Annotated in this window: 20 protein-coding genes and 1 pseudogene; 14 read left to right on the forward strand and 7 right to left on the reverse strand. The window is 70.0% G+C overall.

What is annotated here, in order from left to right; all coding sequences use genetic code 11:
- Positions 1–168: 168 nt before the first annotated feature.
- Complete coding sequence (locus EES42_RS47290) at positions 169–15,702, forward strand: SDR family NAD(P)-dependent oxidoreductase (protein ID WP_277426132.1); 15,534 nt, start codon at positions 169–171, stop codon at positions 15,700–15,702.
- On the forward strand, positions 15,699–16,625 hold the full coding sequence (locus EES42_RS18785; RefSeq protein WP_124719335.1) for a LysR family transcriptional regulator: 927 nt from the start codon (positions 15,699–15,701) through the stop codon (positions 16,623–16,625). Before EES42_RS47290 ends, EES42_RS18785 begins: the two co-directional genes overlap by 4 nt.
- An 89-nt stretch (positions 16,626–16,714) precedes the next feature.
- Here the strand turns inward: EES42_RS18785 and EES42_RS18790 are convergent, their stop codons facing one another.
- Positions 16,715–17,803, reverse strand: a complete 1,089-nt coding sequence (locus EES42_RS18790) for an NADH:flavin oxidoreductase (RefSeq protein WP_124719336.1) — start codon at positions 17,801–17,803, stop codon at positions 16,715–16,717.
- Positions 17,804–18,081: 278 nt separating this feature from the next.
- On the opposite strand from EES42_RS18790, the gene EES42_RS18795 reads away from it, so the two are divergent.
- The 4 genes from EES42_RS18795 (at position 18,082) to EES42_RS18810 (ending at position 24,184) form a co-directional block, all read left to right on the forward strand.
- Positions 18,082–18,867, forward strand: a complete 786-nt coding sequence (locus tag EES42_RS18795; RefSeq protein WP_241196452.1) for an SDR family oxidoreductase — start codon at positions 18,082–18,084, stop codon at positions 18,865–18,867.
- Between the two features lie 65 nt (positions 18,868–18,932).
- Positions 18,933–20,129 (forward strand): cytochrome P450, encoded by a 1,197-nt coding sequence (locus tag EES42_RS18800; protein ID WP_124719338.1) that lies wholly within the window; start codon positions 18,933–18,935, stop codon positions 20,127–20,129.
- Between the two features lie 194 nt (positions 20,130–20,323).
- Positions 20,324–23,725, forward strand: coding sequence for a carboxylic acid reductase (gene car / locus EES42_RS47295; protein WP_124719339.1), 3,402 nt, complete (start codon positions 20,324–20,326; stop codon positions 23,723–23,725).
- An 84-nt stretch (positions 23,726–23,809) separates the two neighbouring features.
- Positions 23,810–24,184, forward strand: a complete 375-nt coding sequence (locus EES42_RS18810; protein ID WP_124719340.1) for a nuclear transport factor 2 family protein — start codon at positions 23,810–23,812, stop codon at positions 24,182–24,184.
- An 86-nt stretch (positions 24,185–24,270) separates the two neighbouring features.
- On the opposite strand, the gene EES42_RS18815 is transcribed toward EES42_RS18810, so the two are convergent.
- Positions 24,271–25,515, reverse strand: a complete 1,245-nt coding sequence (locus EES42_RS18815) for an NADH:flavin oxidoreductase/NADH oxidase family protein (protein ID WP_124719341.1) — start codon at positions 25,513–25,515, stop codon at positions 24,271–24,273.
- 107 nt (positions 25,516–25,622) lie between these two features.
- On the opposite strand from EES42_RS18815, the gene EES42_RS18820 reads away from it, so the two are divergent.
- Complete coding sequence (locus tag EES42_RS18820; RefSeq protein ID WP_124719342.1) at positions 25,623–26,246, forward strand: TetR/AcrR family transcriptional regulator; 624 nt, start codon at positions 25,623–25,625, stop codon at positions 26,244–26,246.
- Positions 26,247–26,283: 37 nt separating this feature from the next.
- Here EES42_RS18820 and EES42_RS18825 read toward each other — a convergent pair whose 3' ends face one another.
- On the reverse strand, positions 26,284–26,982 hold the full coding sequence (locus EES42_RS18825; RefSeq protein WP_124719343.1) for a L,D-transpeptidase: 699 nt from the start codon (positions 26,980–26,982) through the stop codon (positions 26,284–26,286).
- A 95-nt stretch (positions 26,983–27,077) separates the two neighbouring features.
- The gene (locus tag EES42_RS18835; protein ID WP_206433501.1) at positions 27,078–28,901 is read right to left on the reverse strand and encodes a choice-of-anchor A family protein; all 1,824 of its coding nucleotides are present in this window, start codon (positions 28,899–28,901) and stop codon (positions 27,078–27,080) included.
- Between the two features lie 234 nt (positions 28,902–29,135).
- Here EES42_RS18835 and EES42_RS18840 point away from each other — a divergent pair, with 234 nt between their 5' ends.
- Positions 29,136–30,452, forward strand: a complete 1,317-nt coding sequence (locus EES42_RS18840) for a TerD family protein (protein WP_124719345.1) — start codon at positions 29,136–29,138, stop codon at positions 30,450–30,452.
- Between the two features lie 52 nt (positions 30,453–30,504).
- Here the strand turns inward: EES42_RS18840 and EES42_RS18845 are convergent, their stop codons facing one another.
- Complete coding sequence (locus tag EES42_RS18845) at positions 30,505–31,677, reverse strand: glycosyltransferase (protein ID WP_124719346.1); 1,173 nt, start codon at positions 31,675–31,677, stop codon at positions 30,505–30,507.
- A gap of 58 nt (positions 31,678–31,735) precedes the next feature.
- Between EES42_RS18845 and EES42_RS18850 the strand changes: the two genes are divergently transcribed.
- The 4 genes from EES42_RS18850 (at position 31,736) to EES42_RS18865 (ending at position 35,354) form a co-directional block, all read left to right on the forward strand.
- Positions 31,736–32,521, forward strand: coding sequence for a glutamate racemase (locus tag EES42_RS18850; protein WP_124719347.1), 786 nt, complete (start codon positions 31,736–31,738; stop codon positions 32,519–32,521).
- A 59-nt stretch (positions 32,522–32,580) separates the two neighbouring features.
- Entirely contained in the window at positions 32,581–33,144 is a 564-nt protein-coding gene (locus EES42_RS18855; protein ID WP_124719348.1) for a hypothetical protein, read from the forward strand.
- A 113-nt stretch (positions 33,145–33,257) separates the two neighbouring features.
- The gene (gene lnt / locus EES42_RS18860) at positions 33,258–34,844 is read left to right on the forward strand and encodes an apolipoprotein N-acyltransferase (protein WP_124719349.1); all 1,587 of its coding nucleotides are present in this window, start codon (positions 33,258–33,260) and stop codon (positions 34,842–34,844) included.
- A 30-nt stretch (positions 34,845–34,874) separates the two neighbouring features.
- A complete protein-coding gene (locus tag EES42_RS18865; protein ID WP_124719350.1) occupies positions 34,875–35,354 on the forward strand; it encodes an NUDIX hydrolase in 480 nt (159 codons plus the stop codon).
- Positions 35,355–35,414: 60 nt separating this feature from the next.
- Here the strand turns inward: EES42_RS18865 and EES42_RS18870 are convergent, their stop codons facing one another.
- Together EES42_RS18870 and EES42_RS18875 are read right to left on the reverse strand one after the other, a co-directional pair.
- Positions 35,415–36,800, reverse strand: a complete 1,386-nt coding sequence (locus tag EES42_RS18870) for an MFS transporter (RefSeq protein WP_164495264.1) — start codon at positions 36,798–36,800, stop codon at positions 35,415–35,417.
- Between the two features lie 640 nt (positions 36,801–37,440).
- On the reverse strand, positions 37,441–37,935 hold the full coding sequence (locus EES42_RS18875) for an ATP-binding protein (protein ID WP_241196453.1): 495 nt from the start codon (positions 37,933–37,935) through the stop codon (positions 37,441–37,443).
- 2,540 nt (positions 37,936–40,475) lie between these two features.
- On the opposite strand from EES42_RS18875, the gene EES42_RS18880 reads away from it, so the two are divergent.
- The gene (locus tag EES42_RS18880) at positions 40,476–41,867 is read left to right on the forward strand and encodes a DNA primase family protein (RefSeq protein WP_241196467.1); all 1,392 of its coding nucleotides are present in this window, start codon (positions 40,476–40,478) and stop codon (positions 41,865–41,867) included.
- A 1,160-nt stretch (positions 41,868–43,027) separates the two neighbouring features.
- A pseudogene (locus EES42_RS18890) lies at positions 43,028–43,315 on the forward strand (hypothetical protein); the annotation flags it as partial.

Here is a 43,315-nt window from a genome sequence, read left to right on the forward strand (position 1 = left end):
ACGCCGCCGGCCGCACCCGAAGCCCCGACGCCGCCGCCCGCACCCGAAGCACCCGCGGCCGGGACGGACGAGACGCCGGCTCCCGCCGCACCCGCGCCGACCGCCACCGACACCGGCAGCACCCCCGCCGCACCCGGACCGCGCGACGACCGCCACGACATCGCGATCATCGGCATCTCCGGGACCTACCCCGGCGCCGACACCCTCGGCGAGCTCTGGTCCGTGCTCGGCGAAGGCCGCCACGAGTTCCGCGAAGTACCGCGCGAACGCTGGGACTACGACGCGGTCTACAGCCGCGACCGCAGCGTCCTCGGCAAGAGCTCCATCCGTACCGGAACCTTCCTCCGCGACATCGAGATGTTCGATCCCCGCTACTTCCGTATCTCCAAGCGCGACGCGGAGAACATGTCGCCCGAGGTCCGCCTGTTCCTGCAGACGGGCGTCGAGGCGCTCGAAGACGCCGGCTATTCACGCGAGACGATCCAGCGGCAGTACGACGGAGACGTCGGCGTACTGGCAGGTTCCATGAGCAACCACTACGGCCTGTACGGATTCCAGAACAGTCTGACGCGCGGTTCCCCGGCGAGCGGCAGCTACACGGCGACGCTGCCCAACATGCTCTCGTACTTCTACGGATTCACCGGTCCCTCGATGTTCGTGGACACGATGTGTTCCGGTTCCTCGACCTGTGTGCACCAGGCCGTGCAGATGCTCCGGGCCGGCGAATGCCGGATGGCGGTAGCGGGCGGAGTGAACCTGCTGCTGCACCCGTACAACCTCATCAGCTCGTCACAGGAGCACTTCACGACGGCGACCTCCGATGTCATCCGGAGCTTCGGCCTGGGCGCGGACGGGACCATACTCGGGGAGGGCGTCGGCGCCCTCGTTCTCAAGCCGCTCGTCGAGGCCGAGCGCGACGGCGACCATGTGTACGCCGTCATCAAGGGAACGGCCCTCGCCAACGCGGGGGTGCGCAATGGATTCACCGTCCCCAGTCCCCGCATGCAGGCGCGGGCGATCGAGAAGGCGATCGACGACGCGGGAGTCGATCCACGGACCATCAGCTACGTGGAAGCGCACGGCTCCGGGACGTCACTGGGCGACCCGATCGAAGTGAAGGCGCTGACCACGGCCTTTCAGAAGTACACGAAGGACACCGAGTTCTGTGCGATCGGCTCCGTCAAGTCGAACATGGGACACCTGCTGCACGCCGCCGGAATGATCGGCATCGCCAAGGTCGTCCTCCAGTTCCAGAAGGGGAAACTGGCACCCTCGCTGCACAGTTCGGTGACCAATCCGGACATCGACTTCTCCCGTACACCGTTCCGTCTGCAGCGGGAACTCGCCGCGTGGGAACCCGCGGTGACAACCGTGGAGGGACGCAGGACCACACACCCCCGACGGGCGGGGATCACTTCGATCGGCGCGGGAGGGATGAACTCGCACATCATCCTTGAGGAGCACCAGCGACCCGACCGCGATCCGCACGGCGCACAGGACGGGCGCGAGGAACTCCTCGTGTTCTCCGCGATGAACGACTCGGCCCTGGAGGAATATCTCACCCGATTCCGCGCGTACCTGGCCACCGGCGCGGAGCCGGACCTCGCGGCCGTCGCGTTCACACTCCGCGTAGGCAAGAACGAACTCCCGCACCGCTGGGCGTTCCTCGCGAGGACCACCGGGGAAGCCGTCGCCGCCGTCGACCGCTATCTGGCGGGAGGCCGGGACCTCGGTGCGGCGCTCGCGAGCGGTGGCCCGCGGACCGAGGGGCTGCGGCAGCTCGCCACCACCTGGGTGGGCGGCAGGAGCGTCGACTGGCGCGGCGCCGACGAAGGAGCACGCGCGCCCCGACGGGTCTCGCTCCCCGCGTACCCCTTCGAGCGCGTGCGCTGCTGGGTCACCCCGGAGGAGGGTGCGCCGTCCGTGATCGCGCCGCTCGCCCTGCGCGACAAGCTCCATCCGTTCCTCGGCAGGAACGACTCGGACGCCGACGGACTTCGGTACGTGCTCGATGTGCACCTGGACGATCTCCTCGACTACGGGTGCACCACGGGAGGGCGGCAGGACAGGAAGCGCGGCGTGGTCCCGACCTTCGTCATCGACCTGGCGATCGCCACGACGAAGGTCTCCGGATTCGCCGACGGGTCGGTCGTGCGCCGGCTGCGCCTCCTGGGCCCGGTCGACTGGACGAGCGCCGCCCGCCTGGTGACGGTCCTCGGCCCCCGCGACGGCGAACAGGCCTCCGGACTCGTGTTCACACAGGACGAGGCGGGGGCCCGGATGCCCGTAGCGGCGTTCGACGTGCCGGCGGGTGAGGAGGACCGTACGCCGCTCTCCGGCCACCCCCGCGCGGACAACTTCGCGGGAATCGCCGCCGCTGTGCTCGCGCCCGACCGGGCGAAGCCGCAGTCCCCGGCGGAATTCCTCGCGGAACTCGCGGACGGCGGAATCGGATACGCGCCGCAACTCAGCGGCACGAAGAGCGCGTTCCGCCTGCCGGACGGGCGACTGGTGCTCAAGGTCGGCACCCCCGAACTCCAGCGGGACCATGTGAAGCCGGGTGTCACCCTCGCTCCGCATGTCCTCGCCGCCATCGCGCAGGGCCTCCAGGCCGAAGCGAAGCGGCAGGGCTCACCGCACTGGGCACGGACCGCGCCCCACCGGATCGACGAGATCCGGCTCCTCACCGACGGGAGCGGCGGGGGCGTCCCGGTCGCGTACATCGTCTTCGACGTGACCGCCGTCGGAGAAGGACTCGGCGGGTCCGTCGGCCTGCTGGACCGGAACGGCCAGGTGGTCGGTGTGCTCCGCGACCTGTGGTGCGGCGATGACGAAGGACCGCGAAAGGACCGGGACGTGAGCGAACGAGCGGTGGACGGAGCCGAAGCCGCGGACCGGGAGACACCGGGGAAGGCGGGCGACGACGTCATCTCCTTCGCGGTGGACGAGCTGCGGGAGATGGCGGGCGGCATTCTCAAGTTCGATGCGGGTGAACTCGACGCCCGTACCGGCTTCGATGCCTTCGGCTTCGACTCGATCTCGCTCATCACCCTGTCGCAGCAGGTACGCGAGCGGCTCGGTATCGATCTGACCCCGGCGGTCTTCTTCGACCGCAATACGTTCGACTCACTGGGCAGGCACCTCTTCACGGAGCACGAAGGCCCGCTGCGCGCGGCGTACCGGCGGTCACTCCCACCGGACCCCGCCGGGAAGCCCGACCCGGGCCCCGGCAACCGGTCCGGTGGCGAGACGACCGTAACGGCTGGAGCCACGGCCGGAACGGCTGAGGAGCCGACCGGGGCTCCTGACGCCGGGCCGGCCGTCCCACAGCGCCCGGCACCGGCGGACTTATCCCTCCCGGTGGCCGTCATCGGAGCCGCGGGCCGGTTCCCCGGCTCACCCGATCTGGACGCGTACTGGGCGAACCTGGCCGCGGGGACCGACAGCGTCACGGCCTTCCCGCTCGACCGGTACGACGCGGACTATGCGCGAATCGCACAGGCGGCAGATTTTCCGCACCACGCGGCCGTCCTCGACGACGTGGATGCCTTCGACGCCGCCTTCTTCCGCATCCTGCCGCGCGAGGCCGAGCTGATGGACCCCCAGCACCGGCTGGCGCTGCAGACGGTCTGGAACGCGGTGGAGCACAGCGGCCACGCCCCCTCCGGCCTGCCGGCGAACACCGGACTGTTCCTCGGTGTCTCCGGGACCGACTACGCGACGCTGCTCGCGGCCCACTGCACTGCGCCGGACGCCTTCACCTCCACGGGCAACGCCCACTCCATGCTCGCCAACCGTATTTCGTACGTGCTCGACATCCACGGCCCGAGTCAGCCCGTCGACACGGCCTGCTCCAGCTCGCTCGTCGCTGTCCACAGAGCCGTCGAGGCCATCCGCTCCGGGGCGTGCGACGCCGCGATAGCGGGCGGGGTGAACCTCCTGCTCAGCGTCGACACTTTCGTCAGCGCCGGGCGGGCCGGCATGCTGAGCCCGGACGGACGGTGCAGGACCTTCGCGAGCGGGGCGAACGGCTACGTACGTGGCGAGGGCGTCGGCGCCGTCGTACTGAAGCCCCTCGCCGACGCGGAGCGCGACGGGGACGCGATCCTCGCCGTGATCGTCGGGACCGCGGAGAACCACGGCGGGCGGGCCAACTCCCTCACGGCGCCCAACGGCACCGCGCAGGCGGACCTCGTGGTGCGGGCGATGGGCGGCATCGCCCCCCGCACGATCGGCTATGTGGAGGCCCACGGCACCGGCACGGCCCTTGGCGACCCCGTCGAGGTGCGTGCGCTCCAGGCCGCGTTCCGGCAGCTCGGCGGCGACACCACCGCGACCTGCGGGCTCGGCTCCGTGAAGACAAACATCGGTCATCTGGAAGCCGCCGCGGGCATCGCCGGGCTGCTCAAAGTGGTCCTCGCGATGGAACACGGCACCCTTCCGCGCAGCCTGCACTGCGACCGGATCAACCCCTACATCCAGCTCGACGGCAGTCCGTTCCGCATCGTGCGCGCCAATGAACCGTGGGAGCGGCCCCGCGACCGTGACGGTGGCCTCGCCCCGCGACGGGCGGGGGTCAGCAGCTTCGGATTCGGCGGCGCGAACTGCCACGTAGTCATCGAGGAGTACATCGGGCGGACGGCGGACACGAGTCCGGCGCAGGACACGGACGTCCCCGGGAGCCGGGTCGCCGTACCCCTTTCCGCCCGTACGGAGCAGCAGCTGTGTGAGCGGGCGCGGAACCTGCTCGCACACCTGGAGGGCCCGACCGGTCCCGCTCCGCTCCGTTCGATCGGGTGGACGCTCCAGACCGGGCGCGAAGCCATGGCCGAACGGATCGGCTGGGTCGTCTCCTCCCACCGGGAACTCGCCGAGAAATTGAGGGAGTTCATCAGCGGGCAGGACGGTGGACGGATGAGCGGGGCGCAGCACGGCGAGCGGCCGGCGCGGGACGGCCTCGCCGACGCGGTCGCGCGCTGGAGCGCCGGGGAGGAGGTCGACTGGCGGCGGCTGTACGAGGCCGCCGGCCTGGCCCTGCCCGGGCGCGCGCACCTGCCCACGTACCCGTTCGCACGCGACAGGTACTGGCTCCCCGACAGCGCGGGGAAGACCAACAGCGTTGCAGGACAACGCCCTTCGGCCGCCACGACGCTGTTCGTACCCCGCTGGACTCCGAAGCCCGCGTCGCGGGACCTCGCCGACGGAACGGCGTACACACGTCATGCCGTGATCCTCTGCGGAGCGCCGGCATCCTTGCGGGACAGCGTGGAGCGCCGTCTGCCGGGTGTGCGCTGCCACGCCGTCACGACCGCCAAACGGCGCCCGGAGACCCGCTTCACCGACCTCTCGCGCCAGGTCTTCGAGATCGTCCGGGGGCTCGCCGGGCAGGCGCACGACGGTGCCACCCTTGTGCAGGTCGTGACACCGGCGGACGGCGACGAAGCGGTAGGGCCCGCGCTCGCGGGATTTCTGCGCACGACGGCGCTCGAAAGTCCGCACATCTCCGGGCAGATCCTCGCTCTCGACGGCGAGCGCGACGCGGACGGCATCGCGGCGATCCTCCTGGAGAACGCCGGGCACACGGACGACACACTCGTTCTGCACCGGGGCACGGAACGCCGGGTGCGGAGCTGGGTGCCCTCCACGGCCGACGGCACGGGCATGCCCTGGCGCTCGGGAGGCGTCTACCTGATCACCGGAGGCGCCGGTGGCATCGGCGCCGTCGTCGCCCGCCGGATCGCACGGGACGCCGTACGCCCGACCCTCGTGCTCGTCGGACGCTCGGCACCGGACGCCCGAATCGGTCGACTGCTCGCCGAACTGCGGGAAGCCGGTGCGGTGGCCCAGTACGCCGTCGCGGACGTCTCCCGCTGGGAGGAGGTCCGCCACCTCGTCTCGCGGGTCGGCGAGGAGACAGGAGCGATCCACGGAATCGTCCACGCCGCAGGCGTGATCCACGACGCGTACCTCACGAACAAGACGACGGAGCAGTGGGACAAGGTCCTCGCCCCGAAGGTCGACGGAGTGGCGCACCTGGACCGGGCCACGGCACACATGCCCATCGAGTCCTTTCTCGTCTTCTCCTCCGGCACGGCGGTCACCGGAAATCCCGGCCAGTCCGACTACGCCGCGGCCAACGGCCATCTCGGCGAGTACGCCGCCCGCCGCAACGCGCGCGTCGCGGCCGCCGAACGGTCGGGGCGTACGGTCGCGATCGCCTGGCCGCTCTGGAAGGACGGCGGAATGGCGGTCGACGACGCCACCCGCGCGTACCTCCGGCGCAGCCGCGGTCTCGTGCCGATGGAGTCGGACGCCGGACTCGAAGCCCTCCTGAGCGCCTGGCGGTTGGGCCGGGTCGGCGAGGACCAGATCTGGGTGCACCACGGCGAGCCGGCCGAGCCCGCTCCCGTCCCCCCGCCCGCCGCCGCGCCCGCACCGGACACGGCTGCCGGGCGGCCGGACCGGGAGACGCTCCGGTCGGTCATGGAGCTCTTCGCCAGGGTCACCAGGCTCCCCCTCCACGACATCGACGCCGACCGGCCGCTCGACGACCTGGGCCTCGACTCGGTCATGGTCGTACAGCTCAACCGGGAGCTGTCCTCGACGTACGGCGAGGTCCCGACGACGCTCTTCTACGAATTCCCCACACTGCGCGCCATCGCCGGGGAGCTCGCCGGGGCATCCACCCCGCCGGCCCCCGGTGCGCGGACCGACGGCCCGTCCGGCCCGGTCCGGGTGCCCGCGGCGCGGCACACACCCGCAACAGCCACCGCTCCCGGCCCGCCCGCGCCGGACGACGCCATCGCGATCATCGGGATGAGCGGGCGCTATCCGCAGGCCGAGAACACCGAAGAGTTCTGGGCGAACCTCACGGCGGGACGCGACTGCATCACGGAGATTCCCCCCGGCCGCTGGCCGCTGGACGGGTTCTACGAGCCGGACCGCGACACAGCCGTCGCCACCGGGCGCAGCTACAGCAAGTGGGGCGGATTCCTGCGGGACTTCGACGCGTTCGATCCGCACTTCTTCCGGATCGCACCGCGTGACGCCTACGCCATGGACCCGCAGGAGCGCCTCTTCCTCCAGGCTTCCTGGGAAGTGATCGAGGACGCGGGCTACACGCGCGAGGAACTGGCCCGACGCCATCAGCGGCGCGTCGGTGTCTTCGCCGGTGTGACCAAGTCCGGCCACGCACGGCACGGCGCGGCCCGGCTGCCGTCCGGTGAAACGGTCGTGCCCTCGCTCTCCTTCGCCTCGCTCAGCGCCCGTACCTCGTACGTCCTGGACCTCCACGGCCCGAGCCTGACGATCGACACGATGTGCTCCTCCTCGCTCACGGCGGTCCACGAAGCCTGCGAGCACCTGCGCCGGGGATCCTGCGAGCTGGCCATCGCCGGTGGGGTGAACCTGTATCTGCATGCTTCCGACTACGTCGAGCTGTGCCGTTCCACCATGCTGTCCTCGCAGGCCCGGGTACGGAGCTTCGGCAGCGGCGGTGACGGGTTCGTGCCCGGCGAGGGCGTGGGCGCCGTGCTGCTGAAGCCCCTCGCGCGCGCTCTCGCCGACGGCGACCAGGTCCTCGCAGTGGTGCGCGGGACGAGCATCAACCACGGCGGGCGGTCCCACGGCTATACGGTGCCGAGCCCGACCGCCCAGGCGGAACTGATCCGCGACGCGCTGACCCGGGCCGGGGTTCCGGCGCGGGCGGTGAGCTACGTCGAGGCGCACGGCACCGGCACGGAGCTGGGCGACCCGATCGAGGTGAAGGGTCTCTCGCTGGCCTTCGAAGAGTCCACGGACGAGAAGCAGTTCTGCGCGATCGGCTCCGTGAAGTCGGTGATCGGGCATCTGGAGGCCGCCGCGGGGATCGCGGGGATCACCAAGGCCGTACTCCAGCTTCGGCACCGCACGCTCGTACCGAGCCTGCACGCACAGGAGCTGAACCCGGGCATCAGGTTCGAGGAGACGCCGTTCTTCGTCCAGCGGACACTCGCACCGTGGGAGTCGCGGACACCACGGATCACGGCGGTCTCGTCCTTCGGGGCAGGCGGCTCGAACGCCCACGTGATCCTTGAGGAGTACGTGCCGGACCCCGCCCCGGACCGGCCGGCGTCCGGTGAGGGCGAGCAGCTCGTCGTCCTCTCCGCGCGCACACCGGAGCGGTTGCGGCACTCCGCCGCGCGCCTGGTGGCCTTCCTCGAACGCGGGGAGACCGAGCGGGCGGCGGTCGGCCTGGCGGATCTCGCCTTCACCCTCCAGGTCGGGCGTGAGGCGATGAAGGAGCGCCTGGCGGTGACCGCCGCCTCACTGCCCGAGCTCCTGCGGGTACTGCGCGGGTACGCGGAGAACGGGGACGGGGTGGGGACACCCGGCCTCCACCGGGGCAGCGCCGGACAGGCCCCGGGCGCCGTCGCAGAGATCTCGGCCGACGACGACCTCCGGGAACTCCTGGTCGAACGATGGGTCCGCAAGGGGAAGCACGACAAGCTGGCCGCGCTCTGGGTCGGCGGAGTGGAGCTGGACTGGCGGCGGCTGCACGGGGACGCGTCGCCCCGCCGGACATCCCTGCCGACGTACCCGTTCGCACGGGACCGGTACTGGGTCGGGGACCTGGCACCGGTCCGGGAGGCGGCGCCCGACGCGACTCCGGTCGCCGCCGGGCCGCAGCCGGGGAAGGCCGGGCCGCGGCCCGAAGCAACCGCACCGCGGCCCGAAGAGACCGCACCGCGGTCCGGGAAGGCCGGGCCGCACACGACGCCCGACGAGGCGTCGGACGCCGCACCCGATGTCACACGTGACGAATGGGTCGCCGGCACCGTACGCGCGACGATCGCGCAGGTGCTGGTCATGCCGCCGGACGAGGTCGACGGCGGGCTCGCGTTCGCCGACTACGGACTCGACTCCATCCTCGCGGTCCGCCTCGTCCACCTGCTGAACGAGGCCCTCCGGCTCGACCTGTCGACCGGCGTCGTCTTCGACCACAGCTCCGCCGACCGTCTCGCCGCGCATCTGCTCGCGGAGTACGCCGACATCGGCCCCGCCGCCCCGCCGCCGGCCGTCACCGGTGAAGCGCGTCCACGGACCACGCCCGGCTCCCGCCCCTCCGAACGGCCCGCCGCCGACGCGCCGATCGCCATCGTCGGGATGAGCGGCCGGTTCCCCGGATCCGACAGCCTGGACGACCTCTGGACGCACCTCGCGAACGGCGACGACCTCATCACGGAAGCGACCCGCTGGAATCTCGCGGACACCGGCGCCGACGGCTCCGCGCGCTGCACGCAGGGCGGATTCCTCCACGGGATCGACCGGTTCGACCCGCTGTTCTTCGGCATCTCGGGCGTCGAGGCGGCCGCGATGGATCCCCAGCAGCGGCTGCTCCTCGAAGAGGCGTGGAAGGCACTGGAGGACGCGGGGTACGCCGGCCGGCACCTGGGTGGGACCCGCTGCGGCGTGTACGTGGGCTGCTACAAGGGCGACTACCAGGAGGTCGTCGGGGACGACGCGCCCGCCCAGGCGTTCTGGGGGAACATGGCATCGCTCATCCCGGCCCGCGTCTCCTACTTCCTCGATCTGAAGGGCCCCGCGCTGGCGGTCGACACCTCGTGCTCCAGCTCGCTCGTCGCGATCGACCTGGCGTGCCGGGGGCTCTGGTCGGGGGAGACGGAGATGGCACTGGCGGGCGGTGTCTTCGTCCAGTCGACGCCGCGCCTCTACGAGTTGGCCGACGGCGCCGGAATGCTCTCCGCGACGGGCCGCTGCCACACCTTCGACCACCGTGCCGACGGCTTCGTGCCGGGCGAGGGCGTCGGTGTCCTGGTGCTCAAGCGGCTCGATGACGCCATCGCCGACGGGGACCACATCCACGGCGTGGTCCGCGCCACCGGCACCAACCACGACGGTGCGACCAACGGCATCACGGCGCCCAGCTCCGTTTCGCAGGAGCGTCTGCTGCGCGACATCTACGAGTCCTTCGGCATCGACGTCGAGTCCATCGGGCTCGTGGAGGCGCACGGCACCGGCACCTCCCTCGGCGATCCCATCGAATTCTCGGCGCTGAGCCGCGCGTTCCGGGCCGGCACGGACAAGTCCGGCTACTGCGCCCTGGGTTCGGTCAAGACGAACCTCGGGCACACCCAGTTCGCCGCAGGCGTCGCGGGGGTGTTCAAGGTCCTCCTCTCGATGAGGCACCAGCAGATCCCGGCCTCACTCCACTTCGAGAAGCCCAACCCCGCCGTCGGCCTCGAAGGCAGCCCCTTCTACGTGAGTACGCGCAGCCACCACTGGGAGCCCCCGGCCGACGGCGGACCGCGACGCGGCGCGGTCAGCTCCTTCGGCGCGAGCGGCACCAACGCGCATCTCGTCATCGAGGAAGCGCCTCCCGCCGCCCGAGCCCGCGCCCGTACGCCACGTCCCGCGTATCTCGTGGTCCTCTCCGCGCACTCACGTGAACAGCTGGTTCAGCAAGTGGACCGGCTCGCGGAGCACTGCCGCCGCGAGGACCACCCCGATCTGGGCGACCTCGCCCACACGCTCGCCGTCGGCCGGGACCGGTTCGCCCACCGGTTCGCCTGCGTGGCGGCGGACCGCACGGAGCTGCTGCGGATCCTCGACGAAGGGCTGGACGGAGCAAGGGCGTTCACCGGCAGGGCGGTGCCGGCGCGCAAGGGCACCGCGGGTGCGGGTGCCGGTGCGGAGAAGAGCCACGGCGAGGAATGCCTCCGCCGCTGCGCACACCCGACAGGTTCCGAAGCGGATGCCGTTCCGTACCGCGCGGACCTCACCGCCCTCGCCAGGTACTTCGCGCAGGGCGTCGACCTCGACTACGGGGCGGCGTTCGCGGCGGGGGACCATCTCCGGATCCCGCTGCCGGTCTACCCGTTCGCCGGAGAGAGCCACTGGGCCGGAACGCCGCCCCTGTCACCTGTGCCCGTCACCACCCCCGGCCGGCCGGTCCCGAACCATCCGCTGATCCACCGGTCGTCGACGGTGACGGAACTCCCCGGAGCGCTACGGGCCTCGACGCTCTTCAAGGGTGACGAGGCCGTCCTCCGCGACCACACGGTGCGCGGGCAGCGCGTCCTCCCGGGCGCCGCCCACCTCGAAATGGCACGGGAGGCGGCGGTGCGTGCGTGGGGCACGGCGGCGACAACACCCCTGCTGATACGCGACATGACCTGGGTACGGCCGCTCGCCCTCGACGACGAGCCGCTGGGCATCGATGTCCTGGTGAGGCCGGCGGAGGGCGAAGAACTCACCTTCGAGATCGCCTCGAACACCGCTGGGGACGCCGGTCCGGTCGTGTTCTCCACCGGGCGCGTGGCCCTCTCCGGCACGGCCCGCCCCGACCGCGTCGACCTCGCGTCGCTCCGCGCGATGTGCGGGACTGCCGTATCCGCGGAACGCGTCCGTGCGGCGCTCGCGGCGATGGGCATCGTCCACGGGCCGTCTCTCCGCGCCGTCCGCGAGGCACACGTCGGTTCCGGCACCGTCCTGGCACGGCTCGACCTGCCGGCCGGGACGGACCCCGCCGACACCGGGTACGTACTGCCCCCGGCGCTGCTGGACTCGGCCATCCAGTCCTCGATCGCGCTGCAACTCGCCGACGGCGGGGCCGCCGTGGAGACCGTCGTGCCGTTCGCGCTCGACAGGTTCGAACTCTTCGCACCTTGCACGGCCTCGATGTGGGCTGTCGTCCGTGTCGCGGACGGCACCCGGACGGCCACCGCGCTGAGCCGGCTCGACGTGGACCTCGTCGACGGCGACGGGGAGGTCTGCGTCCGGATGACCGGATACACCTCGCGCCGGTCGAAGGAACCGGCACCCGCACTGTTCGCACCGGTCTGGGAACCCGTGTCCGGGCACGCCTCCGGCACCCGCGCCCTGCCGCTCGCGGAACACGTCCTCGTGGTGGGAGGGACCACCGGGCAGCGGTCCGGGCTCGTCCGCCGGTACCCGAGGGCCACGGTGTGGGACCTCGCGCCGAGCGCATCGACGGACGAGATCGCGTCCCGGCTCCGGGACCTGGCGCCGGTCGGCCACCTCGTCTGGATCGCGCCCGATGCGGCGCCGGAGAACCGGGGCGCGCTGCTGCCTGCCGACACCGCCGGCTTCACTGCGGCCCAGGAGGACGGCGTCATCGCGGCCTTCCGCATGATCAAGGCCCTCGTCCGCACGGGACACGACGCACGTCCGCTCGCCGTGACACTGGTGACGCGCAGCGCCCTGGCCACGTACGACACCGAGCCGACGGCACCTGCCCACGCCGGGCTGCACGGCCTCTTCGGATCGCTCGGGCAGGAGTACACGAACTGGTCGGTCCGCCGCGCGGACCTCGACACCGCCGACCCGGGCGCGGACCTGCCGGCACTCCCGGACCGCGCGGAGAGCGACACCCTGGTGCGCCGCGCCGGCCAGTGGCTGGTGCGGCGCTGGGTACCGGTCGAGCCCGGCACCGAACAGGGGGACGCGTACCGGGAAGGCGGTGTCTATGTCGTGATCGGAGGTGCGGGCGGGCTCGGCACCGTATGGACCCGGCATGTCGTCCGGCGCCACGGCGCCCATGTGATCTGGATCGGGCGGCGCCCGCAGGACGCGTCGATCGAGGCGAAGCTGAGCACCTGCACCGGGCGCGGCAGCGTGCGCTACCTCTCCGCCGACGCTGCGGACCCCGCCTCGCTGCGCACCGCATACGAGGAGATCAGGCGGCACCACCCGCGGATCCACGGCGTCGTCCAGGCGGCGCTGGACCTGCGGGACCAGAGCCTGGCGCGCATGGACGAAACGACGCTGCGCGCCGGCCTCACCGCGAAGGCCGACGTCAGCGTGGCCATGGCAGAGGTCTTCGCGGACGAGCCCCTGGACTTCGTCCTCTTCTTCTCGTCCGTCCAGTCGTTCACGACCGCCGCGGGCCAGAGCAACTACGCGGCCGGATGCACCTTCAGCGACGCCTACGCCCAATTCCTCGCGCGGCACCGGGAGTACCCGGTGAAGGTGATGAACTGGGGGTGGTGGGGGAGCATCGGCAGCGCCTCGACCGAACTCCACCGGGAACACATGGGCCGCTGGGGCCTCCTCTCGATCGAGCCGCCCGAGGCGATGGAGGCACTCGACACGCTGCTGCGCGGGCCGCAGCGTCAGCTGGGCTTCATCAAGTTGCGGAAGACCGACGCCATCGCGGGGATCGACCCGGCGACCCGGCTCACGGTCCACAAGAGGGCGCGGTCCCGCATCACGCCCGCCGCCGTCGTGGCGGCGACCGGGGCGCCGTCCGAATGGGAGGCGATGCGTGCGATCGCCGAGTGGCGCAGGAGCGAACGCGATCCGCTCCTCGCGCGCATGGTCCGCGGACACCTGGAAGCACTCGGCGGCCTCCGCGACCCCGGTACTTTGCCGACTCGCGGCGACGTGGCCGCGCTGCGCGGGCGGGCCGGAATCCTGGAGCGGTACGACACCTGGCTCGACCACGCGCTCCGTATCGTGCCGCCGTCGGCCCCGCCGCTGGACGTCCTCGGCCGTGAGTGGGACCGGCGCCGCGTGGAATGGTCGGCGGATCCGGACAAGGCGGCAGAGCTCGCTCTGCTCGATGCCGCACTCGGTGCGCTGCCGGACATCCTCACCGGCAGGACCAGGCCCACCGACATCCTGTTCCCGCGCGGTTCCGTCGCACTCGTCGAAGGCACATACCGCAACAACCGCGTGGCCGACATGTACAACCGCGCCATGACGGACACCGCGGCCGCCGTCGTCGCGGAGCGGCTGCGTCTGGACCCGGCCGCCCGCCTGCGCATCCTGGAGATCGGCGCCGGTACGGGCGGCACCAGCACCGGGATGTTCGCCGCACTGCGCCCGTTCCAGGACCACATCGAGACCTACGCGTACACCGATCTCTCGAAGGCGTTCCTGAATCACGCCAGGACCGAGTACGGACCGGACGTTCCGTATCTCTCCTACGCCCGCTTCGACGCGGAACAGCCGCTGGCCGGGCAGGGAGTGGAGAGCGGGAGCTACGACCTGGTCATCGCCGCGAACGTACTGCACGCGACGCGCGACACCCGGAACACCATCCGCAACGCGAAGGCGGCGCTGCGCGACGGGGGATGGCTCCTGCTGAACGAACTGGCGGCGTTCGATGTCTCCAGCCATCTCACGTTCGGACTGCTGGAGGGCTGGTGGCTCTTCGAGGACCACGCGCTGCGCGTACCCGGTTCACCCGCGCTGTCGCCCGCGAACTGGCGGGAGGTGCTGGTGAGCGAGGGCTTCTCCGCCGTCGTCTCCGTGCTGCCCGAGACACTTGAGCTCGGGCAGCAGATCATCGCCGCCGAGAGCGACGGGATCGCCCGGCAGACAGTGGCCCCGCCCGCGCGGCGGGAGACCCCTGCTCCGCGAGCGCTCCCGGAGCCCCCTGCGCAGGTCACCGTATCCCCGCAGCCCCGCCCCGCCCCGGCACGGCCCCCGGCCGACGGGACAGCCGCCGCGTCCGGTGCCGGTACGGAGAGCCGGGCCGGCACCATGGCCGGATACCTCAGGGACCGGGCCGCGCGGACCCTCGGCATTCCGCCGGACAAGATCGAGCTCTCCGCCCCGCTCAGCGACTACGGGATGGACTCCATCCTCGTCCTTCAGCTCACCACCGCGCTGCGCGAGGACCTCGGAGAGGTTCCGTCCACCCTGCTCTTCGACGCCGAGTCGGTCGAGGAACTCACCGACCACTTCATGGCGGCCGGCGGCCCTCGGGTGGACGCCCTGCTGGCTCGACTGAGCCCCGCGCCGGCGGCGACACCCGTCCCCGACACCGGGGTCCGGCCGCCGGAGCCGTCCGCGCCTCCCGCCACGGCACCGGCACAGCCCATTGCCGCGCTCTTCCGCACGGCGGTGGGGACCGGCACCCCGCAGCACGCCGGTGACCTGCTGTCGATCGCCGCCCGGCTCCGGCCGACCTCCGCGACTGGAGCCGGGCCGGAGCCGGAGACCCTGCGGCTGTCGGACGGCGATCAGGAACCGGCCCTGGTCTGCCTGCCCTCCCTCATCGCCCCCACCGGGGCCCACCAGTACGTGAAGTTCGCGGCAGCACTCCGCGGCCGCCGCCAGGTGCGGACGGTCTCCATCCCCGGATACGGCACCGGTGAGCCGCTTCCGGCGGACCTGGAAGCGGCCGCGGACCGGCTGGCGGGGACACTGATCCGACGGTTCGAGGGCCGGCCCTTCGCACTCGCCGCCTATTCCTCCGGCGGATGGGTCGCCCACGAGCTGGTACGACGGCTGGAGAAGGCCGGTGCTCCGCCCGCCGCTCTGGTGCTGCTCGACACGCTCCAGTCGGCCGGAACCGCCATGATCCGGGGAATGTCGGTGCTCACACGACGGCTGATGGACCGATTCCCCCAACTGCCCGTCCTCGACGACCAGCTCACGGCGATGGCGTGGTACGCGCAGTTGCTCGAAGGCTGGCGCCCGCTGCCGGTGACCACCCCGACCCTTCTGGTGAGCGCCGCGGAGGACAGGACCCTGATCGAACTGCTCGGCGACGACGCACGCGCCGACTGGCCACTGGAACACATACGGACGGAAGTGGCGGGGGACCACTTCTCCATGCTTGAGGAGTACGCGGAGCCGACCGCGCTCGCCGTCCACGAATGGCTCCGCGAACACTGCGCCTCCGGGCGGGAACGGTCCGCGCGTCAGAGGTACTCCGGGGGTGCGCGATGAGCGATCGCCTGGGCTTCAGCCTGACGCAGTTGCGGTACTTCGTCGTATCCGCGGAGCTCGGCAACATATCGGAGGCGGCGGAGAGGCTGTGCGCGTCGCAGTCGACGGTCTCCTCCGCCGTGATGAAGCTGGAACGCCAGCTCGGTGTGCAGTTGCTGCTCCGTCATCACGCCCGCGGCGTCACCCTGACCCCGAGCGGCCGGCACCTGCTCAGGGAGGCACGCGCGTTGCTGGGGCAGGCCAGGAACCTCAAGGCTCAGGGCGACGCCCTGGCGGGCCACACCGCCGGCCGGCTGGACGTCGGTTTCTTCTTCTCGATCGCCCCATTCCTGCTGCCCCTGGTCCGCAGGATGACCGAAGAGCGGTACACGGCCCTGCAGCTGAACGTGCATGAGTCATCGGAGCGGCTGTTGGAGCTGCTGCAGGACGGCCGGTGCGAATTGGCCGTGACGTACGACTTCCTGTCGGGCGGTGCCAGGTTCCACCCCCTGGCCGAGCTGTCCGTCCACGCCCTGCTGGCGGACGGTGACCCCATGGGCATGACCGGCTCGACCGGATTGGACGAGCTGGCCGCCCTTCCGCTCGTCACCCTGGACGTCCCGGCCGTTCTCCGCCATTTCGAGACGATGTTCGCCACTGCGGGCGTGCCCATGCCGCAAGTGATCAGGACGACGAGTCTTGAGACGATGCGTGGACTGGTCGCCGCGGGCTCCGGGTTCGCCCTGATGTACCAACGCGCGGCCCATGCGCGGACTCTGGACGGCGGGAGGGTCCGATCGGTCGAGATCGCCGGAGAGGTGCCTCCCTCGGCCCTCGGCGTGGCCATGATGCCCGATCTGCACCTCAGCAGCCGCGGCAGAGCATTCCTGGACGTGCTGGGCTCCGCGGTTTCGGTCAGCGGCGAAGTGAATGCGATTGTGTGACGCGGAACGTTCCACGGTGTGGCCGGCAGCTCCTGGGCCGCCGGCCCACCGCCTGGATCCCCCGCGCACCCGCAGCGGCAGTGCCGCGGTCAGACCAGGGTCTTGAGCACGGCCGGGTCGTAGGGGACGGTCTGGGCCAGCTCACCGCGCAGCGCCTTCGCCGCCCAGTCCGGGTTGGCCAGCAGCGTCCTGCCCACGGCGACGAGGTCGAACTCGTCGCGCTCCAGGCGGGCCACCAACTCCTCGATGCCGGTCAGGCCGGCCTGCTCGGTGAAGCCCTGGGCGAACTCGCCCACACCGTACTGCTGGTCCAGGCCGACGGAGCCGACCGTCACCGCGGGCCGGCCGCTGAGCTTGCGCACCCAGCCGGCCAGATTGAGCGGGCTGCCGTCGAACTCGGGCAGCCAGTAGCGGCGGGTGGAGGCGTGGAACGCGTCGACACCGGCCTCGGTCAGCGGCGCCAGCAACTGCGCCAGCTCGTCCGGGTTCTCCGCGATGCGGGCCTCGTAGTGGTCGACCTTCCACTGGGAGAGCCGGAAGAGAACCGGGAAGCCCGGACCGACGGCCGCGCGGATCGCCTGCACGATCTCGGCGCCGAAACGGGCGCGGGAGGCCGGGTCTCCGCCGTAGCGGTCGGTACGCCGGTTGGTGCCGCGCCACAGGAAGTCGTCGATCAGGTAGCCGTGCGCGCCGTGCAGCTCCACACCGTCGAACCCGAGCCGCTCCGCGGCTGCGGCGGCCTCCGCGAAGGCGGCCACCGTTTCGTCGATGTCCCGCCGGGTCATGGCACGACCGGCCGGTGCGCCGTCCAGTCCGAGCCCGGACGGGCCCTCCGCAGGCGGTTCCGTCCCGAAGCGCGCGGCCCCGGTGTGCCACAGCTGAGGAATGATCCTGCCGCCGGCCTGGTGCACCCGCCGCACCACGTGGGCCCAGCCGGCGAGCGACTCCTCACCGTAGAAGCAGGGCACGTTGTCGTACGCGGCGGCGGCGGCCCGGTTGATGTAGGTGCCCTCGGTGATGATCAGTCCGACCTGGTGGGCCGCCCGGCGGGCGTAGTACTCCGCCACGTCCGGGCCCGGCACGCCGCCGGCGGACTGCATCCTGGTCATCGGGGCCATCACGATCCGGTTGGGGACCGTGAGGTCGCCCAGGGTGAACGGCTCGTCCAGGGTGGCCATTTTTCCTCCAGATTTGTCGGCACTGCTCACGCGGAATTGTTGCTGCCGCACACCGGTAGCGCATGATTATCGACCCTGCCGAAATCGGTGTCCAGCTCGCAGAGGTCATTCCGGCTTGTATCGCATTATGCGATCCAGTGCATCGAAATAATCAGGTTGACCGTATCGGAGGGGCCGTTGATAGTGGTCATCGTGATTCCGCGTCACCGCGATCGCCTCCATTGTCGATCAATTGCGCGGACAGGCCTGTTGAGGCAGGAAAGGAGGCGGAACCCGGAGTGAGCCGAGATCGCCTTACCGAAAAGACAGAAAAGTTCGCCGGTGAGCTGGAAGGCAAGCGGGCCGTGGTGACCGGCGGCAGCCGTGGTATTGGCGCCGCGATCGTGCAGAAATTGCTCGACGCCGGCGCCACCGTCGTGACCTCTGCCCGCAACCCGACCGAGCAGACTCCGTCCGCAGCCAAATTCGTCAGAGCAGACCTCAGTACGCCGGACGGAGTGCGAGAGTTCGCGGATATCGCTCTGGAAAATCTCGGCGGAGTGGACATCATCGTCAATAACGCAGGTGGCTGCCGAACCTTTCAGAGTGCGCTGGACATCGAGAAGGACTGGCAGTACACGGTGGACATCAATTTCCTCGCCGCTGTCCGCCTCAATTCCGCACTTGTGCCGTCCATGCGGGAGAGCGGCGGCGGAGTCGTCGTACACGTCTCGTCCATTGCCACCATCGCGTCCTACCCGATGATCCTGCACTACGCAGCCGCCAAGTCCGCCCTGGAGACGTACAACAAGGGGCTTGCGGCCGAACTGGCGCCGCAAGGAATCCGGGTCGTCGCCCTCTCTCTCGGGAACGTCATGACACCAGGGGCCGACGAGGCGCGCGAAAAGATCGTGGACTACCTCGGCAACGATTCCGTGGACTGGTCCGACGAAATCCCCCTCGGGCGCATCGGCCGGTCCGACGACATCGCGGAGGCGGTCGGCTTCCTGGTCTCCGAACGCGCCGCGTGGATCACCGGCAGCACTCTCGTCATCGACGGCGGGCGCAGCGCGGCCCTGTCCTGAACCCCCTTCACCAGTGACCACGTATGCGCAGGCAACCATCTGCCAGGACTGAAAGGACCGACACGATGACCGCCACAGGGGAAGGGGCACGGGCCTACCCGTTCGGCCCGGTCGACCGACTCGAAGTGGACCCGAAGCTGGCCGAGATCTGCGGCGAACAGCCGGTGCTGCGCGTGAGTCTGCCCTACGGCGGCGACGCCTGGCTGGTCACACGGCACGCGGACGTCAGGACGGTACTGGCCGATCCCCGGTTCAGCCGCGCCGCCGCCGTGGGCGAGGACATCCCCCGCACGGTCGCCACCGGTCTGCCCAGCACCTCCATGCTGAGCATGGACCCGCCGGAGCACAGCCGACTGCGGCGCCGGGTGGCCAATTCGTTCACCGTACGACGTGTCGAAGCGCTCCGCCCGCGCGTCCAGCACATCGTGAACGGGCTGCTCGACACCATGCTCGCCGCAGGTGGGCCGTCCGACCTGACCCAGACGCTGACCTGGCCGCTGCCGATCACGGTCATCTGCGAACTGCTCGGCGTGCCCGTCGCCGACCGCGACCGCTTCAACGTCTGGGTCGACGGCCTGCTGATGCTGTCCGATCCGGTGCAGTCCATGGCGGCCCGGGGGCACCTCAACGACTACCTCGCCGGCCTGGTCGCACTCCGCCGCACCACCCCCACCGACGACCTGCTCGGTGAGCTGGCCAATGTGGCGGACGAGGAGGACCGGCTCCTGGACGAGGAACTGGTCAGCCTCGGCGTCAGCCTGCTCTCCGCAGGCCAGGAGGCCACCGCCAACCAGCTCGGCAACTTCGTCTACACGCTGCTGACCAGACCCGATCTCTGGCAGAAACTCGTCGCCGACCCCGGACTGGTGCCCGACGCGGTCGAGGAACTCTCCCGGATCATCCCGATCAGCGCGTCCGCCGGCTTCACCCGCATCGCCATCGAGGACGTGGAGCTGAGCGGGCAGACCATTCGGGCGGGCGACGCGGTGGTCGCCGAGCTGGGGATCGCCAACCGGGATCCCGAAGTGTTCGACCACCCGGAGGAGATCGACTTCCACCGGGGGAACGTCCCGCACGTCACCTTCGGTCACGGCGTGCACCACTGCCTCGGCGCGCAGCTGGCCAGGATGGAGCTGCGAGTCGTGCTCGAATCACTGCTCCGCCGACTGCCCGGTCTGCGCCTCGCCGTGCCGGTCGACCAGATCTCCTGGCGCACCAACCGGCTGATCCGCGGGGTGGACGCGCTGCCGGTCAGCTGGTGAGGCCGCGCGCGCCCGCGGGCACGCGCGCCACGGACACGGCCACGGCCGGACGCCACACCTCGCGCACGTCACCGCGGGCCGCTGCGCGCGGTGACCTGCCGATTCCATGGCCGGCCGACACACGCAATCAAGGGCACGGCGACGTCCACAGCCAGGACGCGCCGGCATCACCGGACGCCGAGGGAGGCCTGATCATGACCGAGCCACTGGAGGCGGTCACCGCGGCAGTGCATGACCCCGACAAGGGACTCGCCGAGGTCATGGCGGCCGTACTGGAGGGCTACGGGGACCGGCCGGCCCTCGGCGAACGCGCCGAGGAAGCCTCGACAGGGCGGCTGCTCCCCAGGTTCGACACCATCAGCTACCGCGAACTGTGGGCGAGAGTCCGCGCGGTGGCCGGCACCTGGCACCACGACCCGCGGCATCCGCTGAGCGCGGGCGACCGGATCTGCATCCTCGGCTTCGCCAGCACCGACTACGCGACGCTCGACCTCGCGTGCATCCACTCCGGTGCCGTGGCCGTGCCTCTGCAGTCCAGTGCGCCGCTGTCCCAGCTGACACCGATCATCGCGGAGACGGAGCCGCGGGCACTCGCCACCAGCATCGAGCGACTGGACACCGCCGTCGAAGCCGTAATCGGGGAAAGCTCGATCCAGCACGTGATCGTCTTCGACCACCGTCCCGAAGTCACCGACCAGCGAACCGCCTTCGAGTCCGCCCGCCGCCGCCTGTCCGAAGCCGGTCGCCCGGTCGTCATCGACTCACTGGCCACGCTGATCGAACGCGGGGCGGGCCTGCCGCCCGCCCCGCTGTTCACCGCCGAAGCCGGAGACGATCCGCTGGCCCTGCTCATCTACACATCCGGCAGCACCGGAACCCCCAAGGGGGCCATGTACACCCAGCGGCTGGTCGGCACCGCGTGGTACGGATTCAACTACGGGGCGGCGGACGGACCCCCGGTCAGCATCCTCTACATGCCGCAGAGTCATCTCGCCGGCCGCTACGCCCTGATGGGCTCGCTCGTGCGGGGCGGTGTCGGCTACTTCACCGCCAGGAGCGACCTGTCCACCCTGTTCGAGGACATCGCGCTGATCCGGCCCACCGAGCTGACCATGGTCCCGCGCCTGTGCGACATGCTCTTCCAGCAGTACCGGAGTGAACTGGGCCGCAGAGCCGGCGAGCCGGGGGACGTCGGGACAGCGGTCATGACGGACCTGCGCGAGAACTTCCTGGGCGGACGCGTCGCCAAGGCGTTCTGCGGGACCGCCCCGCTGTCCGCGGAGGTCGCGGCGTTCGTGGAGTCCTGCCTGAACCTCCACCTGTACACCGGTTACGGTTCCACGGAGGCCGGGGGAGTCCTGCTCGACACGGTGGTGCAACGCCCGCCCGTGATCGACTACAAGCTGGCCGACGTCCCGGAACTGGGCTATTTCCGCACCGACTTGCCGCATCCGCGCGGGGAACTGCTGCTCAAGACGGAAAGCATCATTCCCGGCTACTACAAACGGCCCGAGGTCACCGCCGAGATCTTCGACGAGGACGGCTACTACCGGACCGGCGACGTCATGGCCGAGCTCGGACCCGACCGATTGGTCTACGTCGACCGCACCAAGGACACCCTGAAGCTGTCCCAGGGCGAATTCGTGGCCGTCTCCCGCCTGGAGACCGTCTTCGCCGGCAGCCCCCTCATCCGGCAGATCTATGTGCACGGCAACAGCGAACGCGCCTACCTGCTCGCGGTGGTGGTGCCCGCGCCCGGCGTTCGGGCCGACGGCGGCGAAGGATCCGGTTCGCTCAAGTCGCTGCTCAGCGAGGCGCTCCAGCAGATGGCCCGGGAGGCCGAGCTCAACTCGTACGAGATCCCGCGTGACTTCCTGATCGAGGCCGAACCCTTCAGCCCGGAGAACGGCCTGCTCTCCGAGAGCCACAAACTGCTGCGACCCAGGCTCAGGGAGCGCTACGGGCAGGCTCTCGACCGGCTGTACGACGAGATCGCCGAGGGCCAGGTCAGGGAGGTGCGCGAGCTGCGTCGAGCCGCTGCGGACCGGCCGGTGCTGGAGACGGTCACCGGGGCCGTCCAGGCGATGCTGGGCTGTCCGGACACCGCTCTGCGCGCCGACGCGCACTTCACGGACCTGGGCGGGGACTCCCTGACCGCGCTGTCGTTCTCGCTCCTCATGAAGGAGATCTTCCACATCGAGCTTCCGGTCGGGGTGGTCATCAGCCCGGCCAACGATCTGGCCCGGCTGGCGAGATACATGGAGGCGGAGCGCGAGTCAGGAGCGGAGCGGCCCACATTCGCTTCCGTACACGGCGAGCACAGCACCGAAGTCCGCGCCGGTGACCTCACCCTGGACAAGTTCATCGGCGCGCGGACGCTCGCCGCCGCTCCGGCGCTGCCGCGCCCCCGCGGTGCCGTGCAAGCCGTCCTGCTGACCGGGGCCAACGGCTACCTCGGCCGGTTCCTGTGCCTGGAATGGCTGGAGCGGCTGGCGTCCTCGGGCGGCAAGCTGATCTGCGTCGTACGCGCGGGCGACGCGGCTGCTGCGGCGAAGCGGTTGGAGGAGGCCTTCGACAGCGGTGACGCGGAACTGCTCCGGCGGTACCGGGATCTGGCCGAAGGCACCCTGGACGTACTCGCGGGCGACATCGGCGAGCCGCACCTGGGCCTGGACGAGGACACGTGGAACGGCCTGGCCGACACCGTGGACCTGATCGTCCACCCGGCTGCCCTGGTCAATCACGTACTGCCGTACCGGCAATTGTTCGGCCCCAACGTCGTCGGCACGGCAGAGCTGATCAGGCTGGCGCTCACCGCGCGGATCAAGCCCGTCACCTATGTGTCCACCGTCGCCGTGGAGGCCGGAGCCGGGATGCCGGCTCTCGGAGAGGACGCCGACATCCGCGGCGCCGGCCCGGTGCGGCGGATCGACCAGGGCTACGCCAACGGGTACGCGACCAGCAAATGGGCGGGGGAGGTCCTGCTCCGGGAGGCACACGACCTGTGCGGCCTGCCGGTCACCGTCTTCCGGTCGGACATGATCCTCGCGCACAGCAGCTACCAGGGGCAGCTGAACGTCCCCGACCTGTTCACCCGCCTGCTGCTGAGCCTGCTCGCCACCGGCATCGCGCCGGCCTCGTTCTACCGGACCGGTGACCGCGCGCACTACGACGGTCTGCCGGTCGACTTCACCGCGGAGGCCGTCACCGCGCTGGGCGCGCGGGCCACCGACGGCTACCGGACCTTCAACGTGCTGAACCCGCACGACGACGGCATCTCGCTGGACACCTTCGTCGACTGGCTCATCGACGCGGGTCACCCGATCCGGCGGATCGACGACTACGGCGAATGGCTCACCCGCATCACGGCCGCGCTCCGCGCCCTGCCGGAGAGGCAGCGTCAGCACTCGGTGCTGCCCCTGCTGCACGCCTTCGCGCAGCCCGGGGAGGCCGTCCCCGGTTCGGCGGTACCCGCGGACCGGTTCCAGGCCGCCGTGCACGCCGCGAAGGTCGGCCCCGGCCAGGACATCCCCCATCTGTCGGCGGCCCTCATCGCCAAGTACGTCACTGACCTGCGCCGGCTCGAACTGCTCTGAGAGCTGTGCCCCGGCCTCCGAACGGCGCGCAACGGCCCATCGGCGGCCGCACATTCAACGAGAGACAGCGGATGGGAGCTCGATATGGGACAGGACATCGGCGAGCAGGCGATTTCGTTTCTGCGCTGTCTGGAGGCGCACGACTTCGCCGGGTGCCGGGCGATGTGCACCGGCGGCGCCACCGTGTGGCAGAACGACGGTCAGGGGGCGCGGACGATCGATGCGACGCTGCAGCGCTTCGAGGCCTTCGCCGCTGACGTCGATACGCTGCGGTACGACGTGATCCGCCAGTTCCGGAATACGAACGAGGTCCTCCAGCAGCAGGTGCTTCACCTGAGTGCGGCCGACGGTTCCGAGAGCAGGGTCCACGCCGCGGTCTGCTTCCGGTTCGAGGACGACGGCCTCATCGACCGGATCGAGGAGTACGTCTACGAGGTCCCGACGGCCGGGACACCCTGATCCGTCTTCCCGCACCCGTCGTCCGGCGCGTCACGCGGGCGGGGGCTTCGGGTGCCGGTTGCGACCGGGGTGCCTGCGGCGGCCCGCTACGCGGCGCGCCCCGCCGTGTTCAGCCAGGTGCGGTAGCGGCGCAGTGCCCCTCGCTGCTTGAGCTGCTCGGTGAGGAGGGCGATCGCCGGGTGGGTGTTGGGCGTGGGGCGGCTGCCGCGGGCGATCCGGCGCATCTGGTGGCGTACCTGGGCCATGCCCGCGGCCGAGGCGAGCGCCTTGTCCGACCAGGTCACCGGCCGCAACTTCCGGTCGGCCTCGCGGCCGGTCCGCCAGAGCTCGGGCAGGTCCGGGGTGACGGCGAGGGCGGTGCCCATTCCGATGACCGCCACACCGCTGTCGAGGACGCGCCGGGCGGTCTCGCGCCGGGTGATGCCGCCGGTGAGCATCAGCGGCAGCGGGCTGGTGCCGACCAGGTCCTTCGCCAGGTCGAGGAAGTACGCCTCGCGGGCCTGGGTGCGCTCGTCGGCCGGGCGGCCGGACATCGCCGGGCTCTCGTAGCTGCCGCCGGAGAGCTCGACCAGGTCGACGCCGAGCGGCGCGAGCATCTCGATCACCTGGCGTGCGTCGTCGGCGTCGAAGCCGCCGCGCTGGAAGTCGGCGGAGTTGAGCTTGACCGCGACGGCGAAGGACGGGGATACGGCGGCGCGGACGGCGCGGACGATGTCCAGCAGCATCCGGGCCCGGTTCTCCAGCGAGCCGCCCCACTGGTCGGTGCGCTTGTTGACCAGGGGGGAGAGGAACTGCGACAGCAGATAGCCGTGCGCGGCGTGGACCTCCACACCGTCGAAACCGGCCTCCTCGGCGCGTCGGGCGGTGACCGCGTACCGGGTCACGGTGGCCCGGATCTGCTCGGGCGTCATGGCTACGGGGCGGCCGAATCGGCTGCTGTGCCTGCCCAGGTCGACGGCGACCGCGGAAGGGCCCCACGCGACGCCGGGCATGTCGGATCCGATCTGGCGGCCGGGGTGGTTGATCTGCATCCAGATCGACCCGCCGCCGGACTTGCCAGCCCTGGCCCACTCGACGAACGGCTCCAGCGGAGCGGCAGCGTCGAGCACCACACCGGCCGGGCCGGTCAGCGCCTCGGCGTGGACCATGACGTTGCCGGTGATCAGCAGCCCGGTGCCGCCCGCCGCCCAACGCCGGTACAGGCCGAACAACTCCTTGTCGGGAAGCTGGCCGCCGGCGGCCATGTTCTCCTCCATGGCCGCCTTGGCGATCCGGTTGTTCAGTACCTGCCCGGAGCGCAGGGACAGCGGCGAGAACAGCTCACTGGTCATCGGAGTTCCTCTCTCGATCACAATCTCGATCACAATCGCTTACGATGTATGCGGTGTTCACATTAAGGTGGCGATGTGAGCGATGTAAACATGAGGGAGTGTGAGCCATGTCGCAAGCGAGCGGTACGTACCACCACGGCGATCTGCGCGCCGCCTGTCTGCGCGCCGCGCGGGAGCTGCTGGAGGAGGACGGCAGCGCCGGACTGTCCCTGCGGGCGGTGGCGCGGCGGGCCGGCGTCTCGGCGACCGCCCCCTACCGCCACTTCGCGGACCGTGACGCGCTCGTCTCGGCGGTCGCCGCGCAGGGCTACCGTGAACTCGCCGAACATCTGGCCGCGGCGCACCCCTCGCCTTCCACGCCCGACGAACTCGCGGCGGTCGCCGTCGCCTACGTCCGTTTCGCGCTGGAGCGTCCCGCGCTGTTCCGGGTGATGTTCGCGGAGCCCTGCGATCCGGACAGCGAGGAACGGGTCGGCGCGACCACCGCCATCTCGGAGTACGTCCGCGGCATCGTCCGCCGCACCTTCCCCGGCGTCGACCCCGACGCTCTGTCCACCACGGTGTGGGCCCTCGTCCACGGCCTGGCGTTCCTGCACCTCGACGGCAAGCTCGACACCTCCACTCCCGAGGCGGTGGCGGGCCAGGTGCGCGCCGCCGTCCACGCGCTGTTCACCGCCTCTGCGGCGCTGTCGCCGACGACGGCCGCACCGTACGTGCGGGCAGAGGCGTAGCGGGTCACGTGGTGCCGGTACGGGGATGCGGCTCGCCTCAGCCCGCCGTACCCGGCTTGGTGCCCCATACGTACACGCGATCGTCGATGTGCAGGAGGTCCCACAGAGCTGCCGCGTCGTCCACCTTCAGATTGACGCATCCGGCCGAGCCGCCGCCGTCGTACAGGTCCCCCGGGTGCCCGTGCAGTGCCTGGCCACCGTCGAAGAACTGGGAGTACGGCATGGGCGCGTCGTCGTAGAGGGTCGAGACATGGTCCTTGTCGCGCCAGTAGATCGAATGCCAACCGGGCCGCGTCTCCTGCGCGTCGCGGCCGGTGCGGATGGGAACCGGGCCGAATTCCACCCGGTCTCCGGTCTGAACCCAAAGGAGCTGCCGGTCCATGTCGGTGCAGGTGACCCGGTACGAACGGGTCGGACAGTGGCCCGCGGCGTTCGGGTCGGGGGTTGCCTCGACGGCGACCATGGTGCGGTAGGTACCGAGGTCGGCGAACCCGTCGGTGCGCGCGACCTCGTGCTCGCGCTGGAACGCCCGGATCGCCGTGCAGTCGGCTGCGGACTGGCGGCCGTCCACGGGGCGGCCGAGGTGCTTCTCCAGGGGGCGCTGGTAGGGGCCGGTGGGAGCGGTGCACGCGGCGGCGTCCGCGCCGGCCGGAGCGGCGATGGTGGCAGGGGCCGAGCAGAGCACCGCCGTGGCGGCTGCGGCGGTCACGGCACTGGCGACGCGAACGGGGTGCACGGATGACCTCCTGGCGGTGCGTGCGGGGCCCAGCCAGTGCACCAGCCCACCGGTTCGGACGCCATACGTGAACGGCCAACCGGTGACCGGACGGGCTACGCGTTCCGGGCCTCGCAGGTCTTGCCCTTGCAGGGCTCACCGCGGGTGTTCTCGATCGTTGCCGTCACACCCGTGGCGTTGTTCTCCGCCGTCACCGCGTACGGCCCGGAGACCGCGTTCGAGGGCAGGACGTAGCCCTCCGGCACGGCGGTCTCGCGCAGGTAGTACTCGCCGAGCAGCAGCTCGTCGAAGGAGCACCCGCCCTTCTCGTCGGTGGAGCAGTCGTCGACCCGGGTGTCGGGCTCGGTGCCGCGGGTCTGGAGGCCGGGAGTGCCGTTGGACTCGCGCCAGAGTTCGAAGACGGCGCCGGCCAGTGGCTCCCCGTTCTTGCGGTCCTTCTTCACCAGGTCGATCCGACCGGTGCCGGGCGGCTCGGACATGATGGTGTTCTGCGCCTCGGTCTGGACGCCGGTGCCGGCGTTCTCCTCGCTGAGGACGAGAGGGCCGAAGACGTTGGGATCGGGCAGTTCGTAGCCGTCGGGGGCGGCGGTCTCACGCCAGTAGTAGGTGCCGGTTGTGGTCGTCGCGGCGCAGATGCCGTCGGCCGGAGTGGTGCAGGTGCTGACCCGGGTGTCGGGCTCGGTGCCGCGGGTCTGGAGGCCGGGAGTGCCGTTGGTCTCGCGCCAGAGTTCGAAGTCGGCCCCGGCGAGCGGAGCGCCGGTGTCCGCGTCGGTCTTCAGCACCCGGACCTCACCGGTCGTCGGCTGCGGTCCGCCGCAGTCCGGCAGGTCGCCGTTGAACGGGTAGGCATGGAACTCCTGGCCGCCGCCGCCCGACGCGGAACTGGTGTGCGTCAGAGACCCGGTGGTGAAGAAGCGGCCGTTGATTCCGGGCAGTTGCACATCGGTCATCGAGGACTGCTCACCCATCAGGAAGCTGCCCTGAAACTGACCGGTTCCCCGGAGGTCGACCGTCGTGGCGTCGGGGAAGTTCCACAGCAGCCGCTCACGGTAGGCGTTCAGCGGGTCCCCGTCGTCGGAGATGCTCCCGCTGTACGTGTTCAGTACCCGGTCCGTCCCGACGACGTTGACGAGAACGGTCGCGTCGTCCGGAATGCCGGCGAAGACGATGCCCTGCTGCGCGCCGCCCCGGCCGACCATGTCGAAGTCGACGTTGAAGACCTGGAGGGCTGACGTCCCGTCACCGGTGAACAGGGTCTGCGTCCCCTGGTTCACGGCCGTGCCCGTCGCAGTGCGCGGTCGGCCGTCGACGCGGGCGTAGCAGCGGCTGGCGTCCGTCAGCTGGTCACGCAGCCCGGCGTACGGCTCGATGGCGTCGTCGTCCTGGATCAACTCGCCGTTCACGGTGCCGGTCTGCGTGCCCGCGTACCGGACGATGCCCCGCTCGCCCACTTGGCCGCCGGTCGTCTCCAGGGTCTGTCCGGCGGCGATGGTCACGTTGCCGCCGGCGGTCAGGAAGTCGGAGTCGACCGGAGGCGCCACCCGGGAGCCGACACCGGCGATGCCCAGGTTGTACAGGCCGCTGGCGGCCGGGTCCTTGTTCTGGTCGAAATCGTCGAGCACGACGACGCGGCCCTCGGCCTCGGCGGCTCGCCCGCGTACCAGGAAGTCGTTCCCGACGAATACGTTGATCGCGTCGTCCCGCCCGGCGATCGGGCCGTTGTTGATCTCGGGGAAGAGGTCCGGGCAACTGCCGGGAATGCAGGGCCCGAGCCCGCCGGGCAGGGGGGCGGCCACGGAGGGCGCGGCGGGCAGCCCGAAGGTGAGCACGGGCACGGCCATGGCGAGCACGGCGCAGGAGGTCCTGGTGGCGCCGGTGCGTGAGCGCAGCGTGGAGAGACGCCGAGTCATTGATCTCATATCGGGCATTCTTTTCAGAGATCCGCGTTTCGGAGTGGATTGCGAACCGTGCTGCCACGAAGGGATGCGCCAAGCACTCGAACAGGCTAGGCCCCCCGATGGGCCCGTGTCCGCGCGGACACGGAGGAAGGGGCGCTCAGCAGATCGCCCGGACCGGACCGGACGTCCGTGACTCCTGTGACAGTCCGGGGGATTAGGTTGGCCGAGAGAAGTTTTCGGGCAGCCGGACTCGCGATGGGGGCGAGCATGACCATGCTAAAAGGAGCCAATGTTCCGGTGGCGGCTCAGGCCGTGCGGGTCGAACTGGGGTGGCGCACCGCCCCGGGGACACCGGACGTGGACGGATCGGCGCTCCTGCTCGTGCCGTCGGGGAAGGTGCGCAGCGACGCCGACTTCGTCTTCTACAACCAGCCCTCGCACGCATCCGGCGCGGTGCGCCACGAGGGCAAGCGCACCGCCGGTGACGGGACGACGGACAACCTCGTGGTTGACCTGGCGCGCGTCGAGCCGGCCATCGACCGGGTGGTGCTGGCGGCCTCCGCGGACGGCGGCACGTTCGGCCGGGTGACCGGACTCTACGTACGGATCACGGACGCGGCGAACGGAAGGGAGATCGCCCGCTTCGACAGCGCGGACGCGACGGTCGAGACCGCCTTCATCCTGGGGGAGCTCTACCGGCGCCAGGGAGCCTGGAAATTCCGCGCCGTCGGCCAGGGATACGACACCGGCCTCGAAGGGCTCGCGACCGACTTCGGGATTTCCGTCGACGAGCCGCAGCAGCCTCAGCCGAATCACCAACCCCGAACGCCTCAACAACCCCACAGCGCAACGCGGGTCGACCACCGGCCGCCGGTCCCGCCCGCCCCGCCGACGGCACCCCCGGTGCCTCCCGCGCCCCCCGCCACCGCACCCGTCCGCCTCACCAAGGTGACGCTCACCAAGGACGCGCCGTCGGTCTCCCTCGCCAAACAGGGCGGCACATCCGGAGCGCTTCGTGTCAATCTCAACTGGGAAGTGCGCAAACAGTTCAAGGGCTGGGGCAGCAAACTCGGCAGAGCGGTCGCCAACCACTCGGACCTCGATCTCGACCTCTGCGCCCTCTACGAACTGACCGACGGCCGCAAGGGAGTCGTGCAGGCGCTGGGAAACGCGTTCGGCGCTCTCCAGCACCCTCCCTACATCCACCTCGACGGGGACGACCGTACCGGCGCCGTCGCCACCGGCGAGAACCTCACCGTCAACCTCGACCACAAGAACAAGCTCCGGCGGGTCCTGATCTTCGTGACCATCTACGAAGGCGCCCGGAGCTTCGCCGATCTCCACGCGAGCGTCACTCTCCAGCCCCAGCACGGCGCCCCGATCGACTTCTCGCTCGACGAGTGCACCGTCCCGTCCACGGTCTGCGCACTGGCGCTCCTGACCAACAACGGGGGAGACCTCACCGTGCAGCGCGAGGCCCGCTACCTCGTCCCCGAGCGCGGAGTGAGCCCGCAGCGCACCATCGACTACGCCTACGGGTGGGGCATGAACTGGACGCCCGGCCGCAAATGACCCCCCGGCGGTCCGGACGGCCCTGCCGCCGCCGGCCCACCGCCGGCTCGGCTCACCGGTCCGGCGCGGCCTCGGGACGGGCGTACGTACGCCCCTTCCAGGCCGCGCCGCGGCCCCGGTAGTGCTGCACCGCCGAATCGACCGTCATCAGCAGATAGAGCGCGGCGGTGAACGGCAGCAACGGCGCCGACCACAGCGACTGCCGGTAGTAGCCCAGCATCGGCAGATACGTCCCCGACATCACCGCCCATGCCAGCCCGCCCGCCCGAGCCGCCACCGGGTCACCGGCCAGCAGCCCGGTCACGAGCGCGACCGGCGGGACCAGATAGACCAGCGCGAGCCCCAGCACCGTTCCCAGCAGCAGCGCCGGACTGTGCCGCAACTGGGCGTACGCGCTCCGCGACACCATCCGCCACAGGTCCGCCAGCCGTGGATACGGCCGCACGCTGTCCACCCGCTCGGCGAGCCCCAGCCAGATCCGCCCGCCGCTGCGCCGCACCGCCCGCGCCAGCGACACGTCGTCGATCACCGCCTGCCGGATCGAATCCGGCACCCGCGCCCGCTCCGCCGCCCCGGTCCGCAGCAGCACACAGCCACCGGCCGCCGCGGCCGTCCGGGCACCCGCCCGGTTCACCCACCGGAACGGATAGAGCTGCGAGAAGAAGTACACGAAGGCGGGCACGACCAGCCGCTCCCAGAGGCTCGACACCCGCAGCCGGGCCATCTGCGAGACCAGGTCGAAGCCGCCCGACTCGGCGGCGGCCACCAGCTCCCGCAGACTGTCCGGCTCGTGCGCGATGTCGGCGTCGGTCAGCAGCAGATAGTCCGGCTCCCTGGTCCGGGCCAGCGAGATCCCGTGCCGGACCGCCCAGAGCTTGCCCGTCCAGCCCGGCCCGGGCTCGCCCGGCGAGACGACCGTCACCGGCAGCCCCCCGAACCGCACGGACAGCGCACGGGCCACGTCCCCGGTCCCGTCCTTGCTGCAGTCGTCGACGAGGAAGACCTCCGCCCGCCCCGGATAGTCCTGCGCCAGCAGCGACGGCAGGCTCACCGGCAGCATGTCGGCCTCGTCGCGTGCGGGCACCACGATCGCGACGGACGGCCAGCGGGCGGGGGCCTCCCGGCGGGGCAGCCGCTGGTCGGTCCGCCAGAAGAACCCTTGTCCCAGCAGCAGCCACACCCACGCGGCCAGCGAACCCACGGCGATCCAGGCAACGGCACTCATTCGCCGCAGTCTGCCCCACCGGGACGGAACCGCAAGGGCGGTCGACTATGGTGACCGGGTGAAGATCGCGCTCATGGACTCAGGAATCGGCCTGCTCGCGGCAGCCGCCGCGGTACGACGACTGCGGCCCGACGCCGATCTGGTGCTCTCCTCCGACCCCGACGGCATGCCCTGGGGACCGCGTACGTCCGAAGACGTGACCGCCCACGCGCTCGACGTGGCACGCGCGGCCGCCGCCCACCGGCCGGACGCACTGATCGTCGCCTGCAACACGGCCTCCGTGCACGCCCTGCCGGCGCTCCGAGCCGCGCTCGAACCCACGCTGCCGGTCATCGGCACCGTCCCCGCGATCAAGCCGTCCGTCGCCGGCGGCGGCCCGGTCGCGATCTGGGCCACGCCCGCCACCACCGGCAGCCCGTACCAGCGCGGACTCATCCGTGAATTCGCCGGCTCCGTCGATGTCACCGAGGTGCCCTGCCCCGGTCTCGCCGACGCCGTGCAGAACGCGGACGAGACCGCGATCGACCTCGCCATCGCCGCGGCCGCCGCCCGCACCCCGCGCGGCGTCCGGGCCGTGGTCCTGGGCTGCACCCACTACGAACTGGTCGCCGAACGCATCCGTGCCGCCGTACGGCAGCCGGGTCTGCCGCCCGTCGCGCTGCACGGTTCCGCGGGCGCCGTCGCCGCCCAGGCACTGCGCCGGATAGGTGCCGAACCCGCTCCGTCGGCCGAACCGTCCGCAGGACTCGCCGTGATCCTCAGCGGCCGCCCCGCCGACCTGCCGGTGGCCGCTCTGGCCTACGCCGAGGGACGGCTGCTGGGGGCGGTCAGCCCGGCCCGCTGACCCGGCGCGGGCCGTTCGACCCATCCCCGGCGTGCGGATTCTTAAGTACGCTGCTTGACATGAGGGACCACCCCCGAAAACCCCGGCACGACGGAGCCGACGCCCGCTCCGCCGTCTGGATCGGCCGGGCCACCAACCGGGCCCAGTGGGTGCTCGCGGCCGCGGGCGCGGCCTGTCTGGCACTCGGCGTCCAGCTGGCCGTCACCTCCAACTGGACCTCCGGGATCGCCCCGCTGCTGATGTCCGTGATCGGCTGTGTCGCCGCCGGACTGCTCATGCTGTTCGGCACCCTCGCCTTCGTGAACGTCGCCGTCCGGATCGACGGGGACGCCCTGGAGGTGCGCTGCGGCCACATGGGCGTCCCGCGCCGCCGGATCCTGCTCACCCAGGTGGTGGGCGCGGAATTCGCCCCCGAGGTCACCCCGCGCCAATGGGGCGGCTGGGGCTACCGCTGGCGCCCCGAACAGGGCACGGCCGTGGTGGTCCGCAGGGGCGAGGGCCTGGTGCTCAGGCTCGGTGACGGCAGGACGTTCACCATCACGGTCGACGACGCCGAGGCGGGCGTCCGGTTCATCCGCGAACGCCTGCACCTGCCGGCGACCGGCGCCACGACCGGAGCCTGACCCCGGACGACGGGGGACCGGTACGGCAGAGCGACGGAACGATCCGGTACGAAGGGTTCCACCACGCGGGCGCGGCTCCCGGACACACAGGCCGCCACCGTAGACTCCGCCGGGTGAGCGCCACCATCACCTCAGTCGAAGCCGCGCAGCCGGCCTCATCCCCCGTGTCCCGCAAGCGACGCCTGGTACGGCCCGCCGCCGCGGTGATCGCGGGCGTCCTGCTGTATCTGAGCTTCCCGCCCCGCCCCCTGTGGTGGCTGGTGCTGCCCGGATTCGCCCTGCTCGGCTGGGTGCTGCACCGACGACGGCTCCGCGCCGGATTCGGACTCGGCCTGCTCGCCGGGCTGGGCTTCATGCTGCCGCTGCTGCACTGGACCGGCGAGGAGGTCGGCCCGGTGCCGTGGCTGGCCCTGGCCGCCGCCGAGGCGCTGTTCATCGCGGTCGGCTGCATCGGGATCGCCGCGGTCAGCCGCCTCGCCTGCTGGCCGCTGTGGGCCGCCGCGGTCTGGGTACTCGACGAGGCGGTCCGGGCCAGGGTGCCGTTCGGCGGCTTCCCGTGGGGAAAGATCGCCTTCGGCCAGGCGGACGGTGTGTTCCTGCCGCTCGCGGCGCTCGGAGGCACGCCTCTGCTCTCCTTCGCGGTGGTGCTGTGCGGCTTCGGGCTCTGCGAAGCGGTGCTCCGGTTCCGCGCCCACCGGCGCACCGGCACGCTGCCCAGGGCGGCCGTCGCCGCCGCGGCCGCGACCGTCCTGGTACCCGTCGCCGGTGCGTTCGCCGCGCTGCCCCTCGTCGACGACTCGGCCGAGGACGGCACCGCGACCGTCGCCGCGATCCAGGGCAACGTGCCCCGGCTCGGACTCGACTTCAACTCCCAGCGCCGCGCCGTCCTGGACAACCATGTGCGCCGCACCGAACAGCTCGCCCAGGAGGTGAAGGAGGGCAAGGTCCCGCAGCCCGACTTCGTCCTGTGGCCGGAGAACTCCTCCGACCTCGACCCGTACCGCAACGCCGACGCCCGGATCGTGATCGACGACGCGGTGAAGGCGATCGGTGTGCCCACCGTGATCGGCGCGGTGGTCGAACCCGACAGCGGGAACCTGCGCAACACCCTCATCCAGTGGGATCCGAAGAAGGGCCCCGTCGACACGTACGACAAGCGCCACATCCAGCCGTTCGGCGAGTACATGCCGATGCGCTCCGTCGCACGGATCTTCAGCTCCGACGTGGACCGGGTGCAGCGCGACTTCGGCCCCGGGAAGAAGGTCGGGGTCTTCGACCTGGCGGGGACGAACGTGGGGCTCGTGACCTGCTACGAGGCCGCGTTCGACGACGCCGTACGGGACACCGTCATGCACGGCGGCCAGCTGATCGCCGTACCGAGCAACAACGCCACCTTCGGCCGCAGCGAGATGACCTACCAGCAGCTGGCCATGTCCAGGGTGCGGGCGGTCGAGCACAGCCGGTCCGTCGTCGTCCCCGTCACCAGCGGGGTCAGCGCCGTCATCCGCCCGGACGGGAAGGTCGTCGAGAAGACGAAGCTGTTCACCCCGGACGCGCTCGTGGGCGAGGTGCCGCTGAGGTCCTCGCTGACGCCCGCGACCCGGATGGGCACGCTCCCCGAGGGTGTGCTCGTGCTGATCGCCGTGGCAGGGCTCGGCCTGGTCGCCGTCCGTGCGGTACGGAGCCGGCGCGCCCGGTGACGCTCCGGCGCGCCACGTAGGGTCGGGTCCATGGCAACTCCTGATTTCATCCGCGAGATCCGCGCCACCGCGGGCCAGCAACTGCTCCTGCTGCCGGGCGTCACCGCAATCGTCTTCGACGACGAGGGCAGAGTGCTGCTCGGACGCCGTTCCGACACCGGCAAATGGTCGGTCATCGGCGGTATCTGCGAGCCGGGCGAACAGCCGGCGGCGACGGCGGAGCGCGAGGTGTACGAAGAGACGGGCGTGCACTGCGTCGCGGAGCGGGTGGTGCTCACCCAGGCCCTGGAGCCCGTGCAGTACGCGAACGGCGACCGCTGCCAGTACCTCGACGTCACCTTCCGCTGCCGGGCGACCGGCGGCGAGGCATGCGTCAACGACGACGAGTCGCTGGAGGTGGGCTGGTTCCCGGTGGACGCGCTGCCGCCGCTGAACGAGTTCGGACTCTTCCGGATCAAGCAGTCCATGACCGACGAGCCCACCTGGTTCGAACCCACCGCCCGGCAGTGAACAGCGTCGTCCGCCGGGCGGGCCCGGTCACCCGGCCCGCCCGGCGGACGACGCCCGGAGTCAGACGGTACGGGCGTCGGCCGGCAGCGCCCCGGACGCGTCCGGGGCGGCCGCGGCGCCCTCGATGTCCGTGAGATCCCGGTGCCGGGTCTCCTTGGCACACCCGACCGCGAGCACGGTGATGAGCGCCGCTGCGATGACGTACAGCGAGATGGGCACCGAGCTGTCGAAGTCCGCGAGCAGCGCGGTGGCGATGAGCGGTGCCGGGGCGCCGGCCGCGACCGAGGAGAACTGCGCGCCGATCGAAGCGCCCGAGTACCGCATCCGGGTCGCGAACATCTCCGAGAAGAAGGCCGCCTGCGGTGCGTACATCGCACCGTGGAAGAAGAGCCCCACGGTGACGGCGAGCAGCAGGCTGCCGAAGTTCCGTGTGTCGATCAGCGCGAAGAACGGGAACGTCCACAGCCCGACACCGACCGCGCCGACCAGATAGACCGGCTTGCGCCCGACCCGGTCGGAGAGCGCACCCCACATCGGAATGACCGCGAAGTGGACCGCCGAGGCGATGAGCACCGCGTTGAGCGCCGTCTGCTTGCTCAGATCCGCCGCCGTGGTCGCGTAGACGAGCACGAACGCCGTGATCACGTAGTAGCTGATGTTCTCCGCCATCCTGGCGCCCATGGCGATCAGCACATCGCGCCAGTGATGCCGCAGCACGGCGACGAGCGGCATCTTCTCGGCCGTCCCGGCAGCCGATCTGCGCTCCTCGGCCTGCGCCATCGCGGCCTTGAAGACCGGCGATTCATCGACAGAAAGACGAATCCACAGACCGATGATCACCAGGACGCCGGAGAGCAGGAAGGGGATGCGCCAGCCCCACGCACCGAAGGCGGATTCCGACATCAGCGCGGTGAGCGCGGACAGCACCCCGGTGGCGAGCAACTGCCCGGCCGGCGCTCCCGTCTGCGGCCAGGAGGCCCAGAATCCGCGCCGCTCGGCGTCCCCGTGCTCCGAAACCAGCAGCACCGCCCCGCCCCACTCGCCTCCGAGCGCGAAGCCCTGCACCAGCCGCAGGACGGTGAGCAGTACGGGGGCGGCGGCTCCGACCGTGGCATGCGTCGGCAGCAGCCCGATCGCGAACGTGGCCCCGCCCATCATCAGCAGACTGAGCACCAGCAGCTTCTTGCGCCCGAGCCGGTCGCCGTAGTGCCCGAACACCAGGGCACCGAGCGGCCGGGCGGCGAAGCCGACCGCGTAGGTGAGGAAGGACAGGAGAGTCCCGACGAGCGGGTCGGACTCGGGGAAGAACAACTTGTTGAAGACCAGCGCGGCGGCTGACCCGTACAGGAAGAAGTCGTACCACTCGATAGTGGTCCCGACGAGGCTTGCGGCGACGATGCGTTTGAGATTCGACGGGGCTGGCGGAGAGGTTGCTGGGGCGGCCATGGGTACCACTTCCGGACGGTTGGCGGGGACGTGCGTGCGTCGCCACACCGTAGGAAGGGGCAGGTCAGGCGCGTATGTGGTGGGACACCATAGTTCTCGGGCCGGGTGTGCGCGAGGCCACTATGACAGGCATGTCGAGACTGCTTCGAGGACCGTATTGAAGGCTGGCAGGCGCCTGTCAGGATTGCGCTATCAGGCATGGTTTATTGCCCTGGTGCTGACTTCCGTGCTGACTCGGTGCTGACTACGCAGCGTTGAACTTCGGCATTCGGGGCGGATCGGGCGGGTGGTGTTCTCCCCTTCCGCGCGCCTGCGGTCAGGCCTGGCGGGTTTCTGCGGAGCCGGCCATGGTTGGTGGCACGTGGTCCCGCACCGGCAGGCCGAGGCCAAGGGTCATCGAGAAGGACATCCACGCCCGGGTCACAGATCCCATAACCGATGTCTGCTTCAACCGGGCCATGCGGGGCTCCTCCAGCGGCACGAGAATGACCTCGCTCTCAGGTGCTTCATGTTTCCGGAATACGGCACATGATCGAGGTCACCGGACGACGGGCTCGCCATCAAGAGCCCGATCGACGAGGTGAACCGGCGCCGCGGGCGCCGGTTCACCGGGCTGGGGACGTGAGTTGGCGACGGATTTTCACCCGGACAGTGCGATCCGTGCCCAGAACGTGCGGCCTCCGTCGGTCTCCTGCCGCGTTCCCAGTGCCTGCGCGGACTGCGTAACCACCACCAAGCCTCGACCGTACTCGTTGGCGTTGCCGGCACGGTGCCGGACGGACGATGTTCCACCCTCATCCTGGACTTCCACGAGAAGCCAGTTACCGTCCTTTTGTAGACGGCCCGTGATCGAGAGGCTGTTGGTGTGAACGATGGCGTTGGTCATCAGCTCAGAGATCACGAGTAGGGCCGCACGCCGGGCACTTTCGTCTGTTATATCCTCGGAGTCCATCCATAGCCGGGCCAGTTGGCGGCAGACCGGCACCGCTCGCTCCAATGCCGGCACGCGGAACGAGGCCGGCCGTCTGCTGGGGCAACCGCCGGCCAGGGCCCGGGCTGACGCCGTATCCGGCCATTGTTCGATCTCTTGCGGGGACAGTGCGATCTGCACCTTCGACCAAGCAGTCGGCGGCATAGTCCTTCCTCTCTCATCCTGGGCCTTGCCCAGGATGGCGGGGTGGCAGGTTTGCGCTTCCGGACACAACGCGGCACAACCGCTGGCTGCGGATTCCTGTCGTACCGATGCGCTCGCCGGGCGGGGACAACCGTGCCGAGAGCTGAGCGGGCGGTTCAGCGACGGTAAGTGGGGCACACCCGCCCGAAGGCCGACACGGCGGGCGGGGTCCGGACGATGCCGGCCACCGGCCCTGGAAATGATTCGGTGCCGTGGGGAGGCGGCAGACTCCGTGCTCCGGCAAAGCCCCTGCGCCGTGCGCGACGGTGAGAGGGTTGGCCGAGCACAGCGTAAGAGCGACGGGAACCCCTGCTGACTGGCGTCGCGCCGCGTCAACCTGAGCGGTCTCACCGTAGAACTCAGGAGTCCGAGACCGGGCACTGGACGTCGGAACCGTCGTCAAGGAAGCTCGCATGGTATCCCCGGAGGTCACTTGGGCCGCCGCGCCAGCCGGTGCCACCGGCACCGACTGGCGGATCCAAACCCCTCCCACGGGGGTGCCCATTGCGGCAGCCCCACCCGGCAGATGCCCAGGCTTTCACCTCACCTGGACAGCTACGAGAGCAATGAGTAGCCACTCCCCCGGAGAGGGTGGGCGGCCCACCGGTTTGGATAGTGATAGTTATCCTCTCGGGCGCACATGACAGCAACAAAGCCGACACGATGTCACCCGAATGGCGTACCTGTGGCAAAATCCATACCCCTCCGCTTCGGGCCAATCGAAGTCTCCCCGGGCGGGCCGCCATCAAGCATCTGGATGAAGTGACTCATGCGCGTGAGCAGCACGCGATGTCGCGGAATCGGTGCCATGCGAGGCAACAATTCTGCTTGGCGAATCGCTTCTTCTGGCTTCCTTTAATGACCGTCTGTTCTGCCAGTTCTTGGCGTGATCTGTTCGGCCTGATCCCCTGGAGTAATTCGACGTCCGGTAGCACCCTACGGCCTACGGCAAATCCATAAGGTGTCGCAAAATCGCACCCCTCGCTCTGTGCACTGCGTTGTTCGTACTCCGACTCTGTGGCCGACACCAATGACTCGGTTGAAATCCGCACCGTCATGGGCCAGATCGCCCCCGGCACCGCGAATCACCCGATCCACAGACGGCGTAGACAGCCCTACCAGCCGCCGCGAGCAGGCATTTTGGCGCGATCTGTACAGTCGGCCATCGACTCGTACCGCGGCGCTGTAGTGATCGTTTGACGCCGGGTCGCGGAATAGTGCAGCCTCATTTCTGTAGCCTATGAAGTCGCATGCCGGCGAGGGGCTCAGTCGTGGAACTGACGCCCGAGCGAAAGCTTCCAACGGATCCTTCAGGTCGGGCGATTGAGCCATGCGACACTCAGAAGCCACAGCTGTATAACCACTAGCCGTTTCCGTGCTGCGCCGCTCGGATCCCCCGGAGCACCCACATCCATACGAAAGCAAAATTCCTTAAACTTAAAAGTTGATCGAGCTTAGATCTTACAGATGAAACACGAAGCGGATCCTTGTCACCGCCACATCGATTCAGTCAGATAGTTCCTCGATTGAATATTGCCCAGAGCAACCGGATGAACGTGGGGCAACAGGAGCTGGGTGGGCCTCCTGAAGCCCACAGGCATCCGACCCTATCCACGCTCCACCAATTTGCAATTTGAGTCGCTTCAGTCGCTGAAAGGAGTACGTATGGTTCCTGATCTGCACCTACGTGACAGCAACTCAGGCCGGACCGTAGCTTCTCGACCGGCAACTTGGTTGCCTGACGTACTGTCGACCGCGCTGCGACGCGCCCGGCCGGCACAACCGGCCAACCGTCCGTCGCAAGGCATCCCCGCCAATTGCCACGGCTGCCAGAGCCCGGGCCACAGCCTCCGCGAGTGCCCGCGGCTTCCAGTCGGCCGCTTGTGTCACTGCCTCCACGCCTCGACGACCTGTGCGTGGTGTATCCGGGTGCGTGAGCGCATCATCCTGAGTCCGGGGTGGGTGTCGCGTGCGGTGATGCCGGTCCGGTCGTCATCGATGTCCACGCGGCATCGCTGCCCGAACGAAACCGGCTGCTGCCCGGCATCACGGTCACCCCGTCGGGGTCACTGCACGGATGCCACCGCCTCGCGGCGCTGCGGGGTGCAAAGTACCCGGCCCATATCGTTTCGACGCTGCGGCCCCCGGTCCTCGACTGCACTGTTATGGCAGAAGAGGCAAACGGCAGTGCCACGTTCAGCCGAGCCGCTCACACCGCGGGCGGCCTGGCCACCACCGGCCGTCTGGCGGCGCAGGACGCGGAAGCGGCCCTGGTGGCGGCCGCGGTACACATGCGTGCGCGCCAGCACATCATCCAGGCAGGAATTGCTTGCGGGCAGCCGCCTTCCGCTCGATCCGGGAGACCGCAGGTGAACCACACACCCAGCCTCGATGACGGACCGTTCGACCCTCAAAAGGTCGTACGTCAGATTCTGCTCGGCTCCGACTCCCCAGTCAGCACCGTCCCCGCGCAGGCCGCCAAGAGGGCTGTGCCGACGGCGATGCGGGCAACCGAGCACGGTCTGCTGCCCGACACCCTCAGCGACCGTGGCAACGCTAAGCTGTTCGTCGCCTTGTACGGGCGGAGCTTCAGGCATGTGCCGGGCCTGGGCTGGTACCGGTGGTCGGGCTATCGGTGGGAGATCGACGAAGCCGACACCGTACTGTGGACAGCCGGCGAGATGGCCGAAAGGCTGGCGGAGACCGACCCGCACGGGCGGCACGGCGAAGCAGAGCTGCGCCGACACCGTCGGCGGGCTCTGACAACATCCGGAATGATGGCCATGCTGATACAGGCCAAGGCCGCGCCGGGGATGACTCTCAACGCTGCGCTGCTGAACGCGGATCCCTATGCGCTGTGCACTCCGGAGGGGGTGGTCGACCTCCACACCGGTTTGGTCGCCGCGCCGGATCCGGAGAGGCATTGCCACTCGCATGCCACGAGCGTCCAAGCCCGGCCGATGGGAACACCTCGCTGGCAACAGTTCCTCACCGACACGTTCGGCGACGACGCCGAAGGCCGTCAGATGATCGACTTTCTGCACGAGCTGCTGGGCTACTCGATCACCGGTGATGTCGGCGCGCAAATCATGCCATTCCTCTATGGGCAGGGAAAAAGCGGCAAAAGTGTTTTCCTGGACGTCATCGTCAGACTTCTTGGGGATTACGCGGATGCCGCCCCGCCCAGTTTCCTGATGGCCCGGTCTGGCGTCGTGCACGCCGCCGATCTCGCCGAGCTGCATGGCCGGCGCATTATCGTCTGCTCCGAACCCAAGCCCGGTGACCGCCTCGACGAGTCCCGCGTCAAGATACTGACCGGCGGAAACCGGATCAAGGCCCGCAGGATGCGACAGGACTTCTTCAGTTTCACCCCCACTCACACACTGTGGCTGCTCGGCAACCAGCGCCCTGAAGTCAGCACCGGCTGCGCGTTCTGGCGCCCGATGAGGCTGATCCCGTTCGACCGGGTCGTCGCAGACGACCGGAAGATCGACAACCTCGCCGACGCCCTGGTCACCGAAGAAGGACCGGGCATCCTGCACTGGCTCGTCACCGGCGCACGCCGCTATCTGAACGGTCCTCGCGACCTGACCGGCCCCCCGGGGGTACGCATCGCCACCCACACGTACGCAGAGACCGAAGACCATACGGGCCGGTTCCTGAGCAAGTGCTGCACCGTGGACCCCGCCCTGCGTGCGGAGCAAACCCAGCTCTACACCAGCTACCGGAACTGGTGCCAGATGGAGGGAGCCAATCCGGCCTCCTCACGAGCGTTCGCCGCACGTGTCCGTGAAACCGTCGGCATCACCACACCCAAAGAGATAGTCCTGTCCAACCAACGCAAGTTCTACCCCGGTATCGCACTGAGCCCTGAACTAGAAGAGAAAGCGTGAATGTCCTCATCGAGCCCGCCCGACTTGCCCGCGGGAACGCCCTGCTTCGTGTGCGGCCGTTGCCACGGTAATGAGGACGCTCCGCTACGAACCGATCAGGCGCGGGGATCAGAAACAGGATCCGCGAGCCGGCACGGTTGAGAAAGCCCCAACGCACCACACCCGCTCTTGGCTGTTCGCGCACTTCGGCACGGTCGTCGCCTACAAGGCGAGGCGGGCCGAGTGCCGCAACCTGCTTGCCCAGGCCTACGCAAATACCACCCTTGAGCAGCTGACATCAGTGGTTCCCCTGTATGTGCTGGAGGACATCGCCGAGCAGATGCAGCTTGCCGAACAGCTCTTCACTCCGTTCAGGGAGATGCCGATCGAGGAGCGGGTATGCGCGGCTCCGTGCCGGCCAGACAGGTCAGGGTCTTGTTCCGGCCCCGCGGTAGCAGCAGCCCCGCGAGGTACTCGCAGAACCCGCGGAGCTGTGCCGGTGTGGAGAGCAGGTCATCGAAGCGTGCCGCATAGGCTTCCAGCGGCCCTGGAGCGGGCGGACACGGCAGACGACGGGTCATCACAGCCCCCAGGCGGCGAGGCGACGTTCCTCTGCTACCGACCTACTACGACCCTGACTTCTCGTCAACCACCGCTAGGGCAAGGGCAAAGGCACCAGGCTTCAGGGATCGCCCATCCGCTCTACCTCGGCTGTCGCCAGACCGACGACCACAGCCCCGAAGAGGGTGGGCGAGCCGCCGGGGATCACTGACACAAGTAACCTACCGTCACCGGGTTGATAAAAGCCCACAGGCGTAAGACTCACCTAAATGGCTCACACGCCGGACGCCTGCCATGAGTCGACCCGTGGGAGTGGAGCCTGACCTACTCCAGCGCTCTGAAGGCCCTGGACTCATCCGTAATTCGTCCATACGGGTGATGTTTACCCCATCGTCTCTTTCTCATCCGGGTTCCGATGGAGTACTTGTAGTAGGGGAACCCGAAGGCCGCCCATCCTTCTCGGGGGACTGTTCCGGTCGACCTGCCGAAGGTCGGCCAGCAAGTGGATGGGCTGACGGACGTCGGTGAGCTCCCTTAACTACGGTAAGTGGAGCGCACTTTCAGTAATCAGACTGCAGCCCATCCGGATCAGACAGACCTGTGATCTGGAAGGGCGAATCATGACCTCAGCACTTCAACGTAGTTGGCGGCAGATCCTCGGACTTCCGTGGAGGGGCTACCGTCGTCCCCTTGCAGCGGTCTCATCGGACCCGACCGTGACAGTGGGCACGACACCGACAGGAGTGGCGATCACTCCGGACGGGCTGCACGCCTACGTGACGAACGAGGGCAGCAATGACGTCAGCGTGATCGACACCGGTACCCTCACCGTCACAGCCACCGTGCCCGTTGGAACAACACCCTTCTGGGTCGCCATCACCGGCGACGGCCTCCATGCGTACGTGACG

Source organism: Streptomyces sp. ADI95-17, from assembly GCF_003846175.1.
GTDB classification, from domain to species: Bacteria; Actinomycetota; Actinomycetes; order Streptomycetales; family Streptomycetaceae; genus Streptomyces; species Streptomyces sanglieri.

Coding starts and splice junctions, on each gene's coding strand:
- EES42_RS18865 (WP_124719350.1), top strand. CDS start 34,875: ATGGCAACTCCTGATTTCATCCGCGAGATCCGCGCCACCGCGGGCCAG.
- EES42_RS18800 (WP_124719338.1), top strand. CDS start 18,933: ATGACCGCCACAGGGGAAGGGGCACGGGCCTACCCGTTCGGCCCGGTC.
- EES42_RS18820 (WP_124719342.1), top strand. CDS start 25,623: ATGTCGCAAGCGAGCGGTACGTACCACCACGGCGATCTGCGCGCCGCC.
- EES42_RS18845 (WP_124719346.1), bottom strand. CDS start 31,677: ATGAGTGCCGTTGCCTGGATCGCCGTGGGTTCGCTGGCCGCGTGGGTG.
- EES42_RS18880 (WP_241196467.1), top strand. CDS start 40,476: ATGCGGGCAACCGAGCACGGTCTGCTGCCCGACACCCTCAGCGACCGT.
- car (WP_124719339.1), top strand. CDS start 20,324: ATGACCGAGCCACTGGAGGCGGTCACCGCGGCAGTGCATGACCCCGAC.
- EES42_RS18815 (WP_124719341.1), bottom strand. CDS start 25,515: ATGACCAGTGAGCTGTTCTCGCCGCTGTCCCTGCGCTCCGGGCAGGTA.
- EES42_RS18785 (WP_124719335.1), top strand. CDS start 15,699: ATGAGCGATCGCCTGGGCTTCAGCCTGACGCAGTTGCGGTACTTCGTC.
- EES42_RS18875 (WP_241196453.1), bottom strand. CDS start 37,935: ATGCCGCCGACTGCTTGGTCGAAGGTGCAGATCGCACTGTCCCCGCAA.
- EES42_RS18840 (WP_124719345.1), top strand. CDS start 29,136: ATGGGGGCGAGCATGACCATGCTAAAAGGAGCCAATGTTCCGGTGGCG.
- EES42_RS18835 (WP_206433501.1), bottom strand. CDS start 28,901: ATGAGATCAATGACTCGGCGTCTCTCCACGCTGCGCTCACGCACCGGC.
- EES42_RS18870 (WP_164495264.1), bottom strand. CDS start 36,800: ATGGCCGCCCCAGCAACCTCTCCGCCAGCCCCGTCGAATCTCAAACGC.
- EES42_RS18855 (WP_124719348.1), top strand. CDS start 32,581: ATGAGGGACCACCCCCGAAAACCCCGGCACGACGGAGCCGACGCCCGC.
- EES42_RS18810 (WP_124719340.1), top strand. CDS start 23,810: ATGGGACAGGACATCGGCGAGCAGGCGATTTCGTTTCTGCGCTGTCTG.
- EES42_RS18790 (WP_124719336.1), bottom strand. CDS start 17,803: ATGGCCACCCTGGACGAGCCGTTCACCCTGGGCGACCTCACGGTCCCC.